The organism is Enterobacter sp. S-33, from assembly GCF_028735835.1.
GTDB classification, from domain to species: Bacteria; Pseudomonadota; Gammaproteobacteria; order Enterobacterales; family Enterobacteriaceae; genus Enterobacter; species Enterobacter vonholyi.
The window spans coordinates 2231006-2287222 of record NZ_CP117838.1; the positions used below are offsets into that span (position 1 = coordinate 2231006).

Here is a 56217-nt window from a genome sequence, read left to right on the forward strand (position 1 = left end):
CGTCTGGAAGAGGCGGCGAAATACGTGGCGAAAGAGCAAATTTGCCTCAGCCCGCAGTGCGGCTTTGCCTCGACCGAAGAGGGCAACAGCCTGAGCGAAACCCAGCAGTGGGAAAAAGTCCGGCTGGTGACGCAGATCGCCAGCGAAGTCTGGTAAAACCTTCCTCCTCAGCGCTGCATTATAAAAGTGCAGCGCTGTGCCATTCTGAGACGTTCTCTTTACATCCTGCGCTCCCCTCCCGGAAATAGCGCTATCTCCATTCTGGCATTCTTTTTGCTCCTGCTTCGCTGACACATTTATTTCAGCGTCCACGCCGTAACGGACGTTTTCGCACAGCGTTCTTTTTCAGGAGTGAAAATATGCACCGTCGTACCTTATTAAAAGCCTTTGCGTTATCCGCGTCCGTCGTGGCGATGGGAATGAGTTTTGGCGTGCAGGCGGCCGATACCATCAAAGTGGGGATCATGCATTCTCTTTCCGGCACGATGGCTATCTCCGAGACCCCGCTTAAAGATGTCGCCCTGATGACCATCGATGAGATCAACGCCAAAGGCGGCGTGCTGGGCAAGAAACTGGAGCCGGTAGTGGTGGATCCGGCCTCAAACTGGCCGCTGTTTGCCGAGAAGGCCCGACAGCTGCTGAGCCAGGATAAAGTGGCGGTGGTATTCGGCTGCTGGACCTCGGTTTCGCGCAAATCCGTACTGCCGGTCTTTGAGGAGCTGAACGGCCTGCTGTTCTATCCGGTGCAGTATGAAGGCGAGGAAATGTCGCCAAACGTGTTCTATACCGGCGCGGCGCCGAACCAGCAGGCCATCCCGGCGGTTGAATACCTGATGAGCGAAGACGGCGGCGCGGCGAAACGCTTCTTCCTGCTGGGTACTGACTACGTTTATCCGCGCACCACCAACAAGATCCTGCGCGCGTTCCTGCATTCGAAAGGGGTGGAGGATAAGGATATCGAAGAGGTTTACACCCCGTTCGGCCATAGCGACTACCAGACCATCGTCGCCAACATCAAGAAATTCTCCGCGGGTGGCAAAACCGCCGTGGTGTCGACCATCAACGGCGACTCCAACGTGCCGTTCTACAAAGAGCTGGCGAACCAGGGTCTGAAGGCGACCGACGTGCCGGTGGTGGCGTTCTCCGTGGGCGAAGAAGAGCTGCGCGGTATCGACACCAAACCGCTGGTCGGCAACCTGGCCGCGTGGAACTACTTTGAATCCGTGGATAACCCGACCAACCAGGCCTTCGTCGCGGATTACAAAGCCTATGCGAAGGCGCACAAGCTGCCGAACGCCGATACCGTGGTGACCAACGACCCGATGGAAGCTACCTATGTGGGCATCCATATGTGGGCGCAGGCGGTGGAAAAAGCGGGGACTACCGACGTGGATAAAGTCCGTGCGGCGATGGCCGGTCAGTCCTTTAAGGCGCCGTCAGGCTTTACGCTTACCATGGATGCCACCAACCATCATCTGCATAAGCCGGTCATGATCGGTGAAATCGAAGGTAACGGCCAGTTCAACGTGGTATGGCAGACGGAACAGCCGGTACGCGCCCAGCCGTGGAGCCCGTTCATCGCCGGAAATGACAAAAAGCCCGACCAGCCGATGAAAACCGCCAGCAACTAAGCCATTACCGCAGGGAGAAACGTCATGAACGCCATGCGCATGTTCATCGCTATTGTATGGCTTTCCGGACTGCTGCCAGGGATGGTGCAGGCATCGGATGCCGATCTTTTTGTTGCCGCCAGCCGTAGCCAGCAGGCGGATTTGTTGACGCAGTGGGCCGCCGCGCCGGATGCCGCCAGGCTTCCGCTGCTTCAGTCCCTGCAGAAGGAAAATCTGTATGCCGACAGTCAAAAGCACGCCTTTGCGCAGCGTAACGGGCAAATGGTGTCGCTTGGGGACGCCCGTGCGGCAGAAGCGCCAACCAAAGCCGTTCGTCTGACGAACCGGCTGCGCGTGCTGGCTGCGACCGCCATCGCCACCCATCAGCTGGTGAGTGACAGTGTCACCGAGAGGCGGACGGCTGCGCGTCAGCTGCAGCGCGATGCCCAGCCCGGTATGCTCGCTTTTCTGGAAAAACGTGTGAACGATGAAACGGACGCCGTGGCGCGTCAGGCGCTGCTGCTGGCGGTCGCGAACCTCCAGCTGGCAAGCCCGCAGCCGGAAGTGCGCCGCAAGGCCGTCGAACTATTAGGTCAGTCCGACGATCCGGACGTACAGTCGAGGCTCACTCCGTTTACCCAGCCAGACACTGAGCCGGATGGCGGCGTGCGCGCGGCCGCAGGAGAGAGTCTTAGCCAGATCCAGCATCGGCTGATGTGGGGCGATCTGCTGGGCCAGGCGTTTATGGGGCTCTCCCTCGGGTCGGTGCTGCTGCTGGCCGCGCTGGGGCTGGCTATCACCTACGGCCTGCTGGGCGTCATTAATATGGCGCACGGCGAGATGCTGATGCTGGGGGCATATGCCACCTGGATGGTGCAGCAGGTGATGGCCGGGCTTGCGCCCCAGTGGCTGGCGCTCTATCCCGTTATCGCCTTGCCGGTCGCGTTCTGCCTGACGGCGGGCATTGGAATGGTGCTGGAGCGCACGGTGATCCGTCATCTGTACGGTCGTCCGCTGGAAACGCTGCTGGCGACGTGGGGCATCAGCCTGATGCTCATCCAGCTGGTGCGCATGACCTTTGGCGCCCAGAACCTCGAGGTGGCGAACCCGGCCTGGCTCTCCGGCGGGGTGCAGGTTTTTGCCAACCTGACGCTGCCGTGGAACCGCATTGTGGTGCTGGGCTTCGTGCTGCTGGTGCTGTTCTTTACCTGGCTCATTCTGAATAAAACCCGTCTGGGGCTCAACGTGCGGGCGGTGACGCAAAACCGCAGCATGGCCGCCTGCTGCGGGGTACCGACAGGGCGCGTCGATATGCTGGCGTTCGGGCTTGGCTCCGGGATTGCGGGGTTAGGCGGCGTGGCGTTATCGCAGCTCGGTAACGTCGGGCCGGAGCTGGGCCAGGGCTATATCATCGACTCCTTCCTTGTGGTGGTGCTCGGAGGCGTAGGCCAGCTGGCTGGCAGCGTGGCCGCGGCGTTTGGTCTGGGGATCTTTAATAAAATCCTTGAACCACAGATGGGGGCGGTGCTGGGCAAGATCGTGATTCTGGTGGCGATCGTGCTGTTTATTCAAAAACGCCCGCAGGGGCTGTTTGCGCTGAAAGGGAGGGTGATTGACTGATGAGCCAGCCGCTGACCTTAACGCTGGCGCGCAAAGCGCCACGCACTACGTATATTGCAGGCAGCCTGCTGGTGGTGTGCTTGCTGATATTGCCGTTTTTCGCCTTACTGCCTGCGACGCATCCGCTGGCGCTGTCAACCTGGATGCTGACGCTGACTGGCAAGATCCTCTGCTATGCCATCGTTGCGGTGGCGCTGGATCTGGTATGGGGCTACGCCGGGATGCTCTCTCTCGGGCACGGCATCTTTTTCGCCCTGGGCGGCTACGCGATGGGCATGTACCTGATGCGCCAGGCCGCGGGTGACGGTCTGCCCGCGTTTATGTCGTTTCTTTCCTGGAGCGAGCTGCCGTGGTTCTGGTGGGGAACCCAGCATTTTACCTGGGCGCTGGTGCTAATTGTGCTGGTGCCGGGGCTGCTGGCGCTGGTGTTTGGCTGGTTCGCCTTCCGCTCGAAGATCAAAGGGGTCTATTTTTCGATCATGACCCAGGCGCTGACCTATGCCGGGATGCTGTTGTTCTTTCGCAACGAAACCGGCTTTGGCGGCAATAACGGCTTTACCGGCTTCACCACGCTGCTCGGGTTTACGGTAACGGAAACGACGACTCGTATCGCGCTGTTTCTGGCGACCGTGCTGTTGCTGCTCCTGGCCCTGGGCTGCGGATTTGCGCTGGCGAAGAGCAAGTTTGGCCGCATTCTGACCGCCGTTCGCGACGCCGAAAACCGCCTGACGTTTTGCGGCTACGATCCGCGCGGGTTCAAGCTGCTGGTGTGGACGCTCTCTGCCGTGCTGTGCGGTCTGGCGGGGGCGCTCTATGTCCCGCAGGTGGGCATTATCAACCCGGGCGAAATGTCGCCGACAAACTCGATAGAGGCCGCCATCTGGGTTGCGCTGGGCGGGCGCGGCACGCTGGTGGGGCCGGTGATTGGCGCGGCGCTGGTTAACGGGGCGAAAAGTTTCTTCACCGTCGCGATGCCGGAATACTGGCAGCTGTTTCTGGGGCTGATTTTTATCGCCGTTACGCTGTTTTTACCGCGCGGCGTCTACGGACTGTTTCGTAAGGGAGAAAAATAATGCAGCCAGCCGAAGGGTTATTCACCCGCCAGCTGCCCGGCGATCGCTACCGGGACCAGACTGATCCTGTACTTCAGCTTGAATCCATTAACGTTAATTTTGACGGATTTCAGGCCCTGACCGATCTCTCGCTGAATATCGGCGTGGGCGAGCTGCGCTGCGTGATCGGTCCCAACGGGGCCGGTAAAACCACGCTGATGGACGTCATCACCGGCAAAACGCGTCCAGAGAGCGGCAGGGCGATTTACGACCAGTCCATCGACCTGACAGCGCTGGAGCCTGCGGCCATCGCCCGCCAGGGCATCGGGCGTAAATTCCAGAAGCCCACGGTCTTTGAGGCGCTGACGGTGTGGGAAAACCTGGAGATCGCGATGAAAAGCGATAAGTCCGTCTGGGCGAGCCTGCGGGCAAAACTCAACGGCGCGCAGCGCGACCGGATCGATGAGATGCTGCTTTTACTTCGGCTGACCGGCGAGCGCGACCGCCGCGCCGGGCTGCTTTCCCATGGACAAAAGCAGTTTCTGGAGATCGGCATGCTGCTGGTGCAGGACCCGCATCTTCTGCTGCTGGATGAACCCGCAGCCGGGATGACCGACGCGGAAACGGAATACACCGCAGAGCTGTTCAAAACGCTGGCAGGCAAGCATTCCCTGATGGTTGTTGAGCACGATATGGGCTTTGTCGAAACCATCGCCGACCGCGTCACGGTGCTGCATCAGGGGCGGGTGCTGGCGGAAGGTTCACTTCGCGAGGTGCAGGCCAACGAGCAGGTGATTGAGGTCTATCTGGGACGTTAAGGAGCGATGATGTTACAGGTTAATGAACTGAATCAATATTACGGCGGCAGCCATATCCTGCGCGGCGTCAGCTTTGAGGCTGTAACCGGCGAAGTCACCTGCCTGCTGGGGCGCAACGGCGTAGGGAAAACCACGCTGCTGAAGTGTCTGATGGGGCTGATCCCGGCCAAAACCGGGGAGGTTATCTGGCAGGGAAAAACGATCACCCACAGTAAACCGCACCAGCGGGTGCAGTCTGGCGTGGCGTATGTCCCGCAGGGACGGGAGATTTTCCCGCGCCTGAGCGTAGAGGAGAATCTCCTGATGGGGCTGTCGCGATTTTCCGCCCGCGAGGCGAAGCAGGTGCCGGAGGAGATCTGGCAGCTGTTCCCGGTGCTCAAAGAGATGAAGCATCGTCGCGGGGGGGACCTCTCCGGGGGACAACAGCAGCAGCTGGCGATTGGTCGCGCGCTGGCGAGCCGTCCGCAGCTGCTGATCCTGGATGAACCGACCGAAGGCATACAGCCTTCCGTTATTAAAGAGATCGGCCACGTGATCCGTACTCTGGCAAGCAGAGGCGACATGGCGATCCTGCTGGTGGAGCAGTTTTACGACTTTGCCGCCGAGCTGGCCGACAGCTATCTGCTGATGTCGCGCGGCACGATTATTCAGCGCGGGCGGGGTGAAAACATGGAGCAGGAGGGCGTTCGCGGCCTGGTTGCGATTTGAAATGTTATATTATAACATCCTCATTCTTATAAAACGGAATGAGGATGTTATCTTGGCTGAACATATTGGAAAATTTGCCATGACTCTGGGGGCGCTGCTGGTCAGCGGCCAGCTGTTTGCTCATTCGCACGGCCATCAGATGACCGAAGCGGAACAGAAGGCGGCGAACGGCGTGTTTGAGGATAAGGACGTGAAGGACAGAGCATTGTCTGACTGGGACGGGACCTGGCAGTCGGTCTATCCGTTCCTGCTCGATGGTTCGCTGGATCCGGTCTTTAAGCAGAAAGCGCAGAAGGATAAAAGCAAATCCTTTGACGAGGTGAAAGCCTACTACCGCACGGGCTATGCGACGGACGTGGATGCCATCGGCATCGAAAATAACGTGATGGAATTCCATCAGGGCAAAGCGGTCAGCCGCTGTCAGTATGATTACAGCGGCTACAAAATTCTGACCTACGCGTCAGGTAAGAAAGGCGTTCGCTATCTGTTTGAGTGTAAGGACGCCGCTAGCAAGGCGCCGAAGTTCGTGCAGTTCAGCGACCACACCATCGGGCCGAAAGCCTCTTCGCACTTCCACATTTTCATGGGCAATACCTCCCACGAGGCACTGCTGAAAGAGATGGATAACTGGCCGACCTATTACCCGAATGAGATGTACAAAGAGCAGGTGGTGGAGGAGATGTTGCACCACTGATGCTTTATTGCCGGGTGGCGGCTTTGCCTTACCCGGCCTGCATTCGCTACGCCGCTTTGGGTGACTCGCACCAGGCCTTCACGCTCATCCCACGCAGAATCATCAGCCAGGCCATGACGATGGCGACCATCATGATCGCAAACAAGGACCAGTGCGGCAGATTGGTCAGGATAATACCGGTGATCATCGGGTTTGCCGCCGCGCCGAGCCAGCCCAGCGCCTGGGCGGAGAAATAGCTCGCCTTCATACCCGGTGGGGCAATGTTGTCGATCAGCATGTATTCACCCGGTGCATAGATAATCTCCCCCAGCGTGAAAATGGCGGCAGCGATGCCCCAGTAAACCAGGTTTTCCCCGGAGAGCATAAAGCCGCCCAGCCCCAGGATAAAAAACAGGGTGGCGAGGGTCATCAGCGGGCGAATATTGCTGGCTGAGATCTTGCGGCCCAGCGCATATTGCAGCGTCACCACCACGGCGGCGTTGACGGGCAGCACCACGGCGACCACCTTTTCGGCGAAATCACTGTCCGCATGCGCGGCCAGAACGTATTGCGAAATACAGCTCGCGAACGACCCGCCCACGTACGACGCCAGCAGGCCAGAGAGCGTGTACCAGAACAGCGCGCGGTCTTTCAGCAATACCGATGGCTGCCACGGCGTCTTCTCCTCTGCGGTATCTAACGCCACGCTTTTCTGTACAAAGAAATGGATAAAGCCCAGCGGCAGGGCGGCGCAAAAGGCCGCCAGCCAGAACGGCAGCTGCAGGCTGTACATCACCAGCAGGGTGCCAATCGGCGGGCCGACCGTCCAGCCAATGTTCAGGAAGCTGTAGTTAAGCGAGAAGACCCGCGCCTTCTGGCTGGAGGTGAGCACGTCGGAGAACCAGGCTTTCAGCACCGTCGAAAAGACGGAGTAGGCGCAGTTGATCAGCGCAAAGAACAGCACCACCAGCGTGACGTTATTGACCAGCGGGATCGCCACAAAGCCGGCGATAAACGCCACGATCGCGATCAGCATGTAGCGTTTTTTATCAAACTTATCGGCCAGAATGCCAAATCCCAGGCTGAATACCACGCCAATGGTCAGCGCCACGGTCAGGGCATAACCAATATTCTCAACGCTCATGCTGTAGACGCGCGTGAGATAAATGGTCATGAACGGCAGCGTTGCCCCTCTACCGATGGTTAACAACAATGACGATGCCAGCAGCGCTGCGGTTGAGCGCCTGAGAGATGGTTTCATATTCCTGCCCGACAGTTGCTTATGCTTTTATTAGATGTGTGTTAACAGGATTACCATGACATAAGGGGCTTGTATAGCGCCTGATTTATCCCTAAGTGCTTCAGCTGCCAGCCAGAATTAATGATCTTCTCGCAGTGTGCTTTTTTCTGTTACCTTGAAGTGTTAACAAATTATTAATAATTCAGGGGCAGGGTATGACGCGTAAAGACGGGCTGCTGGCTTTGCTGGTGGTCGTAGTATGGGGGCTTAATTTTGTGGTCATTAAGCTGGGGCTGCACAACATGCCGCCGCTGATGCTGGCCGGTTTACGCTTTATGCTGGTCGCTTTTCCGGCCATCTTCTTTGTGGCGCGTCCAAAGATCCCCTTTAAACTGCTGCTGGGCTACGGTCTGACCATTAGCTTTGGCCAGTTCGCGTTTCTCTTTTGCGCCATCAAGTTCGGTATGCCGGCGGGTCTTGCCTCGCTGGTGTTACAGGCGCAGGCGTTCTTTACCATTATTCTCGGGGCGTTTGTGTTTGGCGAGCGCCTGCAGGGCAAACAGCTGGCGGGGATCACCCTGGCGGTGTTCGGCGTGCTGGTGCTGATCGAGGCCAGCCTGAATGGTCAGCATGTGGCGCTGCTCGGGTTTATGTTGACGCTGGCGGCTGGGCTGAGCTGGGCCTGTGGGAATATCTTCAACAAGCTGATCATGCAGCACGAGGCGCGCCCGGCGGTGATGTCGCTGGTGGTCTGGAGTGCGCTGATCCCGGTTATCCCGTTTCTGCTGGCGTCGTGCATTCTGGACGGTCCGGCGGTGATGCTGAACAGCCTTGTCGACATTGATATGACCACGATCCTTTCTCTTGTCTATCTGGCCTTTGTCGCCACCATTGTGGGCTACGGGATCTGGGGATCGCTGCTGGGGCGTTATGAAACCTGGCGCGTCGCGCCGTTATCCCTGCTGGTGCCGGTGGTAGGACTTGCCAGTGCGGCGATATTGCTGGATGAAACGCTGAGCGCGCTGCAGCTGTTGGGCGCCGTGCTGATCATGGCCGGGCTGTATATTAACGTCTTTGGTCTGCGGGTGCGTCGGGCGACGCGGGTAAGCGAAAAGGCATAAAAAAAGCCCCGCGTCTGCGGGGCAAAAACGAATCAGAAGCCGTGCTGATTATAATAAGGCACGCCTAATTCGTCGGATTTGTCGCTACCAGCACCCATGTGGTTGAAATCATAAGGCGACTGGTCATGTGCTGACGGCAAAATCATCGAATCAGGATTATTTTGCTGCGTTGCACGAGGGGTTTGCTCCGCGAAGGTCTGGCTGGAGAACAGCACCAGCAAGGCGAGGGCGGCGGAGGCGATAGCTTTCATGATTTCCTCGGTTACGTCTGTTACAGGCGATAATTAACTACAGTGTTTTAACGGATACAGGTATCGGGATTCGCCCGGCACGCTGGTGATTCGGTACTTATGAGGCGGCACGTCAAAATAGTTTTTGAAAGTACGCGTCAGGGTTTGCTGCGATTCAAAGCCGTAACGCTCCGCCAGATAAAGGATCGGCTCGTTGCTTTCTTTCAGTTTCTGGGCAATTTCCGTCAGCTTGCGGCTGCGAATATATTGACCTAATGAATGGCCGGTCTCTTTTTTGAACATCCGTTGCAGGTGCCATTTGGAGTAACCCGAACGCTCTGACACTTTTTCAAGGGAGAGCGGCGATTCCAGGTTATCCTCGATCCAGTCCAAAATGCTATGAATGGTGATAGCGTCAGTATTGCGTCTGGACATCGTCATACCTCTTTTTTCTGTTTACGGCAGGATTTTCTTCAGCAGAAGCTCAAGGGTTGCCACTTCATCTGCCGTTAAGTTTTTTGTTAGTTCCTGATGCAGTGTTTGTCCTACTAATTGATGACATTTCTCGCACATGGCCGCGCCATCGCTGGTTAGCTTCACCAGTACGCCGCGTTTGTCATTCGGGTTAGGGCTTCGTTCTATCCATCCTTTGCAGACGAGACGATCGAGCATGCGGGTTAACGCACCCAGATCGACAGAGAGCACCTTTTTGAGCTCAACCGGCGTGATACACACTTCGCAGCGAATGGAACACAGCACTTTGAACTGTGTTGCGGTGATATCCAGCGGTGACAGGTAGTCATTGAGCAGGCGATCTTTTTTCTGATTGACCATATGAATAAGACGACCCAGCGGAACAACGTCGTTAAAGATATCACTGGTGCTTTTCAAAATGGTTGCCCTGGCAAGTAGTTAGTCACGGCAGATATTATTGCTCAGGCAAGTATAAGTCAACTGAATGAACCAGCCGATGCCACGAATTGCTAAAACGTTTCATGAACTTTTTTTAAGGTGTTTCAAATCATAGAGATAACTTCCTGTTATCTTTTCAGAAGGAAAATAATCGTTACGTTGCGCCCATGGCTGAATGTCACACTTTCCCCCTATAATTGCTGTGTTAAATATGGATAAGGACGACAACGCACTATGTTGGATTTAATAAAAGCAATCAGCCTTGGGCTGGTGGTCTTGCTGCCGTTGGCTAACCCGTTAACGACGGTAGCGCTGTTCCTCGGGCTGGCAGGGAACATGAACAGCGCCGAGCGCAACCATCAGTCGATGATGGCCTCGGTGTATGTGTTTGCCATCATGATGGTGGCTTATTACGCCGGACAGGTGGTGATGAATACCTTCGGGATTTCCATCCCTGGCCTGCGTATCGCCGGTGGGCTGATTGTGGCCTTCATTGGTTTCCGCATGCTGTTCCCGGCGCAAAAAGCGCATGAGTCGCCGGAAGCGACCAGCAAATCGGAAGAGCTGGAAACCGAACCGAGTGCGAATATTGCCTTTGTGCCGATTGCCATGCCCAGTACGGCGGGGCCGGGTACCATCGCGATGATCATCAGCTCCGCGTCGACGGTGCGCGACAGCGCAACGTTCCCGGACTGGGTGCTGACGGTGGCACCGCCGCTGATTTTTGCGATTATCGGGGTTATCGTGTGGGCGTCGCTGCGCAGCTCCGGCGCCATTATGCGCTGGGTAGGCAAGGGCGGTATCGAGGCGATTTCTCGTCTGATGGGCTTCTTACTGGTCTGTATGGGCGTGCAGTTTATTATTAACGGCGTGCTGGAGATTATTAAGACCTATCATTGATGTGATTGCCGGGTAAGCGCAGCGCTGCCCGGCATAAATAAACCTTACCCGTGCTGCCCCTGTTCCTCCAGCGCCACCGGCCACTTACGGAAGATGAGCACTGACCAGATCAGCGCCACCAGTGCCGGAATGGCACCCAGATAGCCAATCGCCGACATCGACACGTGCAGTATGACCTGATTTCCCACCAGCGCACCCGCGCCAATGCCGAGATTGAAAATCCCCGAGAACAGCGACATGGCGACATCCGTTGCATCCGGTGCCAGGGCCAGGACTTTCACCTGCATGCCGAGACCAATAATCATGATCGCCACGCCCCAGAACAGGCTGAGGATTGCCAGATGGCTTTCGCTGCCCGCGGCAGGCATCAGCAACAGCAGGCAGGCCAGCAGCAGACCAATAGCGCAGCTCACCAGCGTCGAGGCATGCCGGTTACCCAGCTTGCCGAACAGCACGCTGCCAATAATGCCCGCGCCGCCGAGGATCAGCAGTAATACGGTGGCAAAGTTGGCGCTAAAGCCCGCTACCACCTGCACAAACGGTTCAATGTAGCTGTACGCCGTGTAGTGTGCCGTCACGACGATGGCGGTCAGCAGGTAGATACTCAGCAGCGCAGGGCGACGCATCAGCAGCGGCAGGCTTTTCAGCGAGCCGGAATGTTCGCTCGGCAGCGCGGGCAGAAGTTTAATCAGACACACCAGCGTCACCAGCGCGCCCATGCCGATAGCGAAGAAGGTGGTACGCCAGCCGAAGTATTGCCCCACGATGCGGCCAATCGGGAGACCCAGCACCATCGCCAGTGCGGTACCGGTGGCAATCAGGCTCAGCGCCTGGGCGCGTTTACCCGCCGGTGCGAGTCGAATAGCCAGCGAGGCGGTGATCGACCAGAACACTGCATGGGCAAAGGCAATGCCGATGCGGCTAATGACCAGCACCGTAAAATTCCACGCCATAAACGACAGTACGTGGCTTGCAATAAACAAGACAAACAGGCCGATCAACAGCCTGCGTCGCTCCATCTGGCTGGTCAGCAGCATAAACGGCAGGGACATCAGCGCCACTACCCAGGCGTAGATGGTCAACATAATGCCTACCTGAGCCGTTTCCATCTGAAAACTTTCAGCGATGTCAGACAACAGCCCAACCGGCACAAATTCTGTGGTGTTAAAAATAAACGCGGCAATGGCCAGCGTGACCACGCGTAGCCACGCAACCCTGCGGGAAACTGTGTTCGTTGTCATAGGGATGTCGGAGATTCGTTGCTGAAAAGAAGAGGAGACGATCTTAAAACGTTGAACGGCGAAAACTCAACCATTATGTGATGCAGATCTCAATATTTACCTTATGAAAGCGGTAGCCGGGAACGCTGTTTTCATTGAATATAAAAGAACAACACAATAAAAACAGGCGGTAAGACAATGCAGGAGATTGATTTTTATCTGGTCGATGCGTTCAGCAATATCACGTTCGGCGGCAACCCGGCTGCCGTTTGTCCGCTCAAGGAATGGTTGCCCGATGAGACCTTGCTGAAGATGGCGCAGCAGCATAATCAGTCGGAAACGGCTTTTTTCGTCTGCACTAAAGGGGGCATTGAGCTACGCTGGTTTACCACCCTTACCGAAGTCAATCTCTGCGGCCACGCCACCCTTGCCGCTGCGTACGTTCTGTATAATGAACTGGATTACCCCGACTCGCGGATCCACTTTGACACCGCCTCTGGTCGCCTGACGGTAACCCGGGAGGGGGAATGGATGACGCTGGACTTCCCGGCATGTCCAACCCATCAAGAGACACCTCCGCCGGAGATGCTCTCGGCGCTGGGTATCAGCCGCTACGTTGAAGCCCGTAAGGGGCGCGCCTGGCTGATCGTGCTGGAAAATCGCCAGCAGGTCGAGGCGCTTGCGCCACACTTTTCGGCGATGACGCCGGGCGAGCATAAGGTAAGCGTGACGGCGCGCGGCGAGGGGGAATACGATTTTGTCAGCCGCTTTTTCTCCCCCGGCGTTTCCGTTCCGGAAGACCCGGTCACCGGCTCCGCGCACACGATGCTGATCCCGTACTGGGGTGAACAGTTGGGGAAAACAGCCATGCTTGCCCGTCAGGTTTCCGCGCGCGGCGGCGACGTGCGCTGTGAGCTGAAAGGCTCGCGCGTGCTGATGAGCGGACAGGCTTCACTTTATCTGAAAGGCACAGTTTTTCTGCGCTAAATACCCATAACAAGAGAGGAAGAGACAATGCAGGAAATTGATTTTTATCTGGTGGATGCCTTCAGCGACAAAACATTTGGCGGCAACGCGGCAGCGGTATGTCCTCTGGAAGAGTGGCTGCCGGACGAGACGCTGCTCAAAATGGCGCAGCAGCATAACCAGTCTGAAACCGCCTTTTTCGTGCGCACCGACGGCGGGTTTGAGCTGCGCTGGTTCACCACGCTGGATGAAATTAACCTCTGCGGTCACGCTACGCTTGCCGCATCGCACGTCATTTTCGAATACCTTGATTATCCGCATACCGAAATCACCTTCACCACGCGCTTCGTGGGCGAGCTTACGGTGAAACGCAGCGGCGACTGGCTGACGCTGAACTTCCCGGCGTGGTCAACGGAGGTTGTCGAGAACCCACCTGCGCTGCTGTTTAGCGCGCTGGGCATCACTGAGGCAAAAGAGGTGCGCGTCGGACGTGATTACCTGGTGGTGCTGGAGAGCCAGCAGCAGGTGGAAGCGTTAACGCCGGATATTGGGGCGCTGCTTCCGCTGGATAAAATGGTCTGCGTGACGGCGCCGGGAGAAGAATATGACTTCGTCAGCCGCTTCTTCTGCCCGGGCGAAGGGGTGCCGGAAGACCCGGTCACCGGATCTGCCCACAGCATGCTGATCCCTTACTGGAGCGAAAAGCTGGGCAAAACGTCGCTCAATGCCCGCCAGGTGTCACACCGTGGCGGAGATCTGCGCTGCGAGCTGAAGGGCGACCGCGTGCTCATAGGCGGTCAGGCCACCCTGTATCTGAAAGGGCGTGTCTTTTTGCGCTAACAGGGCGGAGCGATAAGTTAATACTATGAAGCCCCCTGGCAGGCCTGCGCTATGTTGAAATTTAGCCTCATAAAAAAGCAAGGAGCCTGCCATGTATTCCATTACCTCTGAATCTGCACGTCACCCGGACATTCTCAGCCTGATCGCGGCGCTTGACCGCTATCAGAGCGAACTCTATCCCGCTGAAAGTAATCATCTGCTCGATCTGGCTTCGCTGCCGGAAGCCTCGCTGATCCTGATGATCATTCGCGACCAGCAGCTTCAGGCCGTTGGCTGCGGCGCAATCGTGCTCAACGGCGACGGAACGGGCGAGATGAAGCGGGTTTATATCGATCCGGCCCATCGCGGGCAGCATCTCGGCGAGACGCTGCTGGCCGCCCTGGAAGATGAGGCCCTGAGCCGTCATTGCCACACGGTACGGCTGGAGACCGGTATTAAACAGCGCGCCGCGGTGCGTCTTTATGAACAGTGCGGATACGATTTACGCCCGGCGTTTGCCCCGTACGTTGACGACCCGCTCAGCCTGTTTATGGAGAAGGCGCTGGTTGAGGACGTTCGTTTAGCAGCGCTATAAAGGCCTCCAGCTGGCGGGTCATCGCCCCGCGTCGCCACACCAGCCAGGTGGTGAGCCAGCGCCAGTTTTCCGCCAGCGGCCAGGCTTCAATCTGATGATGCCCAGGCATACTCTCCAGCATTGAGCGCGGCATCAGCGCGATGCCTGCGCCCGCGATAACGCAGGCGAGCATGCCGTGATAGGACTCCATCTCATGAATGCGGCCGGGCGCGGCGCGGTCAGCATGAAACCAGCTCTCCAGGTGTCGACGGTACGAGCAGTTGGCGCGAAAAGCGTAAACGTCGCTGCCGCTAACCTGCGCGGCGCGTGCGACCTCCGCGTGCCCGGCAGGCGTGACCAGCATCATCTCCTCCCGATAGACCGGCATGCCTTCCAGCTCCGGGTGCGACAGCGGCCCGTCGACGAAGGCGGCGCTGAGGGTTCCCTCCAGTACGCCATCGATCATCGTCCCGGATGGCCCGGTAGAAAGGGCAAACTGGATGCGCGGATAGCGCTGGTTAAACTGCGCCAGCGTTTCAGGAATGCGCACGGCTGCGGTACTTTCCAGCGCGCCGAGGGCAAATAACCCCTGCGGCTCATCTCCCGCTACAACCATGCGCGCTTCATCCACCAGGGCGAGGATTTGCTTGCTGTAGCGCAGGAAGTTATGCCCGGCCGGGGATAAGCGCAAACGCTGGTTCTCACGAATAAACAGCTCAACGCCAAGATCGGCTTCCAGCTGGCGAATGCGGGTCGTCAGGTTAGACGGCACGCGATGCACCTTCTGCGCCGCCTGGGTGATACTGCCCGTCAGTGCGACGGCGTTAAACATTTCAAGCTGGGTTAAATCCATAATGTTCTCGTTTCGTGAATAAGGTGGTTAGTATTATTCATTTTTAAGAAATAGCAGAGTGAGCCACAATTAATCAACCAAAACACGTGGAGAACAACATGACTTATTCATCTGCTACACATGCCTTCTCTGTCAGCCCGGCCACGGGTGAAACCCTCTCAACCTGGCCTTGGGCGACGCCGGAACAGGTTGACCGCGCAATTTCTCAGTCCGACGCGGGGTACCGCCAGTGGCGTCGTGAAAGCGTTGCCCACAGGGCGCAAAAGCTGCGCGATCTCGGCGCAGCGCTGCGACACCGCGCGGAAGAGATGGCGCAGACGATCTCCCGTGAAATGGGCAAACCCATCCTGCAGGCGCGGGCGGAAGTGGCAAAATCCGCGGGTCTGTGCGACTGGTATGCCGAGCACGGCCCGGCGATGCTGCGTGCGGAGCCTACGCTGGTGGAAAACCAGAACGCGGTCATTGAATACCGTCCTCTGGGGCCGATTCTCGCGGTGATGCCGTGGAACTTCCCTCTCTGGCAGGTGCTGCGCGGCGCGGTGCCAATTCTGCTGGCCGGTAACAGCTATCTGCTCAAACACGCCCCCAACGTGCTCGGCTCTGCGGATCTTATCGCGCAGATCTTTGCGGATGCGGGTTTCCCAGAAGGCGTGTTCGGCTGGGTGAACGCCACCAATGACGGCGTCAGCCAGGCGATTAACGATCGTCGTATTGCGGCGGTGACCGTCACCGGCAGTGTGCGTGCCGGGGCAGCCATTGGTGCTCAGGCGGGGGCCGCGCTGAAAAAATGCGTGCTTGAGCTGGGTGGCTCAGACCCGTTCATCGTCCTCAACGATGCCGACCTGGATCTTGCCGTGAAGGCGGCGGTGGCGGGTCGCTATCAGAATACCGGGCAGGTGTGCGCGGCGGCCAAACGCTTTATTGTGGAAGAGGGTATTGCGAAGAACTTTACACAGCGCTTTGTCGATGCAGTTGCTGCGTTAAAGATGGGCGCGCCGGAAGAAGAAGAGAACTACCTGGGCCCGATGGCGCGGTTTGACCTGCGCGATGAACTGCATCAGCAGGTGCAGGCCACGCTTGCAGAAGGGGCAACGCTGCTGCTGGGCGGAGAGAAGATCGGCGGTGAGGGGAACTATTACGCGCCAACCGTGCTGGCGAACGTTACCCCGTCGATGACGGCGTTCTGTCAGGAGCTGTTTGGTCCGGTCGCGGCCATTACGGTCGCGAAAGACGCGGATCACGCCCTGACGCTTGCCAACGACAGCGACTTTGGCCTGTCTGCGACGGTCTTCACCGCTGACGCAGAGCTTGCGGATAAATTCTCGCGCGAGCTGGAGTGCGGCGGCGTGTTTATCAACGGCTATAGCGCCAGCGATGCGCGCGTGGCCTTCGGCGGCGTGAAGAAAAGCGGCTTTGGACGCGAGCTTTCCCACTTTGGGTTGCACGAGTTCTGTAACGCGCAGACGGTATGGAAGGATCGCGTGTAATCCTTAATTTCGGCCCTCATCGCGAGGGCCGTTGTCACTAATCTGCAATGGTTCTGTCATTTTCATTTCGTAGACTCGCTCGCGTCTAACGCATTGTAAATGAAGCCAATTATGAACCTAACGCAAATTTTTCGCCGTATTGCGCAGCGTCTCACTCCCCGTCACTTTGGCCTGTTGACGGGGATCTTTTGTATTATTGGCCTTTTCTCCGCGCTGCAGCTCTCCTCGTCATTTCTGCTTAACGCCTCCCTGAACGACGCCCAGCGCAACGAGCAGCAAAACCTTCTGGCATGGCAGCAGCAGAGCAAGCTGGATCAGGCCCGTGTTTCCCTGCTGGCGGCAAGCGATTTGCTTAACCGGTCCGGCGTCTGGTTTATGCAGGATAAAGAGACCGGCTCCGACGGGAGCTGGCATAGCCTGATGGATGATGCGCAAAAGGCGCTGAAGGTTTCTCAGCAGGCATGGAAGGCCTGGCTGGCGCTGAATCCGCCGAAAGACGACGCGCTGGTGAACAGCTATCAACTTTTCTACGGCGCGATCGAAGAGCAGGCTGAAGGTCTGGTCAAAACCAACACCATCGACGCTTTTTTTGCCGTCCCGGCGCAGGCGTTTCAGACGGATTTTAACGACAACTATGCGCGCTATCAGCAGGCAAGCGAGAAGCTGGCCATGCAGGGGCGCCAGAGCCTCATGGCACAGCTATCCGGCCTGCAAACGTTGTTCCTGTTTGCGCCTGTGCTGTTGCTCGCCATCGCGGTTATCGTGTGGTTCGGCATGTCGAGATGGGTGATTACGCCGCTTCGTCGGCTCATCGCGCATATCAACCGGCTGGCAGCAGGGGATCTCTCCGGCACGCCGCCCAACGTCATGCGCTTCAACCGGGAGATAGGGCAGCTCAGCGACAGTATCGCCACGATGCAGCACGGCCTGCAGCAGCTGGTGACGCAGGTCAGCCATGCCACCGCCACGATGGTGGAAAACATCGGCTCCCTGGCGGAGGGTAACCAGAAGCTGTATCAGCAGTCAGCGCGTCAGGCGAAAGAGCTTGAGGATGTGACGGCGCATATCGCGTCGCTGGAAAGCCATGTGGAAGGGAATACCGGCTATGCCAGGCTCGCCAGCTCGCGGGCCGATGAGGCGCGCCAGGCCGCCGTGGGCGGCGACCAGATAATGTTAACCGTAAACGCGTCCATGCAGGCGATCGTCGACCGATCGTCTGAGATGCGCGGGATCGTGGCGATGATCGACAGCGTGGCGTTTCAGACCAACATCCTGGCGCTCAATGCCGCCATCGAAGCTGCCCATGCAGGAAACCAGGGACGCGGGTTTGCCGTCGTCGCCCGGGAGGTCGGTCTTTTGGCCAGAAAGAGCAGCCACTCGACGCAGACCATACAGGAGCTGATCAACCGCTCGCTGCAGGGCATTGAAGACGGTTCCCGCGCTGTCACCCTGATGGAAGAGAATCTCCAGCAGGTCACCGGGCTGGTGGGCAATCTAAGCAGTTTGCTTAATGAGATCTCCACCGCCACGCTCAGCCAGGGAGAGAGTATTCACCAGATGACGCGTCAGCTTCAGGCGCTGAATCAGGTCTCCCGTCAGACGGATTTGCTGGTCTCAGACGCCTCGGATGCCTCAGAGCGGCTGCAAAAGCAATCCGATCTTTTATTGCAGGCCGTTTCGCGTTTTCGTCTTAGCGCCTGACGTAATACATAAGCCTCTGTTATACTCGCAGCCCGTTTTAGCCTGAGGGCAAGGAGCAAAGTGTGGCTGCGGTCATCCATAATGAGATGTTGGACGAGATTCTGGCGCAGGTTCGTCCGTTAATTGGAAAGGGGAAGGTTGCCGACTATATTCCGGCCCTTGCCTCGGTAAGCGGGAATAAGCTGGGCATCGCTATCTGTACCATAGACGGACAACGATTCCAGGCAGGCGATGCCACTGAACGTTTTTCCATTCAGTCCATTTCGAAAGTGCTGAGTCTGGTTGCAGCGATGCGCCAGTACGAAGAAGAAGAGATTTGGCAGCGCGTGGGTAAAGATCCTTCCGGCCAGCCTTTTAACTCGCTGCTTCAGCTCGAAATTGAACAGGGGAAACCGCGAAACCCCTTCATCAATGCCGGGGCGCTGGTGGTCTGCGATATGCTGCAAAGCCGCCTCAGCGCTCCGCGCCAGCGAATGCTTGAGATTGTTCGTCAGCTCTCGGGCGTTGACGATATTGCCTATGATGCGCTGGTAGCGCGCTCGGAGTTTGAACACTCCGCCCGTAACGCGGCTATCGCGTGGCTGATGAAATCCTTCGGTAATTTCCACAACGACGTGGCGACCGTCCTGCAAAACTACTTCCATTACTGCGCCCTGAAAATGAGCTGCGTTGAGCTGGCTCAGACGTTCCTGTTCCTTGCGCATCAGGGTCATGCGCCGCATCTCGATCAGGAAGTGGTTTCTCCTCTACAGGCTCGCCAGGTTAACGCGCTGATGGCCACCAGCGGGATGTATCAAAACGCCGGTGAGTTTGCCTGGCGCGTTGGATTGCCAGCTAAATCGGGCGTTGGCGGCGGAGTCGTGGCGATTGTGCCGCACGAAATGGCGATTGCCGTCTGGAGCCCGGAACTGGATGAAACGGGAAATTCGCTTGCCGGTGTCGCGGTTCTGGAGAAACTGACCCAGCGTCTGGGACGTTCCGTATACTGATGTCCGATCTGGATCCTCTTTTTTCCCGCCTGGCGCGATCGACATTTCGCTCGCGCTTTCGCTTAGGCGATAAGGAACGACAGTACTGCTGGGACAAAGGCCCCGAAACCATTGACCAGCATGCCGCGGATTTTGTCGAAAAGCGCCTTGCGCCTGCACAACCTGCAAACGACGGCAAGCAGACGCCCATGCGCGGACACCCGGTGTTTATCGCCCAGCATGCCACGGCCACCTGTTGTCGGGGCTGTCTGGCAAAATGGCATAACATTCCACGGGGTGTGACGCTCACTGCGCAGCAGCAAAATTATATTGTCGGCGTCATTCACCACTGGCTGGTGTTGCAAATGAACGCCTAAATTTGACGAGTTATGCTCCTGTGTTATTTGTGTTATAGATGCATCCTAAGTTAGTCCCAATCGTGCTGACGACCGCAATAATTGCCGTAAGCTTTCATATGGAATGATATTTAATGCGTTCTGCTCTTACTGCCTTCAGGCCGTTCCAGGTTGACACGCCGCTGCGAAATGCATCGACGATCTTTATCCTCACCACCTTATTCTATTTTGTGGGCGCGGAGTTACGGCTCGTTGAGGCCCTCTCTCTGTTCTGGCCGCTGAATGGCGTCATGGCAGGGATCTTCGCCCGCTATGTTTACCTGAATCGCCTGCACTACTATGCGGTATGTTATGTCGCGATGCTGTTGTACGACGCGGTGACGACCAACTGGGGTATCGCTTCAGTGGTGATCAACCTGTCTAACATGATCTTTATCGTTGCCGTCGCCGTGCTGATTCAGCGCGACAAGCGGCTAATGAAGAAAACCCCGGATCCGCTTAACGCATTACGCCTGTTTAACTACTGCCTGATTGCCGCGCTGCTTTGTGCCTTCCTCGGCGCGGTGGGGTCGGTTGGGATTGACAGTCACACCTTCTGGCCGCTGTTTGCCGACTGGTTTAGCGAGCAGTTCTCAACCGGCGTGCTTGTTGTGCCTTGTATGCTCACGTTATGCATGCCCGGGCATGAACTCAGGTTACGTCTGGAGCAGTTGCTGCCTGTGATTGCGCTGATCGTCTCGGTGGTCGCTTCGGTGGTGATTGGCGGAGCGGGGAGCCTCTCGTTTCCTCTGCCTGCACTTATCTGGTGTGCGGTTCGTTACTCATTGCCTGCGACCTGTCTGCTAACGTTTATCACGGGCGCCACTGAAATTATTCTGGTCGCCAACTCGATTATTAACATTGCCGTGGCGACGCCGTTTACCACCCCAATGATGTTTTCAGCCCGGCTGGGGATCGCCACGATGGCGATCTGTCCGGTGATGGTCTCCGTCAGCATGGCGGCGATTAACTCCCTGATCCGTCAGGTTTCCCTGCGGGCGGATTATGACTTCTTAACGCACGTCTATTCGCGTTCCGGGCTTTATGAGGCGTTAAAGCAGGAAGAAACCTACCGGCATACACGTTTTCTGACCGTCATGCTGTTGGATATTGATTATTTCAAAAGCATTAATGATAACTACGGCCACGAGTGCGGAGACCGCGTGCTGGCGTCGTTTGCCCGACAGGTTCAGCAGGTTGTCGGTGAAGACGGCATGGTGGCGCGCATGGGCGGGGAAGAGTTCGCGGTGGTAGTTAATTCAGGCGACGCGCAGCACGGTTTTGAACTGGCTGAACGTATCCGGTCCACCGTGGCCAGCCATCCTTTTACATGGCGTCACCAGACCCTCTATCTGACGGTCAGTATTGGCCTCGGAAGTGGAAAGGCAGAGTCATGGCAGTTGACCGAGGTCTTCAACAAGCTCATGGCCGAGGCGGACGATCATCTCTATCGTTCAAAAAAAGCGGGTCGAAACCGTACCAGCGCCCGGGTGGCGGACGAGCAAATTGCTACGCCTTCCGGGAGTGAAACATAGCTGCGTTAATCGTCATAAGGCATTGACGTGAATAGTAAGCGGCTTAACAGGACGTCAGAACACTGACAATGTCTCTGTTTAAGCTACGCTTTTAGTAACGCTTTACGTCAGGAGACATTATGAAAGAACCTGCAACCCCTGAAAATGAAACGGAACGTCTCAACTCGCTGCGCGAGTCTGGTTTGCTTGAGATTGACAGTTCCCCGGCGTTTGACCGCTTAACGCGTCTGGCAAAACGCTTTTTCCAGGTGCCGCTGGCGATGGTCAATCTTATCGATGAGCATTCGTTGATCGTCAAGTCGGCTGATGGTCAGGCACCGAGCGCCGTTCCGCGTAACATCTCATTCTGTGGACATACGATACTCACCGAAGCGCCGCTGGTGGTGGGAGATATGCTTCAGGACGATCGCTTTGCGGATAATCCGCTGGTGGCCGGTGAGCCGCGCGTGCGGTTTTACGCGGGCTTCCCGCTGCGCCTGCGTGACGGCGCGAGCGTGGGCTCGCTGTGCCTGATTGATTACGCTCCCCGTGAGTTTTCAGCGTCCGACCTCGCCGTGCTGGGGGACCTGGGCGCGCTGGCGGAAGATGAATTTGCTGCCATCAGTGCGGCGACCACGGATGAATTAACCGGGTTATTCAACCGTCGGGGCTTTAATCAGCTTGTGCGTTTCACGCTTTCCGTTGCCCGGCGCCGGGCTGAGCCGCTGACGCTTGGCTGGTTGGATCTGGATCGTTTTAAGGAGATTAACGATCGCTACGGCCATGAAGAGGGAGATAAGGCGCTGAAAGCCATGGCGCAACTGATGCGCAGCTCTTTCCGTGAAGCAGATCTACTGGTGCGTTTTGGCGGGGACGAGTTCGCCGTGCTGTTTGCGGATACGGATGAGCAGGGGGCCTGGATTGCCATGCAGTATCTCGCTGAGCAAGTGGAACACTATAACGCCCGCAAGCTGCATCCCTGGTCGCTTCATTTCTCATGGGGGCTTAGCGAATTCGATCATAACGGCAACGATCTGCAGCAGTGGTTAAAAGATGCCGATGAAAAGATGTATGCCATGAAACAGCAGCGCCAGCGCGCCCGGTGACATAACAAAAGCCTATGTTCGATCCGTTTGCGTTAAGAAGATGTTAAATGCACAGTGATGGTATTCAACGTAAGGAAAAACAATGAATACCTCACTGCAAATCAAAAACCTCACCCGAGACGAAATTCTTACCCATATTGATGCGCTGGCCGGGATCCTCGAAAACTGTGTGAACGGCGGGGCATCCGTCAGCTTTATGCTCCCTTATAGCCTGGATAAGGCCCGTATTTTCTGGCGCGGTATTGCCGAAAGCGTCGCGCGAGGCGAGCGGCTGGTGCTTGTCTGCGTCGATGCGCAGGACGGCGTCATCGGAACGGTGCAGCTGATCACAGACCAGCCGGAAAACCAGCCGCACCGGGCCGATGTGGCAAAGCTGCTGGTTCATGAGAAAGCGCGCCGGAAAGGGGGCGCGATGGCATTGATGGAAGCGCTGGAAGCTGAGGCCCGGGCCAGAGATATTTCGGTTCTGGTGCTTGATACCTCCACAGGCAGCGGGGCCGAGACCTTCTACCAGCGTGCCGGCTGGCAAAAGGTTGGTGAGATCCCGCGCTACGCGCTGATGCCGGACGGTGCCATGACGGCCACGTCCGTGTTTTATAAGTTCCTGTAAATATTCTGCACAACTACGCGACGTATTGATCAAAACAGGGTTTCCGGTCGTTAAGTTTTGATAAGTTATCGTACCAATCTTATCAGGCTGTATGACTAATCATAAAAGGAACCCCTTGTGAACACGCTCAACCGTCGTGATTTTCCCGGTGCTCAATACCCAGAACGCATCATTCAGTTTGGTGAAGGCAACTTCCTGCGTGCGTTTGTCGACTGGCAAATCGACCTGCTAAATGAACATACCGATTTTAATGCCGGCGTGGTTATCGTCCGTCCTATTCAGAGCGATTTTCCACCGTCGCTGAGCACTCAGGATGGTCTCTATACCACTATCGTTCGTGGCCTGAACGGGCAGGGGGAAGCGGTGAGCGAGAGCCGTCTTATCCGCTCCGTTAACCGGGAAATCAGCGTCTACGACGACTATGACGCGTTTCTGAAACTGGCTCGCAATCCGGATATGCGGTTTGTTTTCTCGAACACTACCGAAGCGGGTATCAGCTACCACGCAGGTGACAAATTTGACGATGCCCCTGCAGTGAGCTATCCGGCGAAGCTGACGCGACTGCTGTTTGAGCGCTTCAGCCACTTTAACGGCGCGCCGGATAAAGGCTGGAACATCATCCCGTGCGAACTGATTGACTACAACGGAGATGCCTTACGTGAACTCGTTCTGCGCTATGCGCAGGAATGGGCGCTGCCTGCGGCCTTTATCCGGTGGCTAAACGACGCCAACTGCTTCTGCTCGACGCTGGTAGACCGTATCGTGACCGGTTACCCGCGCGATGAAGCGGCTGCGCTTGAAGCTGAGCTGGGTTATCACGATCGGTTCCTGGACACGGCTGAACATTTCTATCTGTTCGTTATCCAGGGGCCAGCATCCCTTGCGCACGAGCTTCGTCTGGATAAGTACCCGTTAAACGTGCTGATTGTCGATGACATCAGGCCTTACAAAGAGCGCAAAGTCGCCATCCTGAACGGCGCGCACACGGCGCTGGTGCCGGTCGCGTTCCTGGCCGGGCTGGATACGGTAGGCGAGGCGATGAATGATGCCGAGGTCTGCGCGTTCGTCGAAAAAGCGATTTATCAGGAGATTATTCCGGTCCTCGATCTGCCGCGTGACGAGCTGGAAACTTTCGCCAGTGCGGTAACTGGACGTTTTCGCAACCCCTACATCCGACACCAGCTGCTCTCCATCGCGCTTAACGGCATGACCAAATACCGCACCCGCATCCTGCCGCAGCTGCTGGCAGGGCAGAAGGCGACGGGGCAATTACCAGCACGCCTGACGTTTGCTCTGGCCGCATTGATCGCGTTTTATCGCGCGGAGCGTAACGGGGAGAGCTATCCGGTGCAGGATGATGCATGCTGGCTGGAACGTTATCAGCAGCTGTGGGCGCAGCACCGCGATCGGCAGCTGAGCACCCGTGAACTGGTGCAGTCGGTGCTCAGCGTGAGTGAGCACTGGGAACAGGATCTGACGCAGGTGAACGGTCTTGTCGACCAGGTGACGCTGGATCTGGATGCCATTCTGCTTAAGGGCATGCGCACCGCGGCTAAACCGCTTTGTTAATAGGTTCACCCGGCTTCGGCCGGGTTTGAATACGACATTATTTAGTTACAACATACTAGTGGCTTTGTTTTTAAAAAAGCACATGCAGCACCGTGCGGTTTTCGTTACTCAGGGGAGAGAATGCAATGTCCCGTTAACATGCTTGCAACGGTGACGGGGATCACGTTTAATAGCCTCGCTCTTTTCTTTCCTGAAACTCACTATGATCGTTCGTCCTAAACAGCACTGGCTACAACTGATTTTTGTCTGGCACGGTTCGGTACTTCCCAAGATCTATACCCGATTGCTGCTCAACTTCCTGCTTTCTATCGCCGTTATCCTTATGCTGCCGTGGTATACCTCGCTGGGGATCAAATTTACCGTGGCGCCATTCAGCATTCTCGGCGTGGCGATCGCTATCTTTCTGGGTTTCAGAAACAACGCCTGTTATTCACGCTACGTCGAGGCGAGGCTGCTCTGGGGGCAGCTGATGATAGCGGCACGCTCACTGTTTCGCGAGGTAAAAAACACCTTGCCTGACGATAAGCACCTGGGCGAATTTGTCCGCCTGCAGATTGCTTTTGCCAACTGCCTGCGCATGACCCTGCGCCGGGAGCTGAACGCCGAGCAACTCTCTCGCTATCTTGCTGCGGATAATTTACGTCACGTGATGAGCGCCAACTCACCGGCGAACCGTATTTTACTGATCATGGGGGAGTGGCTGGCCGTGCGGCGGCGAAACGGGCAACTCTCAGACATTCTGTTCCATAGCCTGAACAATCGTCTGAACGACATGTCTATCGTCCTTTCCGGCTGCGAGCGCATTGCAACCACGCCGGTACCGTTTGCCTATACGCTGATTTTGCACCGCACGGTATATCTGTTCTGCATCATGCTGCCTTTCGCGCTGGTTGTGGACCTGCACTACATGACGCCCTTCGTTTCGGCGCTGATCTCCTACACCTTTATCTCGCTGGACACCCTTGCGGAAGAACTGGAAGATCCGTTTGGCACCGAAGATAACGACCTGCCGCTGGACGCCATCTGCAATATGATGGAACGCGATCTGCTGCAGATGAACGATGAAGAGAACATCCCGGAAAGGCTGATGCCGGATAAACATTATCAGCTGACCTGACGGGCGTTCCACTCTTCGCGGGTGATTTCCCACAGCTCGGAGTCCAGCATCCCGCTGACGTAGGCTTTCTTTTCCGTCCTGATAAGCCGCATGCCGCTACTGTCTGAAATACGCCGGGAGCGGCTGTTGGCGGCGGCTTTCGGTGCGCGCAATACGGGTTTGTTTAGCGTATTGAACCAGTAATCCGTCGCGGCAATACTGGCTTCGCGCATATATCCGTGCCCCTGAAATTCCGGCGCGAGCCAGAACCCGCGGTTGTTGTCCTCGACGTCGTACAGGCAAATAATGCCCATCAATTCATCCGGCATATCGCGTCGCCGGATGCTCCAGAACCAGGCAATCCCTTTTGCCATATCCGGCAGCGCCACGTTGTTGACATAGTTTTCCGCGCCGTTATCCGGGTAGGGCCAGGGCACGGAGGAGACCATATAACGGACAATCTCCCAGCGCGGATATAGCTTTTGTATCTGGACGGCATCTTCCGCTACCAGCGGTTTCAGCAGTAAGCGTTCTGTCGTGAGCGTCGGTATCGTCATGCGCTGATCTCCCTTTTTAGGCGTTATGCTTTTGTTTGCGTTCTGGTATTTTCATCTATATGACGTTCTGTTTAGTTGCGTTGTAACGTATTTACTACCAAAATTTTGCTCTGCTGAGCGTTCGACTACCATCAGATTAGTTGGGCTAACTTACCTACCCACATAAGGAATAATGTATGGTTTTGCCTGGAATGAATCCTGAGACCAATCTCCCCGGTTATGATTATGCGCGAATGGCAGGTTTAGGGGCTGCAGATTTCGATTTCAAAGCACTGGGTTCCGCCATGGACTGTAATCGCGAATTTGCTCAGGCCGGTATCATTTATTCTGATGGTACTCAACGCTACCTGGTTCGCTCTGGTCAGCGTCATCCTAATGGCCAAAGTGGTATTGTAACCCACGTAATTGTAACGAAAGCGAACTCGCAGCCATCCACCTCCAGCGTAGGTAAATCATTGACTGACGCTGTGACATCGACATCCATGGGTACTGAGCTTGCGTCGACTGTACTATCCTGTGGCGCGATGATCATTACTGGAGGTGTAATGCTTGCAGGCACGGCAGCAACACCTCTTACCGCAGGAGGCAGTGGTGTTTTAGTGGCTATCGGCTACGCTGGTACTCTCGCTACCGGATTACAATGTGTTAACGGTCTTTATCGAATTTATGATCTGGTTGAAAACGGTGGCGGAAATGTTGCATGGCTCGATACGCAAGAATGGTACGTCGCCACCTCCACATCACTGGATGTAATTTCGTTAGCAAGTGCAGGTGGGGCATTAAAAGAAGCCGTTACCACCTGGCGTGCAATGAAATCCATATCTTCCTTGAAAGCCACTGAATGGTTAAAAAGCTATCCTCGTCAGGATCGTGCTCGTTTGACCGAATTGATAATTCGCGCGCAAAACCCCGGTATAAGCAACAAAGAAATCAAGGCTCTTATCCGCGCGGGTCTTTATCCGAAACGCTTTCCAACCGGGCCGGTTCAGGTAGAACTCACTCGACAACTTGGGCAAGTGGTAACAAGTGCCGCAGCATTGGCAGGAAGTGCGGTGAGCGGCGTTATTGCAGCGCCCAGTAACTTACCACGGACCGGTAAATACATTATCGGTACCATTCAGTCACTGGCGGTATTCTGATGAAGTTTTTGAGTTTGTTAACCGGACGGGTTTTCCAGGATCTCCTGCAACATGGTAAAGATATAGAGGAGGCTATTGCTCGTCGTGATACCCGCCTTCTGGATAATTCCACTCCCGAGCTGGAACGGTATTTTTCGCGACCCCTCAGTGAGCTTCCGCGTCAAAATCCTTACCCGGTAGCTATGCTGTTACCTCTGTTTTTAGTGGCGTTTGCGCTAAACCTTTTGCCTTTTCTCAGCACGTTGCAGGGTTTGTCACCTTTACATCATGCATTGAGCTTTTTCTTGCCATCATTGACGATGACAGGCGCGCTCATTGTGACAAGCGTACTACTGGCTCGTGGAAAGACGTCGGGATTGTCGGGCTTTATGGCGTTGTTCATCATCCTGCTGATAACGACCCTCGTTCAGGTTCTACATGTCATGCTTTCTCATGATGGAAGCCTCTGGCCACACGTCATTGCATCTTTCGCGCTGTTACTTTGTCGGGTGGTGATGAACGGCAGCGGCTTTGTTCTATTTACGCTCTATTGTCGTACTCAGCGTCTTGCCAGATTGGCACGGGAAATGCGGCTAAAAAGCCGTTAAAGGGGGAGGTTATGACATTACGAAAAGCCACGCCGCAGGAAGCCGAAACACTCTGGAACATTCGCAACCAGGCGATTCGTCACGGCTGTAAAACCAGTTACGATGCCGACGTCATTGCGCGCTGGACGCCGGATCTCATGCCCGAACGCTATCGGCAGATGGTCATTGAATACCCTTTTTACGTGGTGGAAGATGAAAAGGGCGACGTTGCGGCGACCGGCTATCTGGATCTGGATACCCACTGTCTGGAGGCGATATTCACCTTGCCCGCGGCATTCGGTAAAGGCATGGCGACCCGGATTATCGAGGCGCTCAAAAATGAAGCCCGTAGCCGGGGGATAACCCGTCTGAGGCTGGATGCAACCCCTAACGCCCAGTCGTTTTATCAGAAGCTGGGGTTTGTCACGCTGCGCGAAAACTATCATCATTCGCGTATGGCGGGGGCTGATTTACGCTGTTTTGAAATGGCGATCGACTTGTAATGTGAGGAACACATGGCCGTCACGGTAAGACCTCTATGCGAAAACGATTATTCCCAATGGCGACCGCTGTGGGATGGCTATACCCATTTTTATGATTGCTACCTCGAGGAATCCGTCACCGCAGCGACGTGGGAAAGGGCGCTCTCAGCGCATTCACCGATGTTCTGCCGGGTGGTCGAGAAGGACCAAAAGGTCATCGGTTTCGCGATGTGTATTCTGCATGAAGGAACCTGGTCTACCGCGCCCATCTGCTACCTGGAAGATCTGTTTGTTGATGCCGATGAACGCGGGGCGGGAGCAGGTAAAGCGCTCATTGACGCTCTGATTGAGGAAGGCAAGCGCGAAGGGTGGTCGAAATTGTACTGGGTCACCCGGGAGAACAACCCGGCGCGTAAACTCTATGATAAATATGGTGAAGCTGACGATTACGTCCGTTACCGTCTCTCCCTCTAAGACTTCAGCGCCTGTGTTTGTATCACACTGTATCAGCGTCCCGGATACATACACAGGCTTGCAATAAACCTGCTTTAGCAAATATCCGCTATACATTGAGGTGTTGTTATATCCCCGTGAATTGTACTCAACCGGAGATACCAACATGTTCAGCAAACTTGCTTACTCAACCCTCGCTCTGACCATTTCTCTTGGCACCGTGATGTCCTGTCAGGCCGAAGTCACCGGCACGAATGTCGCGGCCGCCTTTGATCATCCGCAGCAAATTAACGCCGGCGATCTGAACGTCGGTTATGTCGACCTCGGCCCGAAAGACGGTCAGCCGGTTATTTTACTGCACGGCTGGCCCTATGATATTCACAGCTACGCCGAGGTTGCACCCGCACTGGCGGCAAAAGGCTATCGGGTGATTGTGCCTTCTCTGCGCGGCTACGGCACCACGCGCTTCCTGTCAGCCAAAACGCCGCGCAACGGCCAGCCTTCAGCCATGGCGAAAGATATTGTGAACCTGATGGACGCCCTGAATATTAAGCAGGCGGTATTTGCAGGATATGACTGGGGTGCCCGAACGGCAGATATCGTTGCGGCGCTGTGGCCCGAGCGCGTTAAGTCACTTGTTTCAGTGAGCGGGTATCTCATCAGCAGCCAGCAGATTGGCAAACAGCCGTTGCCGCCAAAAGCGGAGCAGCAGTGGTGGTATCAGTTCTACTTCGCCACCGCTCGCGGTGCTGAGGGCTATGCGAAAAACACGCATGACTTCGCCCGTTTAATCTGGTCTCAGGCATCGCCTGACTGGAAATTTAGCGATGCTGTCTTTAACGCCAGCGCCAAATCCCTCGACAATCCGGACCACGTCGCCGTGACGCTCAGCAACTATCGCTGGCGCTTAGGGCTGGAAAAAGGTGAGCGCAAATACGACAGCTACGAGCAGAAACTGGCCACGCTGCCGAATATCACCGTTCCAACGATCACCATCGAAGGTGGGAACAACGGCGCGCCGCATCCTGCACCGCAGGCCTATGCGGGTAAATTTACCGGTAAGTACGAGCACCGCACTTTTGGGGCCACCGTAGGGCACAACCCGCCTCAGGAAGATCCGCAGGATTTTGTTAAGGCCGTTGTTGACGCTGACAAACTCTGAAATGTGCTATTTTCAGTACGTTACCCTTCGGTCTGGAGATTTCGGTGGAGCATATTGATCATATCCTTGTCGTCGATGACGACAGGGATATTCGTGAACTGATTGTCGATTACCTTGCTAAGTCTGGTTATCGCGCGACGGGCGCGGCCAACGGCAAAGAGATGCGCATCGTGCTGGATAAACAGCATATCGACCTGGTTGTGCTGGATGTCATGATGCCCGGCGATGACGGCCTTACGCTGTGTCGAGAGCTGCGCGTCGGGAAACATAAAGATCTCCCCATCCTGATGCTGACGGCGCGCAACGAGGAGACGGACAGGATCCTGGGTCTGGAGATGGGCGCGGATGACTACGTGGTGAAACCATTTGTCGCCCGCGAGCTGCTGGCGCGTATCAAAGCGATTTTACGGCGTTTTCGCACGATGCCGCCCAATCTACAGGTGACGGAAGCAGGGCGGCTAGTGATGTTTGGTGAATGGCAGCTCGATACCGTCGCTCGCCACTTAATCGATCCGGAAGGGGTAATTGTGGCGCTCAGCGGCGCGGAGTATCGGCTGCTGCGCGTTTTCCTTGACCATCCGCAGCGCGTGCTGACCCGTGACCAGCTGCTCAACCTGACGCAGGGGCGAGACGCCGAGCTGTTCGAACGCTCAATCGACCTGCTGGTTAGCCGGGTTCGCCAGCGTCTCAACGAAGATGCCCGCATGCCCGCTTATATCAAAACCGTGCGCAGCGAAGGCTACGTTTTTACGATGCCGGTGACCATCAAAGAGGTTAACTAATGAGGCTCTGGCCACGCTCGCTGCTGGCCCGTTTGCTGCTCGTCGTGCTGGCCGGTCTGCTGCTGGCTAACGCCCTGAGCCTGACGCTGGTCATGGTTGAACGCATGCACAGCGCCCGCACGGTGATGCTCGGTAATCTGGAAAACGATGTCGCAACCAGCGTCGCCATATTAGACCGCTTACCGGCCAGCGAACGTGCAGCCTGGCTGCCTCGGCTTGAACGGGGTAACTATCGTTATATTCTGGGCACAGGGGAACCTGGCGCAGCGCCGACGGATAAGCGTTCGCAAGATGCTATCCGAACCTTAAACGCGACGCTTGCCGCGCATTACCCGCTTAGCTTTACCGCGGTTCCCGGCGCCATTTCGCATATTCAGGCCCATCTTACGTTACGCGATGGCGCACCGTTGACCATTGACCTGATCCCGCGCATGCCGCCCGTCGCCAGCTGGCTACCGGTCGTTCTCATCCTGCAGCTGCTGGTTCTGGCTGTCTGCTCCTGGATAGCCGTGCGGCAGGTCTTGCGGCCTTTTTCACACTTTACCCGCGCGGTGGATGCGCTGGATCCGGCGGCCAGCACGCCAATGACGGAAAAAGGGCCGCTTGAGGTGCAGCGGGCAGCGCATGCCTTCAACGCCATGCAGGCGCGCATTCAGTCTTATCTCCGGGAACGCGCGCAGATCCTGGCCTCGATTTCTCACGATCTCCAGACGCCCATTACCCGCATGAAGCTGCGAGTCGAAATGGCCGGAGAGCCTGAACTTCGCGACAAGCTCCTGAACGACCTTGATAACATGTCTCGTCTGGTGCGGGAGGGCATTGCGTATGCCCGGTCATCGGAATCACTGGAGGAGACGTCGCTTAAGCTGGAGCTGAACGCCTGGATCAACAGCATCGCCTGCGATTACCAGGACATTGGTAAAAACGTGCACTTTCAGGCAGGCGAAACCCGCTTGCCCATCGTCACGCGGCCGCAGGCGCTTCGCCGGGTGATGACCAATCTGCTGGATAACGCCCTCAAATTCGGCGAGCATGTTGCGATTTCAATAGACGATTCATCAGACAGCGAGGTCATTATTCACATTGTGGACGACGGACCGGGGATCCCCGAAGCCGAGCTTGAGGCAGTTTTACAGCCGTTTTATCGGGTTGAAACCTCGCGCAACCGCGAGACTGGCGGGACAGGACTCGGACTGGCGATCGCCGCGCAGCTCACCGCTCAGCTGGAAGGAAAGCTCGGGCTGGCGAACCGTAACGGGGGCGGGCTGGACGTCTCCATTACGCTACCGCGCCGTGAGTAAAATTGTACGGCTTTGTATCTCCCTGCCTGGGCGATACAGAGCCAGACAAAACCCTCGCATTTACACATATCCTGAACACATCCGCACGCTGAAATAGCCTCACTGCAGCGTCGCAGGACTTGTATTGTGAGGTTTCTATGTTTCTGGTAATCGCTTTTCTGGGTGGGATGATAAGCCTGCTCAGCCCGTGTACGCTCCCGGTTATTCCACTTTTGTTCGCCGGTTTCCAGGGCCAGCGTCGGCATATTCTGGCCCTGCTAGTGGGGATGATCGTGATGTTTACCCTGGTGGCGATGGCCGTCACCGTCGCCAGCGAGTGGATCGCAGAGGCAACCATCGTCGGGCGCTGGATCGCGCTCGTCATTCTGGCCACTGCCGCGCTAGCCTTAATTTTTCCGTCTTTCGCCCAGCGTATTGCGGGACCGGCCGTCAGCGCGGGTAATGTTCTCAACACCCGAAGCGGGCAAACGCGCGGAATGGCATCGGCTTTTCTGGCCGGGCTTGCTGTAGGACTGCTCTGGTCTCCCTGCGCCGGTCCCATTCTGGGTGCGATTTTCGGCATTAACATTGCGGGGCATTCCGCTATTACCACCGGCGCTCTGCTGGCCGCCTATGGCAGCGGATGCGCAATGATGCTGGGATTACTCGTCATTGGAGGCCGCACGCTGATGGCACCTTTAAGGGCAAAATCGGCGCTAATGGAAAAGCTGCGACAGGGTGCAGGCGTTGTGATGTTAGCGACCGTCGCATTTAACGCGACGGGGATGACTTCGCTGCTTAAAGGGGCAAACGGCGTCTCGGACCGTCTTGAAACCGCGCTGTTAAATCTGACGAAACCCACAGCCACGCCGGTGAAGCTTGAGCCGATAGTGATTACAGAGCCCAGCAGTCAGCTGCCTTCGCTCAGCGGTGGAACAGGGTGGGTGAACGGTGACCCTGTCACGTCTGAATCGTTACACGGGAAGGTTGTACTTATTGATTTCTGGACGTGGGACTGCATTAATTGCCAGCATACGCTCCCCCATGTGCGGGAGTGGGCCACTAAGTACCAACCGCAGGGTCTGGTGGTGATCGGAGTTCACACCCCGGAATACCCCTGGGAAAAACCGCTTTCGTCGGTTAAAAATGCGGTGAATAAATGGCAACTGCCGTATCGGGTGGTCACGGATAACAACTATAAAATCTGGAATGCTTTCGGCAACCAGTACTGGCCAGCGCATTACTTTTTTGATGCCAAAGGGCAGCTGCGCTATACCGCCTTTGGCGAGGGTGACTATGAGCAACAGGAAAAGGTTATCCAGCAGTTGCTCAAAGAAGCTCGGTCATAGCCCGTTCAGGGCTGGCGTTGAGCCACGATAAACAACCGGGGGAAAGCCAGCAGTATCTGCCCGTTTTCCTGAAGCGGATACTGCTCTTCCAGCAGTTCATGGTAGCGTTTCAGGAAACGTTTCTGCTCGCTTTCATTCAGTTCCTGGAGCCAGGGCCGCAGGCCGGTGGCGCTTACCCAGTCAATAATGGCCTGATGAGAGCTCATTTTGTGATAATAGGTCGTCCGCCAGATATCCACGTCACAGCCAGCCTCCGACAGAATATCGTAATAAGCATGTACGCCTGGCAGAGGCTCGCGGCCACGGTCTGGGTAGTCTTGCTCAAGCGCCACTTCACGCATCGCCACATGGGTCGGTTCCAGCCAGTTGTCAGGCATCTGGATCGCCAGTACGCCATTTAGCTTAAGCAGGGAGACAAGATGCGGCAGGAGATCGTAATGGTCCGGAACCCATTGCAGCGACGCGTTGGCATAAATCAGGCCCAGCGGCTGGCCAGGCTTGTACTGACGTATATCGGCCTCAATAAAGTGGCAGTCAGGTAAGGCTGCGCGTGCTTCCTCAAGCATGGCAGGGGAGTTATCGACCCCGGTAATGTGAGCAGAAGGCCAGCGATGCTTCAACAGCGCCGTGCTGTTTCCTGGTCCACAGCCTAGATCAGCGATGGTAGCGATCTCATCCAGAGGAATTCTGGCGAGCAGTTCTGCAGCTGGACGCGTTCTTTCTGCGCCAAATTGCAGGTAAAGAGAAGGGTTCCAGTCGGTCATCATCAATTCTCAGTTTGGCATGCTTCTGCAAGAATAGCACAGGCAGGCGCCTTCAAAGCGGTACGGGAGAGGTTCAGGGCAGATGAATTCCGCAGTTTCTGTGAAACAAAAGAGAGGAAAAAAATAAGAAAACGGAAATATTACCCCTTAAAGGATTAAGGGGCAATGTTTTTATTGTAATAATTTTATGATTATTGTTTTTTAATATTTTATCGACAAAGTGCTTCTTATGTTCTGTACCCGAAACTTTAAATATTAGATAATAATCGATGGGTATATCCCTGGTGTTTCATAGGTCTTTGACCTCCTGACCGCTTAGTTTTGCGAGAACTTCGTGGTCAGGTACTTTTTAAGTATAGGGAATATGCGGCACAATGAAAGCTGTCCTAAGAGACAGGTGAAACTAGTTTCAGGTGTTATTATCAGGAACATGAGAATGAATTCTGTCATTGAATTTTTTTTACACGACTACGATGATTTACCACCAGCATTAGCGCGCGAACTCTACAGACTCAGAAGAAAAACTTTTCGGGACCGACTCGACTGGAAGGTGGAATGCGTCGAAGGTATGGAAAAGGATCAATTTGATTCCCATAACACGACATACTTACTGGGTATGTATGATGGGCAGCTGCTATGCGGCGCGCGATTTATTAACGCAACGCAGCCGACAATGATAAGCGAGATCTTTCACAACTATTTCGATAATCCCATTGTTTTTCCCGCAGATGTTCCCTGCTGTGAAGTGAGCCGTTTATTTTTAGATAAAGAAACACGGGACTCCGCAAGCCTGCAGGGCGTGCCCGCCAGTAAAGCATTGTTTCTTGCAATGATTATTTATTGCATTAAGAATAAATATCATGGGATGTACGCAGTAGCCAGCCGTGGGATGTATGCCATATTTCGCCATGCTAACTGGAAAGTTGAAGTTATTCAGCGCGGTGTTTCTGAAAAAGGGGAGGTTATTTACTATATTTATATGCCTGCCAGTATAGGCATTATTGAAGACATTATTAGCAAAGATAAATCCAGTCACTGGCTTCGTGAAATGCTCGAGCATCTACACCATTTATAACCAGTGGCTGAGGCTTACTCCTCCAGTAACCGGAGTTCCGTTCCAAGTTTTATTGCGTGTCTGGCATTATTCACACCGAGTTTTTTCATTATATTGCCCATATGGAATTTAACGGTGCGCTCAGCAATAGACAAAATAACAGCAATTTCTGCGTACGTTTTCCCGGCACTGACCCATTTAAGGATTTGGCGCTCACGTGGCGACAAGAAAACATTCTTTTTCTGCTGATGCTGACTATACAGATTGAGTGTCTTCTGATGTAACTGAACAAGGAAGCGTAGAAATTGCGGCCGATACTTCTCTATGTCAATGCCAGAATGCTTAGGACTGATGACGGATAAGACAACAAGATTATTCAGATAGTCATGCAGAGGAAACGTCTGTCCCTGGTAAATATCATACTGGACACTTTCGTCGAAAATGCGTGTCAGGTTATAACCATCCGACAGCACGACATCACTTTCCCAGAAAAAATCTTCAACACAGCGCAAAGCCCTAATAATGACAGGGTCAATGAACTGGTATTTTCTTTCAAGGTAGATATTAAACCACTCAGGGCTATTATTGATTATCCTCATCTGTGAAGGATCTTTCTTGTTCATAATAGCGTAGGCGAAGACGATCCCTTTGAAATCCTCAAAAAACGCGTCAAGCTCACTCTGAATTAGCGTATTGATCGTTATGTCGTTGTAATATGTATCCTTCACGTGAGATGCTGCCTCCTGTTCGAATGGAGGAGCAAGTATAATATGCTTCGTTATCCGTAGCGAGTCGCATTTTAATCCAGACAACAGATAAGACAGGCTACCTCAGCGGGCAGCCTTGTGAACGTTTGGCATTTTTGAATGGTAAATGCAGATGACTCAGGGAATTGTTGATGATTTTATCGAATTGCGAAATCGTTCACTAAATATAGTAGGCTGCAAAATTTAGGAGGTTTTCCCTTTTCTTACGCGTAACGTACAAGCGTACCGTTTACATACGTCTATAAATCAGGATTTAAACCAGCAGGTTACAGAATACCTTTAAGGGCAACATGATACAGCAGCATGATGGTTTTACCGTCGACAATCTTGCCCGTTTCAATGCTGCGTAAAGCCTCTTCAAGCGTCATTTCCAGCACGTCGATATCTTCTCCTTCAGCCTTAATCCCGCCGCCTGCGCCGGTTCTGTCATGTGGCTGGTACTCGGCAAGATAAAAGTAGAGTTTCTCCGTGACGGAGCCTGGGCTCATATAGGCTTCAAAGATTTTCTGCACGCGCGAAACGTGAAATCCGGTCTCTTCTTCCGCTTCTGCTTTAATGCGGCTTTCGGGATCCATGTTGTCCAGCAATCCTGCTGCTGCCTCAATTAAATCGTCTTCATGGCCGTTGATAAAGACAGGGAAGCGGAACTGGCGCGTCAGGATCACCGTCTTTTTCTCACGGTTATAGAGTAGAATCGTCGCGCCGTTGCCACGGTCATAGACTTCCCGATGCTGCCGCTGCCATTCACCATCACGCCGCTGCAGGTCAAAGGTGTATTTTTTGAGGATGTACCAGTTGTCTGACAGGGTTTCACTGTCGATGATGCGCACATCTGCACGTTTTGATTGCACGAATGTCCCTCCTTACGTAGAGTAATGATCATAAACAGCATCATCATGCATGTTCAGGATAAAACATGCAACATCAGGAATTCACCATGCTCACCAGTCAGCGAAAACAATTGATCCTTGAGAAGCTGGGTGCCGAAGGTCAGGTACAGTCAAAAGCGCTCAGCATTCTCTTTGACGTCTCTGAAGACACCATCCGGCGCGATCTGCGCGAGCTGGCGGCAGAAGGGCGTTTGCAGCGTGTTCACGGCGGCGCGCTGCCGTCATCTTCCGCTATTGCTCCGTTTGCCGAACGGCAATCCGTGAAGATGGATGCGAAAAAAAGGGTGGCCCGAAAAGGGGCACAGCTAATTTCATCAGGCCAGGTGGTGATTGTCGACGGTGGCACGACAACCTCCGAGCTGATTACGTTTTTCCCTCCTGACTTGCGCATCACCGTGGTGACGCACAGCCCGAGCATTGCTCTGGGGCTCGTTGATCATCCTTCCATTGAGGTGATTTTGATCGGCGGACGCTTGTATAAACACTCTATTGTTGCGGTCGGCGCTGCGGCCATCGAAGGCATAGCGAATATACATGCGGACCTGTTCTTTATGGGCGTGACCGGCATTCATCCTGACGCGGGGCTGACAACCGGTGATTTCGAAGAGGCATGCATCAAACGTGCATTTTCCGGCAGAGCCGCGGAGACGGTTGTTCTGGCTTCTCCGGAAAAGATCAACACCGCGTCTTCGTTTGTGATTGGCGATGTGTCTTCGGTAAATACCATCGTCGTTGAAGACGGTACAGATAAGGACTGGATCCGCGCGGTATCGGAAAAGGGCGTATCCGTCGTTCTGACCTCAGATCGTGCCCCCCTCTGACAGCCAGCCTTTGACCACGGGCTGGCTGGCGTCCCGGATTAAGCTTCTGGAATGTTCTCAAGCGCGGTATAAACGATGAGACCATATTTTCGGGCTACTTCAATATCCATATCGGCGCCTTTAGACGCACCGGCAATACGATAAATCGCATCGCATTTAGCGATGAGCCGGTGAGCAACGGGGTACAGCATCGCTTCGCTGATTTCATCACCCACCGTTATTGAGCCTGCGGCTTTTGCCAGCGGCAACGCAAGCCATTCACCGATGACCGGAATGTGGCCACGCTGGTATACGGCTAATGCTGCGCTTTCGAGACGCGCCAGATTCTCATCAATTCGTGCCTGAACGCCATCGGTTCCGCTGCGATAGGGACCGGCAATTAAAATCAACTGTTGTGTCATAAATACCTCTGTCAGTGTTGTTGCATGAAAATGCACATTTACAGACGAGACTTTACGACATCACTGGCCAGAAATACAGCTTTTCGTGCAGTATCGTGCAGAAAACCGCATGAGTAAATCGTTTTACGGGTTCTGAAAGACCCGTTGAGCTACTCGCTCTCCGGCGTATGGCACACGGCCTCGATGTTATGTCCATCAGGTGAGATGACAAAAGCGGCATAATAATTTTCACCGTACGAACGCAATCCCGGCCCGCCGTTATCACGTCCGCCAGCGCGCAGCGCGGCATGGTAAAAATCATCAACCTGCTGACGCGTATTAGCCACAAACGCCAGATGCAGGGGCGCGGGTTTGTCATTTGTATGGAAAAGGCAAAGTGAAACGTCCCCTGAGCTCATTTCAACACCATACTCCGGCGCGCCTTCATCGATGATTTTTACTCCAAGCGGGCGAAGTGCCTCGAGGAAGAAAGTTTTACTTGTTTCATAATCGCTGACGCCGAATTTCACATGATCGAACATTATCGACTCCTCAAAAGAGATAGAGAAATGAAGAGTATAGAAGGTGAGAGGAGTCGAATACGATAAAAGGCGTGTCAATGTGACAGGTATCTCTCTACATAGCAGACCGTTTCCGCCCAACAAATGTCCAGCGCAGGTAGTCGTAAATCCAGTTAAACAGTAACGTGTACGGCAGGAAAAACAGTACAAGACCGATCTCAACAAAAAATGCCTCAGTCACTGTAAGATTCAGCATAACCATCGCGACAGGAATTAGGGTGATGATGAGTCCCGTTTCAAAACCTACCGCATGGATCGCTCGAATGAGAAACGTCCGTTGAAAGCGGTATTTTTTCTGCAGCGAGTCGAAGAGTTTATTAAAAATAAAATTCCAGACCGTTGCGGTAAGGGCGGATATCACGGACAACGAGCCCGACTGGAGTATCGACACGTTCATCAGCCAGGCAAGAGATAGCGCGATAATAATGTTGGCCATCACTTCAAAAATAACTGCGTGTAAAATTCTCTCTTTAACACTTTTATTTAATTCAATTTCCATTTGCTTAGGGCTGCGTTTTTCAAAAGCTGAAGTATATCAGACATCGTTCAACCTTTTCTAAACGTACAGGTTATGTTAAATGCAGCCCAGGCCCGCTAATGTGGAATGTACAGCTTCAATAAGAGGGGTCTGGGGCTCATGGCCCAAAAAGGAAATCAGTTTTGAATTATCCATTTCTATTGACTGCTCCCAGAGATAACGCATCTCCTGCATTTCATGAAGTGTGGTATTAAAGGGGCTTATCGCCGAGATAAGCCACCAGGGAAACGATTTCACCTTCGCCTGAATACCGGCACGCTCCGCGACGTGCTTTATGGCGGCAGTCATCGCTGTCCCGTCAGGATCCCAATGCCCGCGCATATGGAAACTGGCAAACGGTTCGAGTTCCTCCCGACGCGACAGCAGTGCAACGAGCGTTTCGGCGACATCCGGCAGATAAGCCCACTGGTGGCCTGCGCCGGTTTTCCCGGGCTTTTGAATTATCTTCGGTGGTTGCCCCGGTTTGACCAATCCCTGCGAAAACCAGTTATTGCCGGCATGGGGACCAAAAAAGTCACCTGCACGTAAAATCAGCACCTTTCCGCCACGCTGCGCATAGTCTGCGAGTTCCTGCTCCATTTGCACCCGTATAGCGCCTTTTCGGGTAAACGGATTCTGAGGAGAATCCTCGCGTAAGAGGGGAAAAGCATCCGGGCCGTAGTTATAAATTGTGCCCGGCAGAACGATTAACGCACCGTTTCGCTCCGCTGCATTTATGGTGTTATGCAGCATGGGCAAAACCAGCTGTTCCCAGTTTCGATAACCCGGCGGGTTTACGGCATGGACAATAACGCTGCATTCGGACGCCGCTGCCTCAACCTGTTCTGCATTCAGCGCATCTCCGCTTATCCACGAAATGCTTTTGTTGCGATCGTCAGTTTTCGGAGCGCTGCGGCGCAATGCACGCACATCCCATTTGTCACGGATCAATTTGCGGGCTATTTCGCCACCGATCCCACCCGTTGCGCCCAGTATCAGTACCTTATTTGTGTTTTTCATCGTTTGACCCTTATTGGATATCTGCTTGACATCATAATGACCGCACGGGCTAAATGTAATTGCATAATATAAGCCAGCAGGTATTCATTTTTGTATGAAGCTAAATATCCCGTGGGAATGGTATCGCACCTTTCTGGCCGTGATAAGGGAAGGGTCTTTGTCAGGGGCCGCACGCAGGCTTGCCATTACTCAGCCAACCGCCGGACGCCATATTGCGGCGCTGGAGTCAGCCCTGGGCCTTGTTTTATTTACCCGTTCGCAGACAGGATTACAGGCCACGGATGCAGCCGTTGAGCTGAAGGGCCATGCGCAGGCGATGGAAAATACGGCCATGATGATTGAGCGATCGGCAGCCAGTTTCAGTTCCGGCGCAACCGGATTACGAGGCATTGTGCGCGTCGCCGCCAGTGAAATCATCGGCACGGAGGTTCTGCCTCCAGTGATCGCACAAATAAAGGAAGAATACCCGCAGATAGTTATTGAACTGGTTCTGTCTAATCGCGTTCAGGATTTACTGAACCGGGAAGCGGATATTGCCGTACGCATGGCCACGCCGGTGCAGGAGCAACTGATTGCACGTCGGATGGGCAGGGTTGAAATAGGTCTTCATGCCGCGCCAGCCTATCTGTCACGATGTGGTGCTCCGGAAAGTATTGATGAGTTATTCACCCATACGCTCGTGGGTTTCGATAATACGACTCCCTTTATTTTACAGGCACTTAAACAATATCCACAGCTAAACCGTGAATTGTTTACCGTGCGGAGCGACAGTGATATTGCACAATTAAACCTCATTCGTGCAGGAGTAGGTATCGGTATGTGCCAGGTACAACTGGCCGATTTTTCTCCGCCGTTACAGAGGGTAATGCCTGATTTCTTTGCATTTCATCTCGACACATGGCTGGTGATGCATGAGGATTTACGCCATAGCCAGGCCTGTAAAACGGTGTTTGATTATCTTGCGGAGGGTTTGCAGGCTTATGTACCGTCAAGCTGATGTGCTATCTGCGTTTTCACGACCTTTGGTTGAGACGTTGAGCAAAAGCTGAATGCACATAAGATGGTCAGTTAAGACGCTTTAATAGACCATCAGCATCCAGGCTAACGATGTCCACAAAACGCCAGATTTCCCCTGACTTCATATCGGTGCGCATAATGTATATTATGTTAAATTGCATTTATGGTTCTATACTCCATGGTGCTTTTCTCGATAGCTGGCTGGTTCGCCCCTCTCGACGCATTGCTGATGTGAATCAGAGCACCGTCAGCCATGTAGTCAACAGTAAAATTCCAGATGCTAAGGAAATCAGTGCAGAAAAAGCTGTGGTTGCGACGCTAACTACTCCGTCACTTGCTACGGAAATTACCTCGACCGGTTTTGCCTGTGGCGCGATGATTGTTACGCTTGTCATGGCGTTTGGTGCCGGTGCGGCAGTACCGTTTACCGCTGGCGGGTCTGGTGTGATTGCGGCGATTAGCCTGTCCGGTACGCTGGCTACGGGAGCGCAATGCATGATTGGCGCGGGCCGTCTGCTGGCTATCCATAACGACCATGGTTCCGACGTTGCATGGCTTGACAGCCAGGACTGGTACGTTGCTACCACGACAGTTCTGGATGTTATTTCGCTTGCTGCGGCAGGAACCGCGCTAAGAGGTACTTTAGAAACGTACAAGCTGATGAAAGCGGCGTCTTCAAGTAAAGTTACCGCCTGGTTCCAGAGCCTGAGCCGTGCCGAGCGTAAGCGCATCACGGAAGAGATCATTAAAGCGCAGAATCCAGGTATCTCCAGTGCCGGGGTAAAGGCCGCGATCCGCGCAGGTGTTTATCCGAAACGTTTCCCAAGCGAATCGTTACAAAAATCACTGCAGCGCGAGCTGATGAGTGCGGTCAACAACGCATCGGCCTTTGTGGGGAGCTCACTCACTGGGACTATCCGTAATCCGCAAAATACCGTCCAGTCAGGACGCTATGTGGTTGGTGTGCTGCAATCATTTTTACCTAACTGAACGCTGAGTATTCAAATGTTTAAAGTTTTAACCCGTCGCCTGCAACACTGTAACGAGGTGGCTACCAGCATAAGCAATACCTCCCCGACACAGCTGCAACAGCTAAAGACTCAGTTGGCTGAAGAAATGGGCAAACCTGTGGGTCTACACACCATGGGTATTCCGGCGGCAATCAGTACTCTCGGGGTAATTGTTAGCTTCGCGATTCCTCAGCTGTGGTTGGGCTATGGCGTATTCGCCGCACTCGGCCAGCCAGCCGAACGCGTATTCGTGTGGATTGTGCTGATCGCCCTACTGTTCGCAGGCATCAACGGCGTGACGATGTTTATGATTGGCAAGGGAAGCATGCGCGCCGTGCGGTTACATCTTACGCTGGCGGTGATAAGTCTGGTATTAACGGCAGCCTATCTGCTGGCCGCACTGAGCGGTAGCGCTGCTCCGGGCGTCAGTCTGGCCGCTGCGATGGTGAGTACCGTCATGCTGGGGCTTAGCGGCAGCTGCATCTTCTCTACCGCTTTCTATAAGATGCTGCTATTTACTCTGCATAACAGAGCCTGGCGCAAACTGATCAGCAAGGCGCGCTAAGCATTCATCACGTAAAAACCCGCCGCTAACGGCGGTTTTTTTATGGTTTTTTAAGCCTGCGCAACCAAATCAACTTATACGCCGCAGGGATAATAAACAGCGATAGCAGCGGAGCCGTGATCATGCCGCCAATCATTGGCGCCGCTATCCGGCTCATGACTTCTGATCCGGCACCGGTTCCCCACAAAATGGGCAGCAGACCGGCAATAATCACCGCGACGGTCATCGCCTTTGGCCGCACGCGCAGCACGGCGCCATGATAAAGGGCATCATCAAGTCCCTGTACGGTGAAGGTTTCCCGATGGGATAACGTCGGATGCGCTTCAACGGCATGACGCAAATACATCAGCATGACCACCCCAAATTCTGCCGCCACCCCGGCCAGAGCGATAAAGCCGGTGCCGGTTGCCACAGACATATGGAAGCCCTGCCAGTACAGGAACCATATCCCCCCGACCAGGGCGAACGGCAGGCTCATCAGGATCAGCAACGCTTCATCCACGCGACGGAATGCCAGATACAGCAGAATGAAGATGATCATCACCGTCATCGGTACCATTAGCTTCAGTTTCTTGTTGGCGTGCTCGAGCAGTTCGAACTGTCCGGAGAATGACACGCTGGTACCCGGTCTCAGCTTTACGTTCTGACTGATGGCCGTTTTAATGTCGTTCACTACGGACACCATATCCCTGCCACGGGCATCAATATAAATCCAGCTTGCAGGTCGGGCATTCTCCGTTTTTAGCATCGTGGGGCCGGAAACCACGTTGATATCCGCCACATCACCCAGCGTGATCTGCTGTTTCATCGGCGTCAGGATCGGCATCTGCTTCAACGCGTTCGGGCTGTTCCGGTAGTCCTGAGGATAACGAATATTAATCGGGTAGCGGGCGACGCCTTCCACCGTTTCTCCCACCGTCGCGCCGCCGATGGCCGAGGAGACGAACAGCTGCACGTCGCCCACCGTCATCCCGTAGCGGGAGGCTTTTTCGCGGTTGATATCAACGTTAATGTAGCGCCCGCCTTCCAGACGTTCAGCCAGGGCTGACACCACGCCCGGCACCGTTTTAGCTACCGCTTCAATACTCTGCGCCGTGGCGTCGATATCAGCCAGAACGGTACCTGACACCTTGATGCCAATGGGGCTTTTAATCCCGGTTGAAAGCATATCGATGCGGTTGCGGATGGGCGGAACCCAGAGATTCGCCAGGCCAGGCAAACGAACGGTCTTATCGAGTTCGTCAACGATCTTGTCAATCGTCATTCCGGGTCGCCACTCATTCTCAGGCTTAAGCTGAATGGTGGTTTCCACCATTTCAAGCGGTGCGGAGTCCGTGGCCGTTTCGGCTTTACCGGTCTTGCCGAAGACAGAGGCCACTTCAGGGACGGTTTTTATTAACTTGTCCGTGGTCTGTAACAATGCCGCCGCTTCTGCCGGTGAGACGCCGGGCAACGTCGACGGCATATACAGCAGGTCACCTTCATTTATCTTTGGCAGGAACTCGCCACCCACCTGGCTCAGGGGCCAGATCACCGTGAAGATGGATAAGGTCGCAACCAGCAGGGTGGTTTTAGGCCAGTGGAGCACCCGAATCAGAAGCGGATGATAGGCGTTAATCAACAGTCTGTTCAGAGGATTACGGGTCTCTGCGGGGATTTTACCCCGGATCCAGAATCCCATCAGAATGGGGATCACGATGATGGCCAGCGCGGCCGCCCCTGCCATAGAGTACGTTTTGGTGAAGGCCAGCGGACCAAACAGCCGCCCTTCCTGCCCCTCGAGGGTAAAGATGGGAATGAACGACAAGGTGATGATCAGCAGGCTGATAAACAGCGCGGGGCCAACCTCTACAGAGGCGTTGGTGATGACCTTCCAGCGGGTGACGTTGTCAATCGGCTTCCCCGGGTGGTGGTGATCCCACTCTTCCAGCCGTTTGTGCGCATTTTCAATCATCACGATAGCGGCATCCACCATTGCGCCGACGGCAATGGCAATGCCTCCCAGAGACATGATATTGGCGTTCAGCCCCTGGAAATGCATAACGATGAAGGCAATACACAGGCCAAGCGGCAGAGAGATAATCGCCACCAGCGCTGAGCGAATGTGCCAGAGGAACAGCGCGGAGACGATGGCCACCACGATAAACTCTTCGAGAAGCTTGCCGCTCAGGTTATCAATAGCCCGATCGATAAGCTGGCTGCGATCGTAGGTAGTCACAATCTCAACGCCTTCCGGCAGGCTGGCCTTCAGCGTCTCCAGCTTGTCTTTCACCGCCGTTATGACCTCGCGCGCGTTTTTGCCCGAGCGCAGGATCACCACGCCGCCCGCCACTTCACCCTGCCCGTTCAGCTCGGCAATGCCGCGGCGCATTTCCGGCCCCGTTTGTACGCGGGCAACGTCACGCAGATAAATCGGTACGCCGTTCTCGCCGGTTTTCAGGACGATGTGATTGAAATCATCGATGGTCTGCAGATAGCCGATGGCCCGGATCATATACTCCGCTTCCGCGATTTCTACGGACGATCCCCCCGCCTCCTGGTTAGACGACTCAAGGGCCTGCTTAACCTCCGGCAGGCTGACGCCGAACTGCGCCAGCTTTAACGGGTCAACCTGAATCTGATACTGCTTCACCACGCCGCCGACGGAGGCCACTTCGGCCACGTTCGGGATCGTTTTCAGCTCAAACTTCAGGAACCAGTCCTGCAATGAGCGCAGCTCGGCGAGATCGTGTTTTCCGCTGCGGTCCACCAGCGCATACTCAAATATCCAGCCTACGCCCGTGGCGTCCGGGCCGATTTCCGAGTTCACGCCGGCAGGGAGTTTGCCCTGAACCTGATTCAGGTACTCCAGCACGCGCGAACGGGCCCAGTACAAATCGGTGCCATCTTCGAAAATGACGTACACGTACGAATCACCAAACTGCGAAAAGCCGCGCACTGTCTTTGCGCCGGGAACCGACAGCATGGTGGTGGTGAGTGGATAGGTCACCTGGTTTTCAACAATCTGCGGGGCCTGGCCGGGATAGCGGGTTTTGATAATCACCTGCACGTCAGACAGGTCGGGTAAGGCATCGACCGGCGTGTTGATAATCGTCCATGTGCCCCAGACGCTGAGGAACAGCGCCCCCATCATGACCAGGAAACGATTGGCGACTGACCGTCGGATAATCCATTCAATCATCATCGTCTCCTTAATGGCCAGAATGCGCGTCGTCAGGGGTTTCAGCGTGGCGCATGCGCTCCAGCGCACCGGTAATATTGGCCTCCGAGTCAATCAGGAACAGACCGCTGACGACGACTGACTCCCCCTCTTCCAGCCCGCCACCAATGCCGGACTGCTGCTGAGATTCATGCAGAACGCGGATCCTTTTCGGTACAAAATTCCCGTTCGCATCAACGGTAATAACGCGCTGCTCTTTGCCGGTATCAATAACGGCCTGGGAGGGGATCAGCAGCATTTCCTGACTTTGGGTGTTCAGCTTCAGGTACGCGTTCATGCCAGGTTTCAGCAGCTCATCCTTGTTGGAGACCGGCAGGCGCAGCTGCAGCGTACGGGTGGTTTGATCCACGCTCGGCAGAAGGCTCCATTTTTCAACCGGGAAGGATTTATCCGGATAAGCAGGTATCGAAACAGCAAACTGCGAGGTGTCTTTCAGCAGATAAGCAATGGACTCAGGGACCGCCGCACCGATCCAGACCGGATCCATCCCCTGAATTTGTGCCACCACCTTATCTTTCGAAATATTCATCCCGGTACGGAGGTCAAAGGCCGTAATCACCCCGTCGATCGGCGCCCTGATGGTAAACCGGGTCTGGATCGTTCGGATCGCACGCAGCCTCTGAATATCCTCCTCCGGCATACCCGCCAGCCGAAGCCGTTCCAGAACCCCTTTGATTTGGGTCGGCGTTCCGCCGGTGCCGGATAACAGCAGAAACTCGCTCTGCGCCTCTACCCAGTCCGGAATGGTGATATCAATCAGCGGCGTGCCTTTCTTTACCTTATCGCCCGTCGTCAGCGGGTAGACTTTCTCAACGAACCCTTCCGCGCGCGCCTGCACAATGACAAACTGATAGTCGTTATAGCTGACGATGGCCGGGATCGTCTGGGCATAATTCAGCGTTCCGCGCGTCACCTTTTGCGTTTTTAATCCTAAATTCTGGACCTGGGTCGGATCGATACGGATACCGTCACCGCTTTTATCGTTATTTTCGTCCGCATATTTCGGGACCAGATCCATATCCATAAACGGTGATTTACCGGGCTTGTCGAATTTCACGTCTGGTTTCATCGGGTCATACCAGAAAAGTACCCTTCTTTCAGAGACGCTATTTTCTGTTTTTTCAGATGAATGAAACGCCTGCAAAGCCGTCACCGATATCAGCCCTCCCACAATAAGGCTGCTGACTATCATGGCAGCATATTTTATTTTGAATGAGGCCATGCCGTTTCTCGCTATTTAATGCTCTTCAGTAAAGAGATATTGCCCTGCTGAACAAATGAAAAATCAACATGACTACCGACTTTCAATGCATTGATACTCTCGTCAGCCTGAATAAAGGTGAAGCGCATGGTCATCGCGGGCCAGCCAATCGCCGGGATCGCTTCATGAGAAATCGTGACTTTTTTATTCGTGAGATCAACATCCCTCACGATGCCGGTCCCGGTGATGAGCTGCTCTGAGGTCGCTTCGCTGGGAGAATTCATCCCCTCGTGCTGATGAACCTCAGCCTGGAGGCTGGCAGAAAACACAATGGAGGTCGCTCCGAATACAATGGCCTTAAGAGAATTGCGCATGCTTATTTTCCTGTTTAATTAAATAACGTTATTCGACCCAACCGCCGCCCAGCGCGGTGAAGAGATTAATTTCATTAACCTGTCGGGCATAAATAAGGTCGAGAATGGTTTGCTGCGTGGAAAACAGCGAGCGTTCCGCATCTAATACTTCGATATAGCTCACCGCGCCGCTGGTATATAACCCTCTGGCACGCTGCAGGGTGATGTTTAGCGAATCAAGGTACCGCTGTTGCGCAGCAAGCTGCTGGTTGATGCTGTCCCGCAGCGCGAGCGCGTCGGCAACCTGTTTGAAGGCGGCCTGTATTTTTTGTTCGTAATTAATAACCGACTGCTGCTGGCGAATTTCGGCCAGCTTCAGGTTTGCCTTATTCCTGCCCGCATTAAAAATAGGAATGTCTATTTTAGGGATAAAATTCCACATCCCGCTGCCCGCGGTAAACAGGCTGGATAATTCCGGACTGCCAGTTGAAAGCCCGCTGGTTAATGATATTGACGGGAAAAAGGCCGCACGCGCGGCGCCGATATTCGCATCGGCCGCTTTAAGCTGATACTCCGCTTCCAAAATGTCCGGGCGCTGCAGCAGTATCGCTGAGGAGAGATGAGGCGGCAGTTTTACCGGCGCAACGTCGCTGGCGTTCATGCCGCTCTCGCCCGGGAGCGCGCGATACGTGCCGAGGACCAGCTGCAGGGCATTATTGGCCTGCGCCAGCTCTCCCTCTCGTTTGGCAATCTCTGCCTGCGTGCTTTCGATCTGTCCCCGGGCCTGTTCCAGCGCCAGGACGTTCGTACTGCCCGTCACCAGCTGCTGCTCAACGAACGCATAAGACTGCTGGTAATTTGTCAGCGTTTCCCGCGCAATACGCAGCTGTTTATACGCCAGCTGCTGGTTGAAATAGCTCTGGGAAACGTTAGAGACGAGCAGGATATGCACCGCGCGACGGGCCTCTTCGCTGGCGAAATAGTTTTGTCGGCCGGCCTCGCTCATGTTCTTCAGCTTGCCGAAGAAGTCGAGTTCATAGCTAAGCGCAAGGCCCGCGTCGTACTGCTGCGTGGTGGGTTTGTCACTTTTAAGCCCGCCGCTGTACGTGATACCCGAAGACGCATTCAGCTGAGGATAACGATCCGCATCCGTCACGCTGAACTGCGCCCGCGCCTCTTCAACCTTCAGAGCGGCCATTTTTACATCGCGATTATTGTTCAGCGCTTCCGTAATCAGCCCGGCTACCTGCGGGTCGACGAAAAAGTTGCGCCACCCGGTATCCTGATACCCCACCACCGCAGGCGTCAGGCCGTTGCGCGAAAGTGAAAACTGCTGGGGTACCGGTGATGCCGGGCGCTGGTATTCGGGGGCCAGCGAGACGCAGCCCGCCAGGATAAATACCGTACTGATGCTGAGTCGTTTTAACAGGAACATAGCGGTTCAAATGAAGTCCAGAGTATTTTTAGGGCTACTCTACTGAACGCTTCCTGTTTGACGGGTGACGGGATAATGACAATGTTGTCATTTTTAACGTAAGTCATTGTGAACGGTTGCGGGCTCCATAGAATGTCATCAGCAGCCAGTCAGGGGAGCAAGATGAAAATACTGATCGTTGAAGATGAAATGAAAACCGGTGAGTACCTCAGCAAGGGGCTCACTGAAGCGGGGTTTGTCGTGGACCACGCTGTTAATGGCCTGAACGGCTACCATCTCGCCATGACCGCTGAATACGATCTGCTGATTCTGGATATCATGCTGCCCGATGTGAACGGCTGGGACATTGTCCGCATGCTCCGCTCTGCCGGCAAAGGGATGCCCATACTGCTTCTGACGGCTCTCGGTACGATTGAACACCGGGTTAAGGGGCTTGAGCTGGGCGCGGATGACTATCTGATTAAGCCTTTCGCCTTTGCCGAGCTGCTCGCCCGGGTCAGGACGCTGTTGAGGCGCGGAAATACGGTGATCGCGGAAAGCCAGCTTCAGGCGGCTGACCTGACGGTTGACCTTGTTTCGAGAAAGGTCAGCCGTGCCGGAAGCCGCATCCTGTTAACCAGCAAAGAGTTCAACCTGCTGGAGTTTTTCATGCGCCATCAGGGGGAAGTATTGCCCCGCTCCCTGATTGCCTCCCAGGTATGGGACATGAACTTTGACAGCGACACGAACGCGATTGACGTTGCGGTAAAGCGGCTGCGCGCAAAGATCGATAATGACTTTGAACCGAAGCTGATCCAGACGGTGCGCGGCGTGGGCTATATGCTGGAGGTGCCGGATGCGCGTTAAGCCCCTCCGACGCCCGTTCTCGCTTGCGCTGCGGCTGACCTTTTTTATCAGCCTCTCCACGATACTGGCCTTTTTCGCCTTTACCTGGTTTATGCTGCATTCCGTCGAGAAGCACTTCGCCGAGCAGGATATCAGCGACCTGCAGCAAATCAGCACCGCGATGCACCGCATCCTGCAGTCACCGGCCGATCCTGACCAAAAGAAAATCAGCAAGATCAAAGAGTCGATCGCCAGCTACCGCAACGTGGCCGTCCTGCTTCTGGATCCGCAGGGCAATACTCTGTTCAGCTCGGCGCAAGGAGCGGCACTGCGCCCGGCGATGAACACGGCGAACTTTAGCGAACACCGTCAGGCACAGGATGTGTTTCTCTGGGCGGTAGAAGACCCGGTCAAGCCTATGCATGCCGGGTCCGACATGAAAATGGAAACGTACCGGATTATCGCCTCCTCAGGCACGGCGACGCTGCAGGGCAAAACGCAGGGCTACGTGATGCTGATTGGGCTCTCCATTAATTTTCATCTGCACTACCTTGAGGCGCTGAAAAAAAACCTTCTGGCGATTGCCGCCGTTATCAGCCTGCTGATTATTCTTGTCATCCGCATCGCCGTGCGCCAGGGACATTTGCCCCTGCGTAACGTCAGCAACGCCATTAAAAACATCACCTCCGAAAATCTTGACGCGCGGCTGGAGCCGTCCCGCGTCCCCGTTGAGCTGGAGCAGCTGGTCATCTCCTTCAACCAGATGATCGAAAAGATTGAAGATGTTTTTACCCGTCAGGCTAACTTTTCCGCCGACATCGCTCACGAAATCAGAACCCCCATCACCAACCTGGTGACGCAAACGGAAATCGCGCTGAGTCAGAACCGTTCTCAAAAGGAGCTGGAAGATGTGTTGTACTCCAGCCTCGAAGAGTACAACCGGATGACCCGCATGGTCAGCGACATGCTGTTCCTTGCGCAGGCGGATAATAATCAGCTTATCCCGGATCGGGTGATGTTTGATTTAAGCGCCGAGGTCATGAAGGTGTTTGATTTCTTCGAAGCCTGGGCGGAAGAACGCCACATCGCGCTGAAATTTAATGGAATGCCCTGCCTGATAGAAGGCGATCCTCAGATGTTCAGAAGAGCAATCAATAATCTGCTCTCCAACGCCCTGCGCTATACGCCGGAAGGGAAAACGGTAACGGTCTCCATCAGAACACAGGATAACGACGTTGAGCTGGTGACAGAAAACCCCGGTACGCCGATCCCGCAGGCGCATCTGTCGAAGCTGTTTGACCGTTTTTATCGCGTCGATCCGTCCAGGCAGCGTAAAGGCGAAGGCAGCGGCATTGGGCTTGCCATCGTGAAGTCCATCGTCACGGCGCACCACGGAAAAGTCCGCGTGGAATCGGATGCGGTGTCGACGCGCTTCATCCTCACCGTGCCGGGAAAGGTTGCCTGAGCGCTCAGCGCACGGAACGGCACACCTCCAGCACTTTCTCTCTGAGCCACCGGTGCGCCGGGTCCTGCTCCATGCGCGGGTGCCACATCTGTGACACCGTGATGGTCCTGGTCTTAAAGGGCAGTTCAAAGACGTGTACGCGCTCGGTCATCGCCTGATTGAGCAGGTACAACGCAGGCACCATGGCAATCAGATCGGAGGCCAGCGCCACGGATAACGCCGTCGGAAAGCCGGGCACCACGCTGGCGATCTTGCGTTTCATCCCCCGTTCTGCCAGCGCGTCATCGACAGACCCATGCAACGATCCGTTCGGAGAGGCCACCACATGGCCCCAGGCGATATAATCGTCAAGGCTGACATCATGCCGTAATGACAGCGGATGCCCCTTGCGCACCGCGCCAACAAACCGATCCTGAAAGAGCCTTTGCAGCCGTATTTCAGGCCCCATATTGTTCTGCACGCCAATCTCCAGATCGACAAGCCCCTCGCGCAAATAGCGCGACGTTTTTTCAGGTTTCGGCGAAAAACGAATACAGACGTCGGGCGCCACCTCCGCCACCGCCGCAATAAGTAGTGGCCCAAATGCCACCACAAAACCGTCGTTGGCCCGGATGGTGAACAACCGTTCGAGATTTTCCACCTTCAGCGTGTCGGTGGAGGGCTGCAGAACCGCCCTTGCCTCGTAGACGGCGCTTCTGGCGCGGTCCCGGGTGGCTTCGGCCCAGGGCGTCAGCACCATATGACGTCCGGCCCGCACCAGGATCGGATCGCCGGTCACCTCCCGCAGCCGGCTCAAGGTGCGGCTCATGGCGGAGGTGCTCAGGCTTAAACGTCGCGCCGCGCCCGCCACGCTGGCTTCTGCCAGCAAAACGTCGAGCGCAACCAGAAGGTTAAAATCAGGATCGGACACGGTTGCTCCTCAGATATGGCGTTATGTGCAATGATTAAGTGCAAATGCTGCGTCTTCCGCCCTGTATACCGCATGATTATAGTTTCGTCATCACGATTCTTATCCGGAGTAACGACGATGACGCTATTTTCAAACCTGCCCGGCGATGAAGGTTTACCCGGGCATGAACGCGCCCGGGTCCTGGCCGCCGTTATGACCACCACGCTGATGGGCGTCTTTGACGGCACCATGATCAACATCGCGCTCCCCTCTATGGCAAGGGCGATGCAGGTCCCCGCGAACGTTGCGGTCTGGTTCGCCAACGGCTATCTGCTGTCAGCGGCGATGACGTTGGCCATCTTCGCGGCGCTGGCGGCGCGCGTGGGCTATCGCCCGATCTTTCTGACCGGGCTTGCCGCCTTTACGCTCACCTCGCTCGGCTGCGCGCTGGCAACAACGCCGGAAATGTTAACCGGGATGCGGATCCTGCAGGGCATCGGCGGGGCGGCGACCCTGAGTATCGCCCCGGCGATCCTGCGTTCGGTTTTTCCTGGCCGACTGCTTGGCCGCATTCTGGGGCTGCACGCCCTGCTTATCGCCTCCAGCACGGCGATTGCTCCTGTGCTCGGAGGAACAATACTGGACGCCCTGAGCTGGCAATGGCTGTTCGCCATTAACCTCATTCCGGGCAGCATCGCCCTGCTGCTGGCATGGCGGGCCTTGCCGCGGGAATCGGCCGTGGACCGAACTCCATTTGACGCGCCGGGCGCCGTGCTCTCCGCCGTACTGTTAGGTTCCGCGATCATGCTGGCCGACAGCCTTCAGCACGTGGCGCAACAGATTAGCGCGCAGGCCATCTTCTGGGGCGTTCTCGCGCTGGTCAGCGCCTTCGCCTTTACCTGGCGGATCCGGCGTGCGCAACATCCGTTACTGCCGCCGGTGATGTTCAGAAACGGGCGCTTCACCCTCGCCGCGCTGACCTCGCTGGCCTCGTTTGTGAGCCAGGGGATCACGTTTGTCGCGCTGCCGTTCCTGTTTCAGAGCGTATATGGCTACAGCCCTGTAATGTCCGCGCTGCTATTCACCCCGTGGCCGATTGGCATCGTACTGATCGCGCCGCACGCGGGTCGCTGGGCGGATACCATTTCCGCGCCGCTGATCTCGACCCTCGGGCTGATCGTGTTTGTTGGTGGGCTGGTCCTGCTGGCGACGTTGCCGGCAAATCCTTCCGTATGGAATATCTGCCTGCGCAGCCTGGTTTGTGGGATTGGGTTTGGCTGCTTCCAGAGTCCCAATAACCGGGAAATGCTCTCTAACGTGGCGCGGGAATATGCCAGCTATGCCTCTGGCGTGCTTTCTATCGTCAGGACATTCGGCCAGTGTCTCGGTGCCGCCGCGGTGGGGGTGCTGCTGGCTGTGACGACAGGGTCAGATCATCAAACGCTTGATGACCGGGCCGTGCATCTGGCGCTGTGGATTGCGGTGATTGCCTCAACGGGATCGGTCTTATTTAGCCTGAGCAGGCTGCGCCCTGCGGTTCGGGCATCGGCTTAACAGGCTGCGCCTCACGGCGCAGCGCGTTTATTTACTCCAGCGCCAGTAGCGCAAAGCTCGCCAGCCAGTGCCCGCCGCTGTAGTGGCTGCCAACCACATGCTCAACGCTTGCGGCCAGATGTTTCGTCACCGCCTCGCGCAGCGCCTGCTGCGCCGGATGGTTTGCGGGAAGCGCTTTAGCAATATGCTTCATGCACCAGGCGCGGCTGAGGTTTAATCCGTCCAGATGGGCAATTTTCGGGTCGGTGCGATCGCTCACTTCCGCCGGATTCATCAGCGCCGTAACGGCACCCACCTCCGGCAGAAACGCGTCAAACCAGGCCGGGAAGTCTTCAGACACTTTGCTCATCAGCAGCGCCTCCGTCAGCGCGCCGGAAATATACTCGTCTCCGCCGGGCTCATAATGAGCCGGATAGCGCGTGTCGGCGAGATAAAACCGCTCCGCCGCTGCCACAATCGCCTGTTCAAGCGCCTTGTCTCCCACTGCGCGACCGTAATCGAGCGCCAGCGCGAGGGCAAACGCGGTGTTGTAGTGCGTCCCGACGCGGATCGGATAGGTGAGCTTGCCGAGGTAATCCACCAGCCGGTTGCGAATGTCCTGAGTTAACGGCTCCAGCATCTGATACCAGCCCGCGGCCTGCGGCAGCGACGACTGTTTCAGCTCCTGGGCCAGCGCAAGTAGCCAGCCGTAGCCATACGGCCGCTCAAACGAGGCGCGGAACGGCGCGGTAAAATAGGCGAGCTCCTTCGCCACGTTCTCTTCGGTTATGTGCTCGTCAAAAAGCGCGACGATCGCGTCCCGGCAAGGTAATTCTGGATAGAGCCGCACGCAGCGCAGCAGCAGCCAGTAGCCGTGCACCGCCGAGTGCCAGTCAAAACAGCCGTAGAAAATGGGATGCAGCGCGCGCGGCGGCAGAACGTCACCATCATCATTCAGCAGGTGCATGATGTGGTTCGGGTATTCCTGGCGCAAATAGGTCAAAGGCATGCGGGCAAACGCGTCGGCCTGATCTTGCGTTAATTCCATGACAGCTCCTTAGCGAAACACGAGGAAATACATTAAGAACACGTTCACCACCAGAAGGGTTAAAGCGGTCGGGATCTGGATCTTGATCACCTGATATTTGTCCTTCAGCTCCAGCAGCGCGGCGGGAACGATATTGAAGTTCGCGGCCATCGGCGTCATCAGCGTGCCGCAATAGCCCGCGTACATGCCAATCGCCAGCAGCGGCGCCGGGTTGCCGTGATGCACGTTGATGAGAAACGGCAAGGCGATACCGGCACTTAACACCGGGAATGCCGCAAAGGCGTTACCCATGATCATGGTAAACAGCGCCATACCCACGCAGTAAATGACCACCAGCATGAAGCGGCTATCCGGGTTCACAAACAGGCTCACCACCTTCTGCACCGAGTCGCCGGTGTTGGCCACCACGAACACGCCGCCGAGCATGGCCAGCATCTGCGGCAGGATCACCGCCCAGCCGATGGTATCGACAAGACGACGAGACTGACGAACGGCATGCAGCGGCGTGCCTTTGGTCAGCCACCAGCCGGTGAGGATCGCCGCGACGCAGGCCACGCACAGCGCCGCCAGGGTCAGCTGTTTCTGATCGAGCAGAAACACGCCGCCGATCGAAACGCCCTTCAGGAATAACGTGCCCAGCACCGTCACCACCGGGATCATCAGCGCGGGCAGGAACAGCCAGTTTTTAAGCCGGTTTGACGACGCGACGCGCTCCTCCTCGGTCGACATTTTATAGTGTCCTTTCCCGACGAGGCCAAAACCCGCCAGCAGCGCGATAACGATAACGCCGCCGCCGATTATCCGGTACGCCAGCGATTTCCCCAGCTCCTGAACCATCAGATCGCCAAACAGAAAGATCCCGCCAAACAAGAACCAGAACAGCGCGGTGGTAAAACGCTTCGGATTAGCGCGATCGCGCAGGGTCATCACAACCAGCAGCATCACGACAAAGCCAATCAGGTAGTACACGCGGTTAATGGTGATAAGCGTCATCATTGCGCAGCCTCCTGCGTACCCTGCTCTGCACGCCAGGCCATCACGTCGCGGCGGATGCTTGCATCGAGGCGCAGCAGGCGCGTCATATGAATAACTAATGCCGCAATGGCGGTTGGAATGGCCCACAGGCCGATATGCAGCGGTTCAATGCCCTGAATACCATTCTCTTTCAGGAACGCGTCGATCAGCAGCACCGCCCCGAAGGCAATAAAGATATCTTCCCCAAAGAAGACCGCGATGTTGTCGCACGCGGCGGCGTGGGCTTTGATTTTGTCGCGGATGTGCTGCGGCAGCTCGCCATATCCGTTCAGCGCCGCCCCTTCGGCCATCGGCG

General features: G+C 55.4%; 59 protein-coding genes (2 of these 59 only partly in view). 37 read left to right on the plus strand and 22 right to left on the minus strand.

Features of this window, described 5'->3' with window-relative positions; all coding sequences use genetic code 11:
- The 7 genes from PUP35_RS10525 to zinT form a co-directional block, all read left to right on the plus strand.
- Nucleotides 1-156: the final stretch of a cobalamin-independent methionine synthase II family protein gene (locus tag PUP35_RS10525; protein ID WP_127730846.1), read on the plus strand. It extends 948 nt beyond the left edge of the window; 156 of the gene's 1104 nt are visible here — the last part of the coding sequence; its start codon lies beyond the left edge, outside the window; the stop codon is at nucleotides 154-156.
- A gap of 203 nt (nucleotides 157-359) precedes the next feature.
- The gene (gene urtA / locus PUP35_RS10530; protein WP_047958573.1) at nucleotides 360-1631 is read left to right on the plus strand and encodes an urea ABC transporter substrate-binding protein; all 1272 of its coding nucleotides are present in this window, start codon (nucleotides 360-362) and stop codon (nucleotides 1629-1631) included.
- A gap of 24 nt (nucleotides 1632-1655) precedes the next feature.
- Nucleotides 1656-3230 carry an urea ABC transporter permease subunit UrtB gene (urtB, locus tag PUP35_RS10535; RefSeq protein WP_274243115.1) on the plus strand — a complete coding sequence of 525 codons (1575 nt, stop codon included), beginning with the start codon at nucleotides 1656-1658 and terminating at the stop codon, nucleotides 3228-3230.
- On the plus strand, nucleotides 3230-4303 hold the full coding sequence (urtC, locus tag PUP35_RS10540) for an urea ABC transporter permease subunit UrtC (RefSeq protein ID WP_115875044.1): 1074 nt from the start codon (nucleotides 3230-3232) through the stop codon (nucleotides 4301-4303). The genes urtB and urtC overlap by 1 nt, the downstream gene beginning before the upstream one ends.
- Nucleotides 4303-5100, plus strand: coding sequence for an urea ABC transporter ATP-binding protein UrtD (gene urtD / locus PUP35_RS10545; protein WP_274243119.1), 798 nt, complete (start codon nucleotides 4303-4305; stop codon nucleotides 5098-5100). The genes urtC and urtD overlap by 1 nt, the downstream gene beginning before the upstream one ends.
- A 9-nt stretch (nucleotides 5101-5109) precedes the next feature.
- Nucleotides 5110-5808, plus strand: coding sequence for an urea ABC transporter ATP-binding subunit UrtE (gene urtE, locus PUP35_RS10550; RefSeq protein ID WP_111964612.1), 699 nt, complete (start codon nucleotides 5110-5112; stop codon nucleotides 5806-5808).
- A 52-nt stretch (nucleotides 5809-5860) separates the two neighbouring features.
- Entirely contained in the window at nucleotides 5861-6502 is a 642-nt protein-coding gene (gene zinT, locus PUP35_RS10555) for a metal-binding protein ZinT (protein ID WP_115876066.1), read from the plus strand.
- Nucleotides 6503-6548: 46 nt separating this feature from the next.
- Here zinT and ydeE read toward each other — a convergent pair whose 3' ends face one another.
- Nucleotides 6549-7742, minus strand: a complete 1194-nt coding sequence (gene ydeE / locus PUP35_RS10560; RefSeq protein WP_127730855.1) for an efflux MFS transporter YdeE — start codon at nucleotides 7740-7742, stop codon at nucleotides 6549-6551.
- Nucleotides 7743-7936: 194 nt separating this feature from the next.
- Here ydeE and eamA point away from each other — a divergent pair, with 194 nt between their 5' ends.
- Nucleotides 7937-8842, plus strand: a complete 906-nt coding sequence (eamA, locus tag PUP35_RS10565; protein ID WP_274243123.1) for an O-acetylserine/cysteine exporter — start codon at nucleotides 7937-7939, stop codon at nucleotides 8840-8842.
- Nucleotides 8843-8874: 32 nt separating this feature from the next.
- Here the strand turns inward: eamA and marB are convergent, their stop codons facing one another.
- The 3 genes from marB to marR are packed head-to-tail and all read right to left on the minus strand — an operon-like array spanning nucleotide 8875 to nucleotide 9963.
- Entirely contained in the window at nucleotides 8875-9093 is a 219-nt protein-coding gene (gene marB, locus PUP35_RS10570) for a multiple antibiotic resistance protein MarB (RefSeq protein WP_115875048.1), read from the minus strand.
- Between the two features lie 33 nt (nucleotides 9094-9126).
- Nucleotides 9127-9507, minus strand: coding sequence for an MDR efflux pump AcrAB transcriptional activator MarA (marA, locus tag PUP35_RS10575; RefSeq protein WP_008502237.1), 381 nt, complete (start codon nucleotides 9505-9507; stop codon nucleotides 9127-9129).
- Nucleotides 9508-9528: 21 nt separating this feature from the next.
- Nucleotides 9529-9963: a multiple antibiotic resistance transcriptional regulator MarR gene (gene marR / locus PUP35_RS10580; RefSeq protein ID WP_111964608.1), complete on the minus strand. Its 435-nt coding sequence runs from the start codon at nucleotides 9961-9963 to the stop codon at nucleotides 9529-9531.
- 255 nt (nucleotides 9964-10218) lie between these two features.
- Here marR and PUP35_RS10585 point away from each other — a divergent pair, with 255 nt between their 5' ends.
- On the plus strand, nucleotides 10219-10884 hold the full coding sequence (locus tag PUP35_RS10585; protein ID WP_023335699.1) for a MarC family NAAT transporter: 666 nt from the start codon (nucleotides 10219-10221) through the stop codon (nucleotides 10882-10884).
- 44 nt (nucleotides 10885-10928) lie between these two features.
- Here PUP35_RS10585 and PUP35_RS10590 read toward each other — a convergent pair whose 3' ends face one another.
- Nucleotides 10929-12125, minus strand: a complete 1197-nt coding sequence (locus PUP35_RS10590; RefSeq protein ID WP_133294408.1) for a sugar transporter — start codon at nucleotides 12123-12125, stop codon at nucleotides 10929-10931.
- 177 nt (nucleotides 12126-12302) lie between these two features.
- Here PUP35_RS10590 and PUP35_RS10595 point away from each other — a divergent pair, with 177 nt between their 5' ends.
- The 3 genes from PUP35_RS10595 to PUP35_RS10605 all read left to right on the plus strand — a co-directional run bounded on the left by PUP35_RS10595 (nucleotide 12303) and on the right by PUP35_RS10605 (nucleotide 14484).
- Nucleotides 12303-13091, plus strand: coding sequence for a PhzF family phenazine biosynthesis protein (locus PUP35_RS10595; protein WP_274243127.1), 789 nt, complete (start codon nucleotides 12303-12305; stop codon nucleotides 13089-13091).
- A gap of 27 nt (nucleotides 13092-13118) precedes the next feature.
- Nucleotides 13119-13910 (plus strand): PhzF family phenazine biosynthesis protein, encoded by a 792-nt coding sequence (locus PUP35_RS10600; RefSeq protein ID WP_111964605.1) that lies wholly within the window; start codon nucleotides 13119-13121, stop codon nucleotides 13908-13910.
- 91 nt (nucleotides 13911-14001) lie between these two features.
- Nucleotides 14002-14484 (plus strand): GNAT family N-acetyltransferase, encoded by a 483-nt coding sequence (locus tag PUP35_RS10605; protein WP_111964604.1) that lies wholly within the window; start codon nucleotides 14002-14004, stop codon nucleotides 14482-14484.
- Here the strand turns inward: PUP35_RS10605 and ptrR are convergent.
- Nucleotides 14438-15316 carry a putrescine utilization regulator PtrR gene (gene ptrR, locus PUP35_RS10610; protein WP_274243129.1) on the minus strand — a complete coding sequence of 293 codons (879 nt, stop codon included), beginning with the start codon at nucleotides 15314-15316 and terminating at the stop codon, nucleotides 14438-14440. The two genes, PUP35_RS10605 and ptrR, sit on opposite strands and share 47 nt — an antisense overlap.
- A gap of 98 nt (nucleotides 15317-15414) precedes the next feature.
- Here ptrR and sad point away from each other — a divergent pair, with 98 nt between their 5' ends.
- The 9 genes from sad to PUP35_RS10655 all read left to right on the plus strand — a co-directional run bounded on the left by sad (nucleotide 15415) and on the right by PUP35_RS10655 (nucleotide 25783).
- Entirely contained in the window at nucleotides 15415-16803 is a 1389-nt protein-coding gene (gene sad / locus PUP35_RS10615; protein ID WP_274243130.1) for a succinate-semialdehyde dehydrogenase, read from the plus strand.
- A 111-nt stretch (nucleotides 16804-16914) separates the two neighbouring features.
- Nucleotides 16915-18504, plus strand: coding sequence for a methyl-accepting chemotaxis protein (locus tag PUP35_RS10620; protein WP_274243131.1), 1590 nt, complete (start codon nucleotides 16915-16917; stop codon nucleotides 18502-18504).
- A gap of 62 nt (nucleotides 18505-18566) precedes the next feature.
- Nucleotides 18567-19493 (plus strand): glutaminase B, encoded by a 927-nt coding sequence (glsB, locus tag PUP35_RS10625; RefSeq protein WP_111964600.1) that lies wholly within the window; start codon nucleotides 18567-18569, stop codon nucleotides 19491-19493.
- Nucleotides 19493-19849 carry a DUF4186 domain-containing protein gene (locus PUP35_RS10630; RefSeq protein ID WP_274243134.1) on the plus strand — a complete coding sequence of 119 codons (357 nt, stop codon included), beginning with the start codon at nucleotides 19493-19495 and terminating at the stop codon, nucleotides 19847-19849. Before glsB ends, PUP35_RS10630 begins: the two co-directional genes overlap by 1 nt.
- A 113-nt stretch (nucleotides 19850-19962) precedes the next feature.
- Nucleotides 19963-21402: a sensor domain-containing diguanylate cyclase gene (locus tag PUP35_RS10635; protein ID WP_274243138.1), complete on the plus strand. Its 1440-nt coding sequence runs from the start codon at nucleotides 19963-19965 to the stop codon at nucleotides 21400-21402.
- A 119-nt stretch (nucleotides 21403-21521) separates the two neighbouring features.
- Entirely contained in the window at nucleotides 21522-22487 is a 966-nt protein-coding gene (locus PUP35_RS10640; protein ID WP_274243141.1) for a sensor domain-containing diguanylate cyclase, read from the plus strand.
- Between the two features lie 82 nt (nucleotides 22488-22569).
- Complete coding sequence (locus PUP35_RS10645; protein WP_274243143.1) at nucleotides 22570-23097, plus strand: GNAT family N-acetyltransferase; 528 nt, start codon at nucleotides 22570-22572, stop codon at nucleotides 23095-23097.
- A gap of 117 nt (nucleotides 23098-23214) precedes the next feature.
- Nucleotides 23215-24666, plus strand: coding sequence for a tagaturonate reductase (locus PUP35_RS10650; protein WP_274243144.1), 1452 nt, complete (start codon nucleotides 23215-23217; stop codon nucleotides 24664-24666).
- A gap of 202 nt (nucleotides 24667-24868) precedes the next feature.
- Nucleotides 24869-25783: a bestrophin family protein gene (locus tag PUP35_RS10655; protein ID WP_133294416.1), complete on the plus strand. Its 915-nt coding sequence runs from the start codon at nucleotides 24869-24871 to the stop codon at nucleotides 25781-25783.
- On the opposite strand, the gene PUP35_RS10660 is transcribed toward PUP35_RS10655, so the two are convergent.
- Nucleotides 25771-26319, minus strand: coding sequence for a GNAT family N-acetyltransferase (locus PUP35_RS10660; RefSeq protein WP_111964593.1), 549 nt, complete (start codon nucleotides 26317-26319; stop codon nucleotides 25771-25773). The two genes, PUP35_RS10655 and PUP35_RS10660, sit on opposite strands and share 13 nt — an antisense overlap.
- Before the next feature lie 176 nt (nucleotides 26320-26495).
- Between PUP35_RS10660 and PUP35_RS10665 the strand changes: the two genes are divergently transcribed.
- From PUP35_RS10665 to PUP35_RS10700, 8 genes are all read left to right on the plus strand, one after another.
- Entirely contained in the window at nucleotides 26496-27458 is a 963-nt protein-coding gene (locus PUP35_RS10665) for a hypothetical protein (protein ID WP_032674783.1), read from the plus strand.
- Nucleotides 27458-28045 carry a hypothetical protein gene (locus PUP35_RS10670; RefSeq protein ID WP_023292418.1) on the plus strand — a complete coding sequence of 196 codons (588 nt, stop codon included), beginning with the start codon at nucleotides 27458-27460 and terminating at the stop codon, nucleotides 28043-28045. The genes PUP35_RS10665 and PUP35_RS10670 overlap by 1 nt, the downstream gene beginning before the upstream one ends.
- A gap of 11 nt (nucleotides 28046-28056) precedes the next feature.
- Nucleotides 28057-28527, plus strand: coding sequence for a GNAT family N-acetyltransferase (locus tag PUP35_RS10675; protein WP_126303312.1), 471 nt, complete (start codon nucleotides 28057-28059; stop codon nucleotides 28525-28527).
- A 12-nt stretch (nucleotides 28528-28539) separates the two neighbouring features.
- Nucleotides 28540-28980: a GNAT family N-acetyltransferase gene (locus PUP35_RS10680; RefSeq protein WP_115875061.1), complete on the plus strand. Its 441-nt coding sequence runs from the start codon at nucleotides 28540-28542 to the stop codon at nucleotides 28978-28980.
- Nucleotides 28981-29125: 145 nt separating this feature from the next.
- Nucleotides 29126-30121 carry an alpha/beta fold hydrolase gene (locus PUP35_RS10685; RefSeq protein ID WP_274243157.1) on the plus strand — a complete coding sequence of 332 codons (996 nt, stop codon included), beginning with the start codon at nucleotides 29126-29128 and terminating at the stop codon, nucleotides 30119-30121.
- 44 nt (nucleotides 30122-30165) lie between these two features.
- Nucleotides 30166-30903, plus strand: a complete 738-nt coding sequence (locus PUP35_RS10690) for a response regulator (RefSeq protein WP_274243159.1) — start codon at nucleotides 30166-30168, stop codon at nucleotides 30901-30903.
- Nucleotides 30903-32204 (plus strand): sensor histidine kinase, encoded by a 1302-nt coding sequence (locus tag PUP35_RS10695; protein ID WP_274243161.1) that lies wholly within the window; start codon nucleotides 30903-30905, stop codon nucleotides 32202-32204. The genes PUP35_RS10690 and PUP35_RS10695 overlap by 1 nt, the downstream gene beginning before the upstream one ends.
- A 137-nt stretch (nucleotides 32205-32341) precedes the next feature.
- The gene (locus PUP35_RS10700) at nucleotides 32342-33532 is read left to right on the plus strand and encodes a cytochrome c biogenesis protein/redoxin (RefSeq protein ID WP_274243162.1); all 1191 of its coding nucleotides are present in this window, start codon (nucleotides 32342-32344) and stop codon (nucleotides 33530-33532) included.
- A 5-nt stretch (nucleotides 33533-33537) separates the two neighbouring features.
- Here PUP35_RS10700 and tam read toward each other — a convergent pair whose 3' ends face one another.
- Nucleotides 33538-34296 carry a trans-aconitate 2-methyltransferase gene (tam, locus tag PUP35_RS10705; RefSeq protein WP_133295429.1) on the minus strand — a complete coding sequence of 253 codons (759 nt, stop codon included), beginning with the start codon at nucleotides 34294-34296 and terminating at the stop codon, nucleotides 33538-33540.
- Between the two features lie 436 nt (nucleotides 34297-34732).
- Here tam and PUP35_RS10710 point away from each other — a divergent pair, with 436 nt between their 5' ends.
- Nucleotides 34733-35371: an acyl-homoserine-lactone synthase gene (locus PUP35_RS10710; protein ID WP_127730890.1), complete on the plus strand. Its 639-nt coding sequence runs from the start codon at nucleotides 34733-34735 to the stop codon at nucleotides 35369-35371.
- A 14-nt stretch (nucleotides 35372-35385) separates the two neighbouring features.
- Here the strand turns inward: PUP35_RS10710 and PUP35_RS10715 are convergent, their stop codons facing one another.
- Nucleotides 35386-36078, minus strand: coding sequence for a helix-turn-helix transcriptional regulator (locus tag PUP35_RS10715; protein ID WP_127730892.1), 693 nt, complete (start codon nucleotides 36076-36078; stop codon nucleotides 35386-35388).
- Nucleotides 36079-36383: 305 nt separating this feature from the next.
- Nucleotides 36384-36968 (minus strand): GDP-mannose pyrophosphatase, encoded by a 585-nt coding sequence (locus tag PUP35_RS10720; RefSeq protein ID WP_111964584.1) that lies wholly within the window; start codon nucleotides 36966-36968, stop codon nucleotides 36384-36386.
- 86 nt (nucleotides 36969-37054) lie between these two features.
- Between PUP35_RS10720 and PUP35_RS10725 the strand changes: the two genes are divergently transcribed.
- Nucleotides 37055-37828 (plus strand): DeoR/GlpR family DNA-binding transcription regulator, encoded by a 774-nt coding sequence (locus PUP35_RS10725; RefSeq protein WP_271368227.1) that lies wholly within the window; start codon nucleotides 37055-37057, stop codon nucleotides 37826-37828.
- 38 nt (nucleotides 37829-37866) lie between these two features.
- Here PUP35_RS10725 and PUP35_RS10730 read toward each other — a convergent pair whose 3' ends face one another.
- From PUP35_RS10730 to PUP35_RS10745, 4 genes are all read right to left on the minus strand, one after another.
- Nucleotides 37867-38229: a DUF4406 domain-containing protein gene (locus PUP35_RS10730; protein ID WP_115875067.1), complete on the minus strand. Its 363-nt coding sequence runs from the start codon at nucleotides 38227-38229 to the stop codon at nucleotides 37867-37869.
- Nucleotides 38230-38378: 149 nt separating this feature from the next.
- Nucleotides 38379-38750, minus strand: a complete 372-nt coding sequence (locus tag PUP35_RS10735; protein ID WP_115875068.1) for a VOC family protein — start codon at nucleotides 38748-38750, stop codon at nucleotides 38379-38381.
- A 94-nt stretch (nucleotides 38751-38844) separates the two neighbouring features.
- Nucleotides 38845-39288: a PACE efflux transporter gene (locus PUP35_RS10740; protein WP_127730898.1), complete on the minus strand. Its 444-nt coding sequence runs from the start codon at nucleotides 39286-39288 to the stop codon at nucleotides 38845-38847.
- Nucleotides 39289-39363: 75 nt separating this feature from the next.
- Entirely contained in the window at nucleotides 39364-40326 is a 963-nt protein-coding gene (locus PUP35_RS10745; RefSeq protein WP_271367877.1) for an NAD-dependent epimerase/dehydratase family protein, read from the minus strand.
- Nucleotides 40327-40420: 94 nt separating this feature from the next.
- On the opposite strand from PUP35_RS10745, the gene PUP35_RS10750 reads away from it, so the two are divergent.
- The 3 genes from PUP35_RS10750 to PUP35_RS10760 all read left to right on the plus strand — a co-directional run bounded on the left by PUP35_RS10750 (nucleotide 40421) and on the right by PUP35_RS10760 (nucleotide 42918).
- A complete protein-coding gene (locus PUP35_RS10750) occupies nucleotides 40421-41323 on the plus strand; it encodes a LysR family transcriptional regulator (protein WP_271367878.1) in 903 nt (300 codons plus the stop codon).
- 110 nt (nucleotides 41324-41433) lie between these two features.
- Nucleotides 41434-42333: a hypothetical protein gene (locus tag PUP35_RS10755; protein WP_274243166.1), complete on the plus strand. Its 900-nt coding sequence runs from the start codon at nucleotides 41434-41436 to the stop codon at nucleotides 42331-42333.
- Between the two features lie 15 nt (nucleotides 42334-42348).
- A complete protein-coding gene (locus PUP35_RS10760; protein WP_111963558.1) occupies nucleotides 42349-42918 on the plus strand; it encodes a hypothetical protein in 570 nt (189 codons plus the stop codon).
- Between the two features lie 40 nt (nucleotides 42919-42958).
- On the opposite strand, the gene silA is transcribed toward PUP35_RS10760, so the two are convergent.
- The 4 genes from silA to PUP35_RS10780 are packed head-to-tail and all read right to left on the minus strand — an operon-like array spanning nucleotide 42959 to nucleotide 49127.
- Complete coding sequence (silA, locus tag PUP35_RS10765) at nucleotides 42959-46099, minus strand: Cu(+)/Ag(+) efflux RND transporter permease subunit SilA (RefSeq protein ID WP_274243253.1); 3141 nt, start codon at nucleotides 46097-46099, stop codon at nucleotides 42959-42961.
- A gap of 10 nt (nucleotides 46100-46109) precedes the next feature.
- Entirely contained in the window at nucleotides 46110-47360 is a 1251-nt protein-coding gene (locus PUP35_RS10770; RefSeq protein ID WP_274243169.1) for an efflux RND transporter periplasmic adaptor subunit, read from the minus strand.
- A gap of 11 nt (nucleotides 47361-47371) precedes the next feature.
- Complete coding sequence (cusF, locus tag PUP35_RS10775; protein WP_274243171.1) at nucleotides 47372-47713, minus strand: cation efflux system protein CusF; 342 nt, start codon at nucleotides 47711-47713, stop codon at nucleotides 47372-47374.
- Nucleotides 47714-47741: 28 nt separating this feature from the next.
- Nucleotides 47742-49127 (minus strand): efflux transporter outer membrane subunit, encoded by a 1386-nt coding sequence (locus PUP35_RS10780; protein ID WP_274243174.1) that lies wholly within the window; start codon nucleotides 49125-49127, stop codon nucleotides 47742-47744.
- A gap of 162 nt (nucleotides 49128-49289) precedes the next feature.
- Here PUP35_RS10780 and PUP35_RS10785 point away from each other — a divergent pair, with 162 nt between their 5' ends.
- Nucleotides 49290-49973 carry a copper/silver response regulator transcription factor gene (locus tag PUP35_RS10785; RefSeq protein WP_274243176.1) on the plus strand — a complete coding sequence of 228 codons (684 nt, stop codon included), beginning with the start codon at nucleotides 49290-49292 and terminating at the stop codon, nucleotides 49971-49973.
- Nucleotides 49963-51417 (plus strand): Cu(+)/Ag(+) sensor histidine kinase, encoded by a 1455-nt coding sequence (locus PUP35_RS10790; protein WP_274243178.1) that lies wholly within the window; start codon nucleotides 49963-49965, stop codon nucleotides 51415-51417. Before PUP35_RS10785 ends, PUP35_RS10790 begins: the two co-directional genes overlap by 11 nt.
- A gap of 4 nt (nucleotides 51418-51421) precedes the next feature.
- Here PUP35_RS10790 and PUP35_RS10795 read toward each other — a convergent pair whose 3' ends face one another.
- Nucleotides 51422-52327 carry a LysR family transcriptional regulator gene (locus PUP35_RS10795; RefSeq protein WP_127730920.1) on the minus strand — a complete coding sequence of 302 codons (906 nt, stop codon included), beginning with the start codon at nucleotides 52325-52327 and terminating at the stop codon, nucleotides 51422-51424.
- Between the two features lie 117 nt (nucleotides 52328-52444).
- Between PUP35_RS10795 and PUP35_RS10800 the strand changes: the two genes are divergently transcribed.
- The gene (locus tag PUP35_RS10800) at nucleotides 52445-53860 is read left to right on the plus strand and encodes an MFS transporter (RefSeq protein ID WP_274243181.1); all 1416 of its coding nucleotides are present in this window, start codon (nucleotides 52445-52447) and stop codon (nucleotides 53858-53860) included.
- A 31-nt stretch (nucleotides 53861-53891) separates the two neighbouring features.
- Here PUP35_RS10800 and PUP35_RS10805 read toward each other — a convergent pair whose 3' ends face one another.
- The 3 genes in view from PUP35_RS10805 to PUP35_RS10815 are tightly spaced (at most 9 nt apart) and all read right to left on the minus strand, a layout consistent with a single transcriptional unit that may run on beyond the window.
- Nucleotides 53892-54887 carry a DUF2891 domain-containing protein gene (locus tag PUP35_RS10805; RefSeq protein ID WP_274243183.1) on the minus strand — a complete coding sequence of 332 codons (996 nt, stop codon included), beginning with the start codon at nucleotides 54885-54887 and terminating at the stop codon, nucleotides 53892-53894.
- Nucleotides 54888-54896: 9 nt separating this feature from the next.
- Nucleotides 54897-55883, minus strand: a complete 987-nt coding sequence (locus PUP35_RS10810) for a DUF979 domain-containing protein (protein ID WP_115875082.1) — start codon at nucleotides 55881-55883, stop codon at nucleotides 54897-54899.
- On the minus strand, nucleotides 55880-56217 hold the final stretch of the coding sequence (locus PUP35_RS10815; RefSeq protein ID WP_274243187.1) for a DUF969 domain-containing protein. 385 nt of this gene lie beyond the right edge of the window; 338 of the gene's 723 nt are visible here — the last part of the coding sequence; the start codon falls outside the window, past its right edge — the gene reads right to left on this strand; it ends in the stop codon at nucleotides 55880-55882. Before PUP35_RS10815 ends, PUP35_RS10810 begins: the two co-directional genes overlap by 4 nt.

Bases quoted from the DNA above. Each gene is read 5' to 3' on its own strand.
- PUP35_RS10670 (WP_023292418.1), top strand. From the start codon at position 27,458: ATGAAGTTTTTGAGTTTGTTAACCGGACGGGTTTTCCAGGATCTCCTG.
- PUP35_RS10590 (WP_133294408.1), bottom strand. From the start codon at position 12,125: ATGACAACGAACACAGTTTCCCGCAGGGTTGCGTGGCTACGCGTGGTC.
- PUP35_RS10785 (WP_274243176.1), top strand. From the start codon at position 49,290: ATGAAAATACTGATCGTTGAAGATGAAATGAAAACCGGTGAGTACCTC.
- PUP35_RS10750 (WP_271367878.1), top strand. From the start codon at position 40,421: ATGAAGCTAAATATCCCGTGGGAATGGTATCGCACCTTTCTGGCCGTG.
- PUP35_RS10630 (WP_274243134.1), top strand. From the start codon at position 19,493: ATGTCCGATCTGGATCCTCTTTTTTCCCGCCTGGCGCGATCGACATTT.
- PUP35_RS10695 (WP_274243161.1), top strand. From the start codon at position 30,903: ATGAGGCTCTGGCCACGCTCGCTGCTGGCCCGTTTGCTGCTCGTCGTG.
- PUP35_RS10805 (WP_274243183.1), bottom strand. From the start codon at position 54,887: ATGGAATTAACGCAAGATCAGGCCGACGCGTTTGCCCGCATGCCTTTG.
- sad (WP_274243130.1), top strand. From the start codon at position 15,415: ATGACTTATTCATCTGCTACACATGCCTTCTCTGTCAGCCCGGCCACG.
- urtE (WP_111964612.1), top strand. From the start codon at position 5,110: ATGTTACAGGTTAATGAACTGAATCAATATTACGGCGGCAGCCATATC.
- PUP35_RS10680 (WP_115875061.1), top strand. From the start codon at position 28,540: ATGGCCGTCACGGTAAGACCTCTATGCGAAAACGATTATTCCCAATGG.
- urtD (WP_274243119.1), top strand. From the start codon at position 4,303: ATGCAGCCAGCCGAAGGGTTATTCACCCGCCAGCTGCCCGGCGATCGC.
- PUP35_RS10780 (WP_274243174.1), bottom strand. From the start codon at position 49,127: ATGTTCCTGTTAAAACGACTCAGCATCAGTACGGTATTTATCCTGGCG.
- marA (WP_008502237.1), bottom strand. From the start codon at position 9,507: ATGTCCAGACGCAATACTGACGCTATCACCATTCATAGCATTTTGGAC.
- PUP35_RS10730 (WP_115875067.1), bottom strand. From the start codon at position 38,229: ATGACACAACAGTTGATTTTAATTGCCGGTCCCTATCGCAGCGGAACC.
- PUP35_RS10740 (WP_127730898.1), bottom strand. From the start codon at position 39,288: ATGGAAATTGAATTAAATAAAAGTGTTAAAGAGAGAATTTTACACGCA.
- ptrR (WP_274243129.1), bottom strand. From the start codon at position 15,316: ATGGATTTAACCCAGCTTGAAATGTTTAACGCCGTCGCACTGACGGGC.
- PUP35_RS10745 (WP_271367877.1), bottom strand. From the start codon at position 40,326: ATGAAAAACACAAATAAGGTACTGATACTGGGCGCAACGGGTGGGATC.
- urtB (WP_274243115.1), top strand. From the start codon at position 1,656: ATGAACGCCATGCGCATGTTCATCGCTATTGTATGGCTTTCCGGACTG.
- tam (WP_133295429.1), bottom strand. From the start codon at position 34,296: ATGACCGACTGGAACCCTTCTCTTTACCTGCAATTTGGCGCAGAAAGA.
- PUP35_RS10655 (WP_133294416.1), top strand. From the start codon at position 24,869: ATGATCGTTCGTCCTAAACAGCACTGGCTACAACTGATTTTTGTCTGG.
- PUP35_RS10700 (WP_274243162.1), top strand. From the start codon at position 32,342: ATGTTTCTGGTAATCGCTTTTCTGGGTGGGATGATAAGCCTGCTCAGC.
- PUP35_RS10640 (WP_274243141.1), top strand. From the start codon at position 21,522: ATGAAAGAACCTGCAACCCCTGAAAATGAAACGGAACGTCTCAACTCG.
- silA (WP_274243253.1), bottom strand. From the start codon at position 46,099: ATGATTGAATGGATTATCCGACGGTCAGTCGCCAATCGTTTCCTGGTC.
- PUP35_RS10620 (WP_274243131.1), top strand. From the start codon at position 16,915: ATGAACCTAACGCAAATTTTTCGCCGTATTGCGCAGCGTCTCACTCCC.
- PUP35_RS10605 (WP_111964604.1), top strand. From the start codon at position 14,002: ATGTATTCCATTACCTCTGAATCTGCACGTCACCCGGACATTCTCAGC.
- eamA (WP_274243123.1), top strand. From the start codon at position 7,937: ATGACGCGTAAAGACGGGCTGCTGGCTTTGCTGGTGGTCGTAGTATGG.
- PUP35_RS10735 (WP_115875068.1), bottom strand. From the start codon at position 38,750: ATGTTCGATCATGTGAAATTCGGCGTCAGCGATTATGAAACAAGTAAA.
- PUP35_RS10665 (WP_032674783.1), top strand. From the start codon at position 26,496: ATGGTTTTGCCTGGAATGAATCCTGAGACCAATCTCCCCGGTTATGAT.
- PUP35_RS10645 (WP_274243143.1), top strand. From the start codon at position 22,570: ATGAATACCTCACTGCAAATCAAAAACCTCACCCGAGACGAAATTCTT.
- PUP35_RS10770 (WP_274243169.1), bottom strand. From the start codon at position 47,360: ATGGCCTCATTCAAAATAAAATATGCTGCCATGATAGTCAGCAGCCTT.
- PUP35_RS10585 (WP_023335699.1), top strand. From the start codon at position 10,219: ATGTTGGATTTAATAAAAGCAATCAGCCTTGGGCTGGTGGTCTTGCTG.
- PUP35_RS10725 (WP_271368227.1), top strand. From the start codon at position 37,055: ATGCTCACCAGTCAGCGAAAACAATTGATCCTTGAGAAGCTGGGTGCC.
- PUP35_RS10595 (WP_274243127.1), top strand. From the start codon at position 12,303: ATGCAGGAGATTGATTTTTATCTGGTCGATGCGTTCAGCAATATCACG.
- PUP35_RS10810 (WP_115875082.1), bottom strand. From the start codon at position 55,883: ATGATGACGCTTATCACCATTAACCGCGTGTACTACCTGATTGGCTTT.
- PUP35_RS10760 (WP_111963558.1), top strand. From the start codon at position 42,349: ATGTTTAAAGTTTTAACCCGTCGCCTGCAACACTGTAACGAGGTGGCT.
- PUP35_RS10790 (WP_274243178.1), top strand. From the start codon at position 49,963: ATGCGCGTTAAGCCCCTCCGACGCCCGTTCTCGCTTGCGCTGCGGCTG.
- cusF (WP_274243171.1), bottom strand. From the start codon at position 47,713: ATGCGCAATTCTCTTAAGGCCATTGTATTCGGAGCGACCTCCATTGTG.
- PUP35_RS10755 (WP_274243166.1), top strand. From the start codon at position 41,434: ATGTCCACAAAACGCCAGATTTCCCCTGACTTCATATCGGTGCGCATA.
- PUP35_RS10800 (WP_274243181.1), top strand. From the start codon at position 52,445: ATGACGCTATTTTCAAACCTGCCCGGCGATGAAGGTTTACCCGGGCAT.
- PUP35_RS10660 (WP_111964593.1), bottom strand. From the start codon at position 26,319: ATGACGATACCGACGCTCACGACAGAACGCTTACTGCTGAAACCGCTG.
- marB (WP_115875048.1), bottom strand. From the start codon at position 9,093: ATGAAAGCTATCGCCTCCGCCGCCCTCGCCTTGCTGGTGCTGTTCTCC.
- PUP35_RS10710 (WP_127730890.1), top strand. From the start codon at position 34,733: ATGAATTCTGTCATTGAATTTTTTTTACACGACTACGATGATTTACCA.
- PUP35_RS10675 (WP_126303312.1), top strand. From the start codon at position 28,057: ATGACATTACGAAAAGCCACGCCGCAGGAAGCCGAAACACTCTGGAAC.
- PUP35_RS10685 (WP_274243157.1), top strand. From the start codon at position 29,126: ATGTTCAGCAAACTTGCTTACTCAACCCTCGCTCTGACCATTTCTCTT.
- urtA (WP_047958573.1), top strand. From the start codon at position 360: ATGCACCGTCGTACCTTATTAAAAGCCTTTGCGTTATCCGCGTCCGTC.
- urtC (WP_115875044.1), top strand. From the start codon at position 3,230: ATGAGCCAGCCGCTGACCTTAACGCTGGCGCGCAAAGCGCCACGCACT.
- PUP35_RS10635 (WP_274243138.1), top strand. From the start codon at position 19,963: ATGCGTTCTGCTCTTACTGCCTTCAGGCCGTTCCAGGTTGACACGCCG.
- ydeE (WP_127730855.1), bottom strand. From the start codon at position 7,742: ATGAAACCATCTCTCAGGCGCTCAACCGCAGCGCTGCTGGCATCGTCA.
- PUP35_RS10600 (WP_111964605.1), top strand. From the start codon at position 13,119: ATGCAGGAAATTGATTTTTATCTGGTGGATGCCTTCAGCGACAAAACA.